Genomic DNA, 57,671 nt, shown 5'->3' on the forward strand with positions numbered 1-57,671 from the left:
AACCAAGAGGTGCAAGCACCTCAAGATTCGCTCGACTTGCATGTATTAGGCACGCCGCCAGCGTTCGTCCTGAGCCAGGATCAAACTCTCCAAGAAAGTTGATATAGCTCATAAAGTTACGTTGGCTTAGTTTCTATAGTAGAAACTAAAAATATTATTGTTTGTTGACGTTTTTGTTTGTTTAGTTTTCAAAGATCAATTTCTACATATCGCTCACAAGCGACTTTATTAATATATCATCTCACAAGATGAATGTCAACGTTTTTTATTTTGTTACTATTTATAACTGATAAATCAACACCGACTCAAATGATTATAACAGCTTTACCCCAGAGAGGCAAGAGAAAAATAAAAAAGGAGGAGCATCATTTAGATGCCCCCATCATAGCTTTTATTCTTCACTCGGTGTTTCCTCTACAGAAGCTGGTGAGCTTTCTTCTCCTTCAGCATCTCCTATTTCTTCAACATCTTCCTTTTCTACCTTCGCGACAGTCGCCACATGTTCATTTTCATTTTCTTTCATACTGATTAGTTTTACACCTTGCGTGTTCCGGCCTAATGTAGAGATACCAGATACTTCCATACGAATCAATACACCGCCAGTTGTAATCAGCATTAAATCCTCTTCACCCGTTACGGTTCTAACCGAGACTAAATCACCGTTTTTCTCAGTAATTTGACATGTCTTAATTCCTTTACCACCTCGGCCAGTGATTCGGTATTCTGATGCGTGCGTACGTTTTCCATAGCCATTTTTAGTTACGATTAGAATGTCGTTTTCTTCTTCGAGAACTTCCATGCCGACTACTTCATCATCATCGCCTAAGTTTATTCCTTTAACTCCTGTGGCAGTTCTCCCCATGGATCTAACATCCACTTCTGGGAAGCGGATGAGCATACCTTTTTTCGTCCCAATAATAATATGCTTTGTTCCATCTGTTAATCGGACGGAAATCAATTCGTCACCCTCACGCAGACTTAGGGCAATTAAACCATTATTCCTAATGTGAGCAAACGAAGTTAGTGGTGAACGCTTAGAGACACCTTCTTTAGTTGTAAAGAATAAGTACCAGTCATCGACAAATTCCTCAATTGGTATGATGGCGTTGACCCATTCTCCTTTTTCAATTCCTAGAAGATTAATAATTGGCAAACCTTTAGCTGTACGGCTGTATTCAGGAATTTCATACCCTTTCGAACGATAAACTTTCCCTTTATTTGTAAAGAAAAGAATCGTATCGTGAGTTGAGGTTGTAATTAGATGCTCGACAAAATCATCCTCATTCGTTCCCATTCCTTGAATTCCACGGCCGCCTCGTTTTTGAGCGCGATAGGTGGATACTGGGAGACGCTTAATATAGCCATTATGCGTTAACGTGATAACGATGTTTTCACGTGGAATAAGATCCTCGTCCTCAATATTTTCAATACCGCCTGAAACAATTTCCGTACGGCGCTTATCATTGAAACGATCTTTAATTTCTAGTAACTCTTCACGGATAATTTCAAGAATTTTTTCTTCATCCGCTAAAATTGCCTTTAATTCTGCAATCAGCTTCATTAATTCTTGATATTCATTTTCAATCTTCTCACGCTCTAAACCTGTTAAACGCTGTAAGCGCATATCCAGAATCGCTTGAGCTTGCTTTTCTGAAAGATTAAACTGAGTCATTAATCCTTCACGGGCAATATCAGTAGTCCGTGAACCACGGATTAATGCAATGACTTCATCAAGATGATCTAAAGCAATTCTTAAGCCCTCTAAAATATGTGCACGTGCCTCTGCTTTACGTAATTCAAACTCTGTTCGTCTACGGATAACAACCCGCTGATGATCCAGGTAATGAACTAAGCATTCTTTAAGCCCTAGAACCTTCGGCTGCCCGTTAACAAGCGCTAATGTATTAATACCAAATGTTGTTTGTAGTGCTGTTTGTTTATATAAGTTATTTAAAAGAACATTGGCATTGGCATCTTTACGTACCTCAATGACAATTCTCATCCCATTACGGTCTGATTCATCACGTAAGTCGGTAATACCCTCTATTTTTTTATCACGTGCAAGCTCAGCTATTTTCTCAATTAATCTAGCTTTGTTTACTTGGTAAGGGATCTCATTGACAATGATAACTTCTTTCCCATTTGACTTTTGTTCGATTTCGACCTTTGCACGGACTGTGATTGAACCACGACCGGTTTCGTATGCTTTACGAATACCACTTCGGCCAATAATCATACCACCAGTTGGAAAATCAGGGCCCGGAATAATTTCCATTAGATCCTGCGTCGTAATTTCAGGCTCACGACTAACCGCTAAGACTCCGTCAATGACTTCACCGAGCTGATGCGGCGGGATATTAGTTGCCATTCCTACAGCGATCCCAGTAGTCCCGTTAACTAATAGGTTAGGGAATCTTGCTGGTAAAACAACCGGCTCTCTTTCCTCACCATCATAGTTATCTTGATAGTCGATCGTATCCTTGTTGATATCTCTTAAAAGCTCCATGGAAATTTTAGACATACGGGATTCAGTATAACGCATTGCTGCGGCACCATCACCATCTACGGATCCAAAGTTTCCATGACCATCTACAAGCATATAGCGATAGTTGAAGTCTTGGGCCATACGAACCATTGTTTCATATACGGCAGAGTCACCATGCGGGTGATATTTACCAATAACATCACCAACGATACGCGCAGATTTTTTATAAGGTTTGTCCGCATGTATTCCAAGATCATGCATAGCATAAAGAATACGGCGGTGAACTGGCTTTAATCCATCGCGTACATCTGGAAGGGCACGTGAAACAATAACACTCATAGCATAGTCAAGGAAGGAGGTCTTCATTTCCTGACTAATATTTATCTCTTTTACTTGAGGATTTGGTGTATTTTCCATCATTAGTACCTCCTATACGGTGACGAGTTACTTCATTTGTCACCAATTTATAAAGAAAACATGTTAGCGCCAAGCCGTTAGGCGTAGGCGATTGCCTAGTTGAACTTATACTTAATTCCTAAAAATTTTTATTAGGACGAAATATCTTCAGTGCTAAAATTTTTATACTTTCTGAACGTATAAACGAAAAAAGGAGGATAGGGGAGTGCCCGCTATCCTTTATATATCAAGGTTTTTAACATATTGTGCGTTTTCTTCAATGAAGTTACGTCGCGGTTCTACCTTGTCACCCATTAACATTTCAAACGTTTCGTCTGCGCCAATCGCATCTTCAAGACTTACCTGAAGCATCGTTCTAGTTTCAGGATTCATCGTAGTGTCCCATAATTGTCCTGGATTCATCTCTCCAAGACCTTTATATCGCTGAATATTTGGCTTAGGCTGACTTGGTAGCATCGCAAAGATCTGATCAAGCTGTTTATCATTATAAGCGTACTCTACACGCTTACCTTGTTGAACTTTATAAAGTGGTGGCTGGGCAATATAAATGTATCCAGCTTCTAGTATCTGCCGCAAATAACGGTAAAAGAACGTTAATAGAAGTGTACGAATATGTGCTCCATCGACATCCGCATCTGTCATGATGACGATTTTATGATAACGAGCTTTAGAAATATCGAAATCTTCCCCAATTCCTGTTCCAATTGCCGTAATCATCGCTCGAACTTCGTTGTTAGAAAGAATTCGATCCAGACGCGCTTTTTCAACATTAAGAATTTTACCCCTTAATGGGAGAATTGCTTGAAAATGGCGGTCACGGCCCTGTTTTGCTGATCCGCCCGCAGAGTCACCCTCAACGATATATAATTCACTTTCAGAGGGATCCTTGGAAGAACAATCGGCTAATTTCCCAGGTAAACTTGAGACTTCCAAAGCACTTTTACGGCGTGTTAGCTCTCTTGCCTTTTTAGCTGCAAGTCTAGCTCGTGCAGCCATTAAGCCCTTTTCAACAATCTTTTTTGCTACAGTTGGATTCTCCAATAAAAACTTATCAAAATGGCTAGCAAATAATGAATCTGTTATTGCTCTGACTTCGGAATTCCCCAGCTTTGTTTTCGTTTGCCCTTCAAATTGTGGGTCAGGGTGCTTAATTGAAACAATCGCCGTTAATCCTTCACGGACATCTTCACCCGATAAGTTTGTATCATTTTCCTTGATCAATCCATTTTTTCGAGCATAATCATTAATAACTCGTGTTAAAGCGGTTTTAAAGCCAGACTCATGTGTTCCGCCTTCATAGGTATGAATATTATTGGCAAAGGAATAAATACTTTCGGTATAACGTTCGTTATATTGAATCGCTACTTCAATCGAAATCCCATCACGTTCGCCCTCAATAAAGATTGGCTCTTCATGGATAACTTCCTTTGTCCGGTTTAAGTGCTCTACATATGACTTAATTCCGCCCTCGTACAAATATTCATTTCGTTTGTTTTCGACACGTTTATCTTCGATGGTAATTTTAATGCCGCGATTTAAAAAGGCAAGTTCACGAAGACGCGTTGCAAGGATATCATACTCATATTCCAATGTTTCTGTAAAAATTTCGCTATCTGGTTTGAAATGAGTGATTGTCCCCGTCACATCTGTGTCGCCAATGATCTTTAAATCAGCTGCTGGTACTCCACGTTCATACTTTTGATAGTGAATATTGCCATCCCGGTGGACGAAAACTTCTAAAAAAGTGGAAAGAGCATTAACTACGGAAGCACCTACACCGTGCAGCCCTCCCGAAACCTTATAGCCTCCTCCGCCAAATTTACCGCCAGCATGGAGAACCGTCATAATAACTTCAACAGCTGGTCGGCCCATTTTTTCATGCATGCCAACAGGGATGCCCCGGCCATTATCTTTTACACTAATGCTGTTATCTTCTTCAATGATCACATTAATTTCGTCGCAATATCCAGCCAATGCCTCATCAATACTGTTATCTACAATTTCCCAAACAAGGTGGTGAAGGCCTTTTCCACTTGTTGAACCAATATACATCCCCGGTCTTTTTCGAACGGCCTCAAGACCTTCTAAAACTTGTATTTGATCGGCATCATAAGATTGTTCTTGAATTGTCTTTTGTTCCATTGTCAATTTCGTTCACCCGCACTTTCATTCAGAAAAACTATTAGTAGAAAAATTATTATTGCCTAAACTCTTATATTTCCTGAATATTTTTTAGATTTGAACGCTTCTTTAGGGTTCCGGAAGCAATCGGGGATAAATAAATTTTATCATAGGTGATAACCACAGATTTAAAAGGGTTTTTTGAAAGATTGATTAGTTTTTTTGTATGGCACGATAGAAACTCTTCAACTAATTGCGATGAATTGACACTCTCTTTATCAAGAATCGCAATAATATCTTTGGCCCTGATATTTAAATCTTCCCCGATATGAATATACACACTTTCACCTCAATTTACTTTATTGATCATACCAGACGACACCTCAAACGTTGATGCCTCTTTTAAAGTTTGATGGTCGATACCATCAACACTAGTGGTAGTGACAAAAGTTTGTACTTTCCCTTGTATGGTATTTAGCAAATGAGATTGACGATAATCATCCAATTCTGAAAGGACATCGTCAAGCAGCAAGATAGGATACTCACGAATCTCAGAATGAATTAATTCAATTTCGGCAAGCTTAACAGAGAGGGCAGTTGTTCGCTGCTGTCCTTGAGAACCAAAGGTAGAAACGTCTCTGCCATTAACAAAAAACAACAAATCATCACGATGCGGACCAAACAATGTCGTACCTCGATCTATTTCCCTGTTTCTAACTTTACTAAATTTTTCCTCAAAGCTTGCTTTCATTTTCGACAAATCTTGATCTTCTAATACCTCTACTGAAGGTTTATATGCAATTTCTAATGATTCAAGCCCTCTAGAAATGCCGTGATGAATCGGCTTTGCCCGGTTTTCAAGCAAATTTAGGAACTCGAATCTTTTTACGACAATTTTCACAGCCATCTCAATAAATTGCTCGGTGAGAATTTCGAGCATCGTTTGATCTGTCTGTTTTTTTATTTGCATCATTTTCAAAAAATGATTGCGCTGATGTAGTATTTTTTGATATTGGCTCATATCATGTAAATAAATAGGGGAAACCTGTCCGATTTCCATATCAATAAAACGGCGTCTTACCTGTGGGCTGCCTTTAACGAGGTTTAGATCTTCCGGGGCAAACATCACCACATTCATATTTCCAACATATTGACTCAGTCTTTGTTGTTCCATGTGATTGCATTTGGCCTTTTTGCCCTTTTTCGAAATCACTAATTGCAAAGGTAAGGAGCTGTGCTGTTTTTGAATCCTACCCTCTATTTTAGCATACTCTTGATCCCAGCGAATCAGATCTTTGTCATTAGAAGTCCGATGAGATTTAGCCATGGCTAAAACATAGATCGATTCCATAACATTGGTTTTCCCTTGGGCATTTTCGCCAAGAATCACATTTACTTTATTCTCAAACTCAACCGACAGACTCTCATAATTTCGATAATTTTTTAACGCCAATTGTTCAATATACATAGTTAATCTGTTATCAAAAACTCTCCGTGGCCGGCAATTTTTACCCTGTCACCCGCACGAAGCTTTCTTCCTCTTCTTTGATCTTGTTCATCATTAATGAAAATATCGTACTCACTTAAAAACCATTTTGCCATGCCACCCGTTTGAATGACGTCAGCCAATTTAAGGAATTGGCCTAACGTAATAAACTCCGTGTTCAGCTTTATTTTTTCAGCCACCGTTTATCACTCTTTTCTAAAATGGTCTCAATACTTTATTTTACTAAAAAAATCACTCAGATTCAAAGAAAAGTAAAAAAAATAGAAAAGCCACCGTCTTTTGGTGGCTTAATTATGAACTTAGTAAGTTCTTACCGGCAAAATTAACTGCAAGGTAGTTTCATCGTGCAACGGGCGAATTAAGAAGGGACGCATTGCCCCAGTAAAGCTTACTTTAATGTCCGTTCCCTCCAGCGCCTTTAACGCATCCATCATATATTTCGCACTGAATGAGATTTTCAAATCCTCTCCGTCAATAGATTGACTTTGAATTTCCTCGACAACTTTTCCAACTTCAGGAGTATTAGAAGAAATTTCAATGACTCCTCCCTCAATGGTTGAAAACTTCACAACATTATTTCTACCTTCGCGAGCAAGTAGGGAAGCACGATCAATGGCATGTAAAAATTCTTTTGTATGAACGGTAACATCTGTTTTACTTTCATCTGGAATTAATCTAGACGTATCAGGATAATTTCCTTCTAACAATCTTGAGAAAAACAATAAGTGCTTTGCTTTAAATAAAATTTGATTTTCCGTAATAACAATATCAATTAATTCATTGGAATCATCAATTATTTTACTTAATTCATTTAAGCTTTTACCTGGAATGACGACATTATAGGATCCGTTATTCTCAGATTCAATTTTCACTTGGCGTAATGCCAGTCTATGGCTATCTGTTGCAATACAGATTAATTCGTTGTTTTCGACCTTCCAGTTGACACCTGTCAAGATTGGTCGTGTTTCAGAGTTCGATACAGCGAACGACGTCTGGCGGATCATTGTTTTTAATAAGTCTGTAGCAATATGAAACTTATTATTTTCTTCAATTTGCGGTAAGTGTGGGTATTCCTCTGCATCTAAGCCATTTAAATTAAATTCTGATTTCCCAGAGCGAATAACCGTTTGTAATGAACCTAGCACTTCTATTTCAACTGAATCTGTTGGTAGTTTTTTTACGATTTCACCAAAAACCTTTGCTTGAAGGACAATGGATCCTGGCTGCTTAATTTCTACGATTTCATCGCCAGCTTCCTCTTTTGGAATAAATGACTCAATCGAAATATCAGAATCACTTCCTGTAAAAGTGACCCCTTCATTGTTTGCTGTTATTTTTATCCCCGTTAAGATTGGAATGGTTGTTCTTGATGTAACAGCCTTCATTACATCTTGGACACTTTGAACAAGACGGTCACGTTGAATGATAAATCTCATTTTTGAATCCTCCCAGCATTTTTTTATTTCTTTTGTGCATAATGACTTTTTGCTAAACATATAATAATAATTTATTTAAAAATATAGTAGAAGTACTAGTAGGGCCTGTTAGTATGTGGATAACTTAATTTTATCAAAGGAAACACAGCCTATCCACATGTGGACAGACTGTGTGTAAATGGATAGAAGTTATTCACAATTTAATTAAACTTTCAACAGCTCATTTAATTCTTTCATTTGCTTTTGCAGCTGTGTGTCAGTTTGCAGCAGCTTAGAAATTTTTTCATGAGCATGAATTACGGTTGTATGGTCACGGCCGCCAAATTCTTCCCCGATTTTTGGTAGTGAATAGTCGGTTAGTTCGCGTGATAAATACATCGCAATCTGTCTTGGGAAGGCTACAGATTTAGTCCGTTTCTTCGCTTTAAAATCTTCAAGTTTCACGCTAAAATGCTCGCCAACGGTCCGCTGAATCTCATGAATGGTAATAACCTTCGGCTTTGAGCTAGGAATAATATCCTTTAATGCCTCTGATGCTAAATCGGCATTGATATCTTTATTAATTAAAGAGGAATAGGCAACGACACGAATAAGTGCACCCTCGAGCTCTCGGATATTGGTATCTATTTGGTTGGCAATATAAAGCATCACTTCATTAGGAATATCTAAGCCTTCCGCTTTTGCTTTCTTCCTAAGGATCGCAATTCTTGTCTCCAAATCTGGCGGTGTAATATCAGTAATTAATCCCCATTCAAAACGTGAACGAAGGCGGTCCTCAAGTGTCGGAATTTCCCGCGGCGGCCGGTCACTTGAAATAACAATTTGCTTGCTTTCTTCATGTAAAGTATTAAAAGTATGGAAAAATTCCTCTTGGGTGGATTCTTTTCCCGCTAAAAATTGAATATCATCTATGAGAAGCACATCGACATTACGATATTTATTCCGGAATTCGACGGCTTTATTGTCGCGAATGGAATTAATGAATTCATTTGTGAATTTTTCTGATGATAAATAAACCACTTTCGCGTTTGGTTTATGTTCCAAAACATAATGGCCAATGGCATGCATTAAGTGGGTCTTTCCAAGTCCTACACCCCCATAAATAAATAAGGGATTGTAAGCTTTTGCAGGTGCTTCCGCAACGGCTAATGATGCTGCGTGGGCAAACCGGTTGCCTGATCCAATAACAAAAGTATCAAATAGGTACTTCGGATTTAAAATGTTTGCAGGAAAATCATGTTGTTCTTCGTCTTTTTTCGCCTTCTTAGGAGGCATCGGCAAGTCATTGTCTTCTTCTGTTTGATTTTGCGGAATGATAAACTTAACCGTTAATTCTTCCCCGGTAATTTCGTATAGAATTCCAGCGATTAACTGGGAATAGCGTTCCTCCAGCCAATCACGCGCAAATTCATTGGGAGCGGTTATTACTAGCAGATTTCCTTGAAGGGAATGAGCCTTTGTGGACTTCAGCCAGGTATCAAAACTAGGCTTGCTTATCTTCTTTTCGATATTGGCCAGTGCAGCATTCCAAAGATCCGCAATATTCTCCAACGGTTGTCCCTCCTTACTTCTTTTTAAGCTGCTCCAAATTTATTGAGATAAATTGAGCGCCTACATCTCTGTCTTCATTAATTGGCGAATTTTCTTTCTTTATCTATCTTTAGTAATTGAAATGGCATTTTGCAGGATTGCTTCTGTCTAACTCCATATATAGATATATTTTTCACAAAATAATGCGAAGTATCCTTGACTTATCTTGGCTTCAACAGGACATAAGTCCTACATAAAGCTCATGTTATGCAAGCTGTACAACCTACTAATTTATAAATATACGAAACGATGGTTGTGGAAAACATATAATAAGGAAATAATGTGGAGTTTCGACAATATCCACCTCTTGTGGACAAGTTTCTGCAGTATGCTAGAATAACTTGTCCACAGGATATCCACACTTTGTGGATAAGATTTTATACAGACGAAGTTATTCAGAGTGAAAACACAAATATAATATCAAATAAATGCAATAGACGCAATGGTTTTTCGTAGTTTATCCACAACTGCAACAATCTGTGAGCGATACTTGTCCACAAGTAGTGTTTCCTGTGCAAAACTTGTCAATATCTTGTGAGTCCACAAAAAATATGTCGACTTTTTTATCCACAGGAAATAGTTTGCGAAGGGATCGCTTGAATATCATAAAAATTATTTTGGGAACCGGTGAATCGGAATCGAAACCACGAAGTTTTAGAAATAATAAATTGGAAATAAGGAACAATAATGAGAGAGTGGTTGACAATTTTAGGTGCACGTCTTTATAATAAGTAAGACTGTCGTTTTAATTAGAACAGCTATTCCTCAGGGAGGTGTCATATAATGAAAAGAACATATCAACCAAATAAGCGTAAACACAGCAAAGTTCACGGTTTCCGTAGTCGTATGAGCACAGCTAACGGACGTAAAGTTCTAGCTCGCCGTCGTCAAAAAGGAAGAAAAGTATTATCAGCTTAGGCCACTGACACATCAGTGGTCTTTTTTCCTATAGGAGAGAAAAGCGATGAAAAAAGAATTCAGGGTTAAAAAAAATAAAGAATTCCAAGCAGCATTTCAAAAAGGTCAATCATTTGCTAATCGGCAATTAGTCGTTTATTCATTAGCGAAAGAGGATCAAGATAATTTTCGAATCGGACTATCAGTCAGCAAGAAAATTGGAAATGCAGTGATGAGAAACCAAATCAAAAGATACATAAGGCAAGCTGTTTTTGAGCTTTCAGATCAGATTCTAAAAGGAAACGATTACATAATAATCGCAAGAAAGCCGTTAGCGGAAATGGACTTTTTTGAAGTGAAAAAGAGCTTAACGCATGTTCTTAAGGTTGGTAAGGTTTTAAAGAAACAATAAATTGGAGACAACAGAATAAGAAAGATGTTAAAATACCTTTGTAAATAGCGAAGTTATATAAAAGTTAATGATATCTAATATTTCAAGGAGGAAAATTCGGTTGAAAAAACGAATATTACTTTTGCTCGGCCTTTTTTCAGTATTCTTGTTTCTGACTGGCTGTACTGAAATTAAAGAACCGATTAACGCTGAAAGTACAGGATTTTGGAATGAATACATTGTTTATCCGCTATCCTGGTTTATTGTAAAGATGGCAGAAATACTTGGTGGCAGCTTTGGCTTATCGATTATTATTGTTACGATTCTGATCCGTTTAGCAATTTTACCGCTAATGATTAAACAGACGAGAAGTTCTAAGGCAATGCAGGCACTTCAGCCGGAAATGAAAGCACTTCGCGAAAAATATAGTTCAAAAGACCAAAAAACACAGCAAAAATTACAGCAGGAAACAATGGCGTTATTTCAAAAGCACGGCGTCAATCCAATGGCAGGCTGTTTTCCACTAATCGTACAGATGCCAATCTTAATTGGTTTTTACCATGCGATTTCAAGAACAAGGGAAATTGCTGAACATAGCTTTCTATGGTTTGATCTTGGTGATAAAGATCCTTTCTATCTATTGCCGATTATTGCTGGTATCACCACATTTATTCAGCAAAAAATGATGATGGCCGGCCAAGAGCATAATCCACAGATGGCGATGATGCTTTGGATGATGCCAATCATGATTGTTGTTTTTGCGTTTAACTTCCCTGCAGCCCTTTCTTTATATTGGGTAGTAGGTAATATTTTCATGATTGTTCAAACCTATTTTATTAAAGGACCGGAGCTGAAAACGGCAGCTGCTGGTAAAGCGGGAGGAGCAAAAAAGTGAAACAGGTAACTGCTACAGGACAAACTGTCGAAGAAGCAGTAGAATCAGCTTTAGCTCAATTAAAGACAACAAAAGACCGCGCAGATGTAGCCATTATCGATGCAGGAAAAAAGGGGATTTTCGGAATTTTTGGTTCTCGCCCAGCCGTTGTTAAAGTAACGGTGATCATTGATCCGATTGAGGAAGCTAAAAAGTTCCTTATTCAGGTCAGTGAACAAATGGGGGCCGAAGTTAATATTGAAGTCAAGCGTGAAGGGAAACAAGTTCTGTTCGTTTTAAAAGGAGAGAAAATTGCTCTTTTGATCGGAAAACGAGGTCAAACATTGAATTCACTTCAGTATTTAACCCAGCTTGTGATTAATCGCTTTTCTAATCAATACTTAACGGTTATTCTTGATGCTGAGGACTACCGAAATCGCAGAAATGAAACGCTAATTCAGCTAGCACATCGTCTTGCTCAAAAGGCAGTAAAAACTGGCAAGGATGTTGCTTTAGAACCGATGCCTTCATACGAGCGAAAAGTAATTCACACGGCTTTATCCGATAATAAGCGAGTAAAGACCACTTCTGACGGATCAGATCCGCATCGCTTTATTGTCATTTCGCCAGCAAAATAAAAAGAAGTCAAAAGACATTCTGCATAAGCAGAATGTCTTTTTTTGACTACTAATGTCGAATAATAAGAAAACCTACTTGTTAATAAGAATATTTTGTAATCGTCTGTTTTATTGTTATTCACATGTGGATAAGTTAAAATAATACGTGAACTTTATTTTGAGGTGTGGATAATTCATTTTCGAGAAAATAACCGTTTTTCAGGCGGAGATGAATGTGATAATCTAATATTTTGGAGAATAACTTTTCAGTTCATATAAATCATTTATAGATAAAGCGTGGTGAAAGGAATGGAATTTGATACGATAGCTGCGATATCGACACCAATGGGTGAGGGAGCAATTGCAATTGTTCGATTAAGTGGGGATGATTCCATTAAAATTGCCGATCGGATTTTTCGCAGTATCAGTGGAAAGCGATTGACAGAGGTACCGACCCATACGATTCATTATGGTCATTTAATCGATCCCAAAAAGGGTCAGGTTATTGAAGAAGTAATGGTTTCAGTGATGAAGGGGCCGAAGACTTTTACAAAAGAAGATGTCGTTGAAATCAATTGTCATGGTGGACTCGTTTCGGTCAATCGTGTATTACAGCATGTCCTAGCTAGTGGAGCTAGATTAGCGGAGCCAGGTGAATTTACAAAACGGGCCTTTTTGAATGGACGGATTGATTTATCCCAAGCAGAAGCAGTCATGGATTTAATTCGTGCTAAGACAGATCGGGCAATGAATCTTGCCCTTGGCCAGATGGAAGGTCGTTTATCGCGATTAATTCGCGGTCTGCGCCAGGAAATTTTAGAAATTCTTGCCCATGTCGAAGTGAATATCGATTATCCGGAATATGATGACGTTGAGGAAATGACCCATAAAATGCTAATGGAGAAAGCTCAGTATGTTCGTGAAGAACTTAAGAAGCTGATGCAAACCTCACAACAAGGGAAAATTTTACGTGAAGGTCTTTCAACCGTCATTGTCGGTCGTCCCAATGTTGGTAAATCTTCGTTATTAAATAGTTTGGTTCAAGAAAATAAAGCGATTGTCACAGATATCCCTGGGACAACCCGAGATGTCATTGAAGAATATGTGAATGTTCGCGGAGTCCCGCTCCGGTTGTTAGATACAGCGGGAATTAGAGAAACGGAAGATATTGTGGAACGGATTGGCGTAGAACGTTCACGTCAGGTTTTAAAAGAAGCGGATCTAATTTTACTCGTATTAAATTATGCGGATTTGTTAACGAAAGAGGATGAAAATCTATTCGAAGCTGTCAAAGGAATGGATGTCATCGTTATTATCAATAAAACAGATCTTCCGCAGCAAATTGATATGGAGCGAGTGAAGGAACTGGCAGAAGATCATCAAATTGTCACTACCTCACTATTGGAGGACCGTGGTGTCGATGAGCTGGAAGAAGCGATTGCCTCCTTATTCTTTGCAGGCTCCCTTGAAGCGGGGGATATGACTTATGTATCGAACAGCCGTCATATTGCTTTACTGGGGCAAAGCCTGCATTCGATTGAAGAAGCGATTGAAGGAGTAGAAATGGGCACTCCAATTGATATTGTTCAAATTGATTTAACAAGAACATGGGAATTACTTGGTGAGATAATCGGTGACAGTGTTCACGAAAGTCTAATTGACCAGCTGTTTTCTCAGTTCTGTTTAGGGAAATAGAAAAGCGGAAGCGCCTTGATTAGGGACGACAGGCATAAGACGAGCCGGCGAGAAGGTTGCTCTTTAACCTTCTTGACGGATTGGCTTATGACCCGAGTCCCTAGGCGCTGCAGCTAGACAGTTATAAAAAGGAGAAATGTGATGACTTACGAAGCAGGTAATTTTGACGTCATCGTTATCGGTGCTGGCCATGCAGGCTGTGAGGCGGGCCTTGCGGCTGCCCGCATTGGCGCCAAAACATTAATGATTACGATCAACCTCGATATGGTTGCTTTTATGCCATGTAATCCGTCGGTGGGCGGTCCAGCAAAAGGGATTGTTGTTCGGGAAATCGATGCGCTTGGCGGGGAAATGGGCAAAAATATCGATAAAACACATATTCAAATGAGAATGCTGAACACAGGGAAAGGTCCGGCAGTCCGTGCTCTTAGAGCACAAGCCGATAAATTTGCTTACCAGCATGAAATGAAAAAAACAATCGAAAATGAACCAAATATGACTCTCATGCAAGGGATGGTTGAAAGATTAATTGTGGAAGATGGCGTTTGTGTTGGCGTTATTACAAAAACAGGAGCCATTTACCGTGCTAAAACAGTAGTTATTACGACTGGTACCTTCCTTCGTGGAGAAATCATCTTAGGGGAATTAAAATATTCAAGCGGTCCTAATAATCAACAGCCATCGATAAAATTATCGGAGCACTTAGAAGAGCTTGGTTTTGAATTAGTCCGTTTTAAAACAGGAACACCACCAAGGGTAAATAGCCATACGATTGATTACAGTAAGACTGAAATACAACCAGGGGATGAAGTTCCAAGAGCTTTTTCCTATGAAACAACAAAATTTATCACGGATCAGCTGCCATGCTGGCTAACTTACACAAATGATAAAACTCATCTGTTAATCGACCAAAATCTACATCGTTCGCCGATGTACTCAGGTATGATTAAAGGGACAGGTCCCAGATATTGTCCATCAATTGAAGATAAGGTAGTCCGCTTTAATGACAAGCCGCGCCACCAAATTTTCCTTGAACCTGAAGGCAGACATACACAGGAAGTATATGTTCAAGGGCTTTCTACCAGTCTTCCAGAAGATGTTCAGCAGCAAATCCTCAAAACGATCCCTGGTCTAGAAAATGTCCAGATGATGCGGTCTGGATATGCGATTGAATACGATGCGATTGTTCCTACCCAATTATGGCCGACGCTTGAAACAAAGGTTGTAAAAAACTTGTATACAGCAGGTCAAATTAATGGGACATCTGGTTATGAAGAGGCAGCAGGCCAAGGATTAATGGCCGGAATTAACGCTGGATTAAATGCACTTGGAAAAGAACAATTAATTTTTAGTCGTTCAGATGCTTATATTGGTGTGCTAATTGATGATTTAATTACAAAAGGAACAAATGAGCCTTACCGCTTATTAACATCAAGAGCTGAGTATCGCCTGCTGTTACGTCATGATAATGCCGATTTGCGATTAACCGACATTGGGCATGAGATTGGTCTGATTAAAGAAGAACGCTATCAAAGATTTTTAGCAAAAAGAGATGCCGTGGATGCGGAAAAAGATCGCTTAAAATCAATTATCCTTAAGCCTTCTAACGAGGTGCAGGAGTTAATTCGCAGCATTGGCGGAAGTGAATTAAAGGATGGAATCCGTGCCTCTGATTTGTTAAAGCGTCCTGAAATGACATATGAACTCCTTGAAAAACTTGCACCTAGTGAGAATGAATTGGATGCGGATATTAAGGAACAGGTCGAAATTCAAATCAAATATGAAGGTTATATTGAGAAATCGTTGCAACAGGTTGATCGCCTGAAGAAAATGGAGAATAAAAAGATCCCTGAAAATATTGATTATGATGCGATAACGGGCTTAGCAACAGAAGCAAGGCAGAAGCTAAAGCAAATTAAGCCGTTATCACTGGCCCAGGCAACACGAATTTCAGGTGTTAACCCTGCAGATATTTCGATCCTCCTTGTTTATTTAGAACAAGGCAAAATTGCCAGGGTATCGATAGATTAATGAATAGCTGTGACAAAGGTGATTGTTGATTTTGCAAACTCTGCTGATTGGAGCGGAAGGCACGAAGACTCCTGCGGGAGTACGGGACAGGGGAGACCCCGCAGGAGCGAAGCGACGAGGAGGCTCCCCGAACAGCCCGCGGAAAGCGAAGTGCCTCGAGTGGAAATCAACAGACTAATTTAACAAAGCCTACTAAGAAAACGTGTGAGGAAGTTTTGACGACTATGACTATTGAACAGTTCAAGGCGATGCTGCTTGAAAAAGGAATCGCCTTAAGTGATGAGCAGCTTGACCAATTTGAAAAGTATTTTGAGACCTTGGTTGAGTGGAATGAGAAAATGAACCTTACAGCGATTACTGATAAGGCAGATGTTTATTTAAAGCATTTTTATGATTCCATTTCAGCAGCTTTTTATTTTGATTTTACTCAGCCAATCAGTCTATGTGATGTCGGAGCAGGGGCTGGGTTTCCAAGTATTCCGTTAAAAATTGCCTTTCCACATTTAGAGGTAACGATTGTCGACTCTTTAAATAAGCGGATTTCGTTCCTTAACCATTTGGCGAATGTCTTAAATTTAAAGAATGTCCATTTTGTTCATGACCGTGCTGAAACATTCGGTGTTAATCCAAACTACCGTGAATCATTTGATCTTGTTACAGCAAGAGCAGTTGCACGAATGTCAGTCTTGAGTGAACTTTGTTTACCACTCGTAAAAAAAGACGGGTATTTTGTTGCGATGAAGGCGGCTCATGCAAACGATGAGATAGCTGTAGGCAATAAGGCAATTTCAACACTCGGCGGGAAAATAGAGCAAAAGTTCACATTTACTTTACCGATGGAAGAAAGTGAACGAAATATCATTGTCATTAAAAAAGAAAAACAAACGCCAAAAAAATATCCACGAAAACCGGGGACACCAGGTAAAATGCCAATTGAATGATTGTTTTTTTACTGTGGACATTTTTTGATGTTTGTCAATTGTTTGGCAGGAAGATAGCATTTAAGCAGCGAATAAGTAATAGGGAGTTTCGTAAAGGTGGTGTTGGGGATGAAGAATTCGTTTTCACGCTTTTTTGGCCTCGGCGAAAAGGGAGATCAAAACGTAAAGGTTGAAGTTGAGGTTGAAAATGAGATCGAGCAGGAGCTGGCAGTTGAACGAAATGAAGAAATAAAGAAAATTGCAATTGATAGCATTATTCCAAATCGTTTTCAGCCAAGGACCGTATTTGATGATGAGAAAATAGAGGAATTATCACGGACCATTCATACTCATGGTATCATTCAGCCGATCGTTGTAAGGCAGATGGACAGTCACTATGAAATTATTGCCGGTGAGCGACGCTGGCGCGCAATGAAAAAACTAGGCTGGGATGAAGTACCGGCAATTATTAAAAATTATACCGATACGGAAACCGCATCTGTTGCTTTAATTGAGAATTTGCAACGGGAAGAGCTTTCTCCAATTGAAGAGGCAATTGCCTACGGAAAACTGCTTGAGCTTCATAATTTGACACAAGAGGCCCTCGCTCAGCGGCTCGGAAAAGGACAGTCGACAGTTGCCAATAAGCTTCGTCTCTTAAAGCTGCCACAGCCCATCCAAGAGGCATTGTTATCAAAGGCTATTACGGAGCGGCATGCACGCTCAATGATTCCGCTAAAGGATCCTGAAAAACAGGTTGTCCTTTTACAAGAAATTATTGAGAAGAATCTTAATGTGAAGCAGACAGAGGAACGAGTAGTCCGTCTCTTAGAACAAAAGAACCAAAAGCCCAAGCCGAAAAGAAAGGCATTCAGTAAGGATATGCGAATCGCTGTCAATACAATCAGACAATCACTCACAATGGTCTCTGACAGCGGCATCAACCTCAATGCCGAAGAAGAAGAATTCGAAGAATACTATCAATTCACAATCAAGATACCGAAGAAAAAGTAAATAGACTAAGCCAAGAACCTTTCATATGATTGGTTCTTTTTTTTGTAAGACTTTGTTTATGCTATTAAATATTTTGTTTACTCCTGTTGGTTGGAGCGGAAGGCACGAAGACTCCTGCGGGAGTACGGGGCTGGGGAGAACCCCGCAGGAGTGCAGCGACGAGGAGGCTCCCCGGCACGCCCGCGGAAAGCGAAGTGCCTGGAGCTCTAATCAACAGACAAAGTTACAAAGCCTGAATAAGGAAATTGCCAAAATTTATAATTTCATATTCACGAAAAAAAATAACAATTATTCTGTTTCATGATAAAATAGATAGCATGGAAATTTTCTTTCCCTTTTCAAATTATGCAAATAGGTGTTTCATAGCTTAAAAGTTGATAGAATTTAAAATAGAGAAGCAAATAAAAAGGTAGGTGACATTGTGGGCAAAGTAATTGCAATTGCAAATCAAAAAGGTGGAGTTGGGAAAACAACAACCTCCGTCAACCTTGGCGCCTGCTTAGCTTACATAGGGAAAAAGGTTTTATTAGTTGATACTGACCCACAAGGAAATGCAACAAGCGGAATTGGCATTGAAAAGGCTGATGTTGAACAGTGTATTTATGATGTATTGGTAGATGACGTCGAAGCAAAGGATGTCATAAAACCGACATCCGTTGAAAATCTATTCGCCATTCCTGCAACCATTCAGTTAGCAGGGGCGGAAATTGAACTTGTTCCAACGATTTCAAGAGAGGTCCGCTTAAAAAGAGCGCTCGAAGAAGTTAAGGATGTATATGATTACATCATTATCGACTGCCCTCCTTCACTTGGCTTATTAACACTTAATGCCTTAACGGCCTCAGATTCCGTATTAATCCCTGTTCAATGTGAGTATTATGCGCTCGAGGGCTTGAGTCAATTATTAAATACTGTTCGTCTTGTACAAAAACACTTAAACCAAGATTTGAAAATCGAAGGCGTCCTATTAACCATGCTGGATGCACGAACCAATCTTGGACTTCAAGTCATTGAAGAGGTAAAAAAATATTTCCAAGATAAAGTATACAAAACCATTATTCCAAGAAATGTACGTCTAAGTGAGGCTCCGAGCCATGGAGAACCAATCATCAATTATGATTCCAAATCCCGCGGCGCAGAAGTATATTTAGATTTAGCAAAGGAAGTGGTATCAAATGGCTAAAGGTTTAGGAAAAAAAGGTATAGATGTTTTTTTTGCCAATGTTGAGGCATCAAAGGAAGAAGCAGTCCAAGAATTAAAGCTGAAAGAATTACGTCCAAACCCTTATCAGCCACGGAAAAACTTCCAACAAGAGGCAATTGATGAATTAAAGGCTTCGATTCTAGAGCATGGAATTCTCCAGCCGATCGTCGTTAGAAAAAGTATAAAAGGCTATGAGATTGTCGTTGGTGAAAGACGTTTTCGAGCAGCGAAAGAGGCCAAGCTCGAAACGATTCCAGCCGTAGTTCGAGAATTATCAGAGCAGCAAATGATGGAATTAGCTGTTCTTGAGAATCTTCAACGCGAGGATCTTGACCCAATTGAAGAAGGGCTTGCTTATCAATCATTGATGGAAAAGTTAAAGCTGACACAAGAAGAGGTTGCGAAGCGCTTAGGTAAAAGCAGACCGCATGTTGCTAACCATATTCGCTTACTCACACTGCCGGTAAAGATTCAAGAGTTCATTTCAACTGGAAAAATATCAATGGGACATGGACGAGCTTTACTAGGACTTCGGGAAAAGGCAAAAATGCCGGCACTTGTTGATAAAATTATCAACGAATCCTTAAACGTCCGCCAACTAGAAAAACTCATCCAACAATTAAATGAAAATGTTCCACGTGAAACAAAAAAGCCAGAGGCGAAAAAGGATATCTTTATTCAGGAACGGGAGCACTCCCTTCGCGAACGATTTGGAACGTCTGTTCATATTAAACAATCTAAAAATAAGGGAAAAATTGAAATTGAGTTTTTCTCAAATGAAGATTTGGAACGGATTTTAGAATTACTTGATCAGGAAGAATCTCTTTAAACCATCATTTGGATGGTTTATTTTTTTTTTTAGGAAGAAAAGGGCTTTTCTTTCAAAATTAAAAATGATAGTTTAGTAATATTATATATTTCGAGAGTCGAAGAATAGGTGGATGTTATGTTTTTATTAGGGACATTGGTAAATGGCTTGTTAATTATTGTGGGTACATTAATAGGAAAGCTTCTGAATCGAATTCCGGAAAGCATGAAAACAACAGTCATGTATGCGATTGGACTATCCGTCATGGTACTCGGTTTACAAATGGGTTTCAAAAGTGAGAATTTCCTTATCGTGATTATTAGTTTGGTGATGGGGGCAGTCATTGGGGAATGGCTGCAATTAGAGGAGAAACTTAATTCCCTTGGATTATGGCTTGAGACGAAAATTGGTCCAAGCGGGAAAGGAAGTATTTCCGAGGGTTTTGTGACTGCAACTTTAATTTTTGTCATTGGGGCAATGGCGATCATCGGTGCATTGGACAGCGGCATCCGTGGTGATCACGATGTCCTCTATACAAAGGCCATGATTGATGGCTTTACCGCGCTCATTTTAACGACAACCCTTGGAATAGGTGTCATTTTTTCTGCTATTCCTGTCGTTCTCTACCAAGGATTGATTGCACTATTTGCCACGCAAATTGACCGTTTCGTCCCTCAAGCGTTAATGGATCAATCTATTATGGAAATGACGGCGACTGGGGGAATTATGATATTTGCCATCGGTCTTAATTTAACAGGTATGGTCAAAATTAAGGTGGCCAACCTCCTTCCTGGCATTGTAGTGACAGGAATTATTGTCACCATCCTTTACTGTTTCTTATAAAGCGAAACTTCAATCAGTGGGGGTTTTCCTCATCCCCCACTGATTGTTAGTTGAACCTATCGGGCTTTTACGGGCAGTAAGTCCCCCACCTAAACTTCTTCGCATTTACTAAAGTTTTAAGGTGGGGGACTTACTGCCCGTTAAAGTGGGATAAACTCAAAAGAGCAACCGCCTCGATTCGGTTGCTCTTTTATTAATTAGTTTGCTCTTTTTCTTGGTTAGACTCTAGTTCCTGCCAGCGACCCTTTGAATGCAGCAGGCTTGCCTGATAGATTCCCTTCGCAATCGTTTTGGCCATTTTCATTACAAGATTAAGGCGAGTATTTTGCAGGACAAAAAACTCCATAAATCCACTTACATTGACAATTCCGGTAATATGGATATCCCCTACCGCAGGAAGTTCTTTATTTACCCCTGCTCCTGGTTTGACAGGTCCATCTGCTACTTGAATCACACCAACATTCTTCAATCTCCCTAAACAGGCATCAATTCCAATAATATAAGGATCTACATGTCTATTCGTAATTTCTGTTAGTCTTTCTTGGAGGTTTACAGCATGTATGGGCTCGTCTAACGTACCATATACGAAAAAGGATTGGACGTTCATATCTTCTAATAAAGTACCGACAAGTGGCCCTAATGAATCTCCTGTAGAACGATCAGTCCCAATACAAACAAAGATAATTGGCCGATCTGCCACCCTAGGAATATGGGCTAGTAATTGGGACGCCAGATTTTCAACAGCTTGAAAATCGTCATGGACAATGCGTGTATTGGCACTCCTATCAAAGAAGCTAGGTTTAAAATTCATTAAGTCCACTCCCTAGGTATTATTAATCAATAGTTTTTAACATTATACGGAAAATTAAGAAAATCTATACATACAGTTAGTAGAAAGTTGAAAAAAGGGCGGATTCCCATTACTATAAGGAAAAAGAAAATGGTAAGTTGGGAAGGTGTTTTTCGTCGATGGATAAGATCATGCAAAGATTTTTTGATAAATTCCAGAATGAAGAGACATGGATGGCCATTGGTGAAGGCTTTATAAAAATCATTGCCATTTTAATCATTGCAAAAATACTGATTAAAATTGGTAAAGCCGCCATCCATAATGTTTTTAAACTAAGAACTCGTTCCCCGCTCAAAACGAATGAACGAAGAGATGAGACGCTTGCAAAGCTGCTTGATAATATCATTTCTTATGTTGTCTACTTTTTTGCATTTATGATGATTCTTTCTGTCTTAACAATTGATGTAAAAGCATTGTTAGCCGGTGCTGGTGTCGTTGGATTAGCGGTTGGTTTTGGCGCTCAAAGTCTTGTCAAAGACGTCATTACGGGCTTTTTTATTATTTTTGAAGATCAGTTTTCGGTGGGGGACCATGTGCGAATCGATCAGTTCGAAGGAACGGTGGAATCGATTGGCTTAAGGACCACAAAAATTAAAACTTGGACAGGTGAAGTCCATATTTTACCTAATGGCAGTATTATTCAGGTAACGAATTTCTCAATAAATAATAGTTTAGCGATTGTCGATATTGGGATTGCCTATGAGCAAGATATCGAAAAAGCTGAAAAGGTTATCAGAGACCTACTTGAAAAAATGCCAGCACAATATGAGGATTTAGTGAAAGCACCTGAGCTTTTAGGTGTACAATCCTTTGGACCATCTGAGGTTGTATTAAGGATAGTTGCTGAAACATTACCAATGAAGCATGTGGCCGTCGGCAGGAAAATCAGGAAAGATTTAAAAACTTACTTGGACGAGCACGGAATTGAAATTCCATACCCAAGAATGGTGATGTACTCAAAGGATTCAGCAAATAAAAAAGAAATGGGAGTTTAAAGGAGGTTTTTTTATGGAGGAGAAGGAGTTTGCCATAAATGATGTCGTCGAAATGAAAAAGCAGCATCCATGCGGGACCAATCGCTGGAAGATTATCCGTATGGGAATGGATATTCGCATTAAGTGTGAAGGCTGCGGCCATAGCGTCCTCATTCCGCGGCGGGAGTTCTCTCGGAAAATGAAAAAGATTTTAGTGAAGCATGAAGGATAATATTTCATGCTTCTTTTTTTTGTTCGATTATATTAATCTTAGAAAAAGAGAAATTTGTTGGGGGTGGTGAATTGGCTCAGATTTTTAAATCAGCTTGTCCTTTGAATTGCTGGGATAGCTGTGGATTTCATGTTACGGTTGAAAATGACACCGTTGTAAAAGTAGAGGGTGATCCATCCCACCCTATCACAAAGGGGAAAATCTGTGGTCGGGGGCGTATGCTTGAGACTAGGACCAATTCGGCAGAGCGGCTCCACTATCCTTTGAAAAAGGTAAATGGAGAGTTTATTCGAATATCCTGGGAGCAAGCACTTGGCGAGATTGCCCAGAAAATGATGGAGATAAAAGCGCAGTATGGCTCAACCGCTGTCCTGCATAGCCACGATTACGCAAACAATGGTATCTTGAAAAATCTCGACCAACGATTTTTTAACAGCTTTGGCGGGGTAACAGAATTGTACGGTTCCCTTTGCTGGGGAGCAGGGATTGAAGCACAAAAATGGGATTTTGGCGACGCCTACAGTCACGAACCAGAGGATATTTTCCAAAGTAAGAATATCGTCATTTGGGGGAGAAATGTGGCACGAACGAATATGCATTTTTATGAAAAGCTGCTTGAAGCAAAGAAACAAGGAGCTAATCTTTATGTGATTGATCCTCTGTTTAATGCCACGGCAAAAATCGCTCATAAATATATATCCATTAAACCGGGGATGGATGGGATTCTCGCTGCAGGAATCATTAAGGAGATTCTCCGTTTAGGTCTGGAGGCTCGTGAGTTTATTACCTATCATTCACACGGATTTGAGGATTTAGAAGAGTTACTAGCGACAATGAGTATCGAGGAAATAAGTGTTATGACGGAGGTACCACTGGAGACAATCACTGAATTGGCAATGGTCTTTGCTGATAAACCTACATCTACCTATATGGGGCTTGGCCTCCAGCGTTATCAAAATGGCGGGAATACGATTCGCCTGATCGACGCACTTGCAGCCGTAAGCGGCAATATCGGTATACCTGGGGGTGGTGCAAATTATGCGAATCTCCAGGTCGGCCAAAGTTTTGATGTTGGTAATTTGACAAATCTCGATCGAAAACCAAATGGGCGGCAATTTTCCATTATGAGGCAGGCAGAAGATGTGCTGTCTACAGTCGATCCTGAAATAAAAATGATTGTCGTTACCTGTGGAAATCCATTAACACAGGTACCTGATTCGAATCGAGTGGAACAAGCTTTCTCTTCCGTTGACACCCTTGTGGTTATTGAGCATTTTATGACGGATACAGCGAAGCTGGCGGATTATGTGCTGCCAACAACAACCTCTTTTGAAGAAGAAGATCTATATTATTCTTCCATGTATCATCATTATGTTAATTACGGACCTCAATTAGTCTCAGCACCTGGCGAAGCAAAATCAGACTTATGGATTTGGACACAACTAGCAGAAAAGCTTGGCTTCGGGGAAGAGTTTGAGTTAACAAGAGAAGAGTGGCTTGAAAGGTCATTAGAATCTTTAGCTAAGAAAGGTTTGACTTTGGAACAGCTTAAAGATAAACATACTTTAGAGCTTCCGGTAGAGCGGATACCTTGGGAGGACCGAAAGTTTAAAACGCCATCAGGCAAATTTGAATTTACATCTCCGCAAGGGAAATTAACGCTGGCGCTGCCAACTGAATCAAAATGGAGCAATCCAAACCTGGCTGAAAAGTACCCATACAGTCTTTTAACGATTCATCCAATGCGATCCAATCATTCACAAAACTATCACCTCTTACCTGCCAAACCCCAATTAAAAGTTGAGGTTTCTGAAAATATTGCACAAGAAAAGAAATTGCAAAATGGTGATTATGTAAGGGTTTGGAATGGACGCGGTGAAGTAAAGGGTTATGTCACCGTGTTAGCAAAGGCTCATCGTAATACGATTAATATTGATGAGGGAATATGGAAACAGTTTGGCGGCTCCGTCAATAATCTAACTGCTAGCCGAGAATCTGATAATGGTATGGGAAGTACGTTGTATGATTGCCTTGTGAATATTGAAAAAATCTAACTGCCGCAAGTAGCGGCAGTTTTTATATGCCTTGTCTTTTCAGCAACATATCTCTATAATTGTGAGAGGATTTTTAATTAAATTGGAAATTATTTTTTTATGAAAATAGATTTTTTGAGGAGTGTTATGTATGGCTTTAACTGCTGGTATTGTGGGATTGCCGAACGTTGGTAAGTCTACTCTATTTAATGCAATTACACAGGCTGGAGCTGAATCAGCCAATTATCCATTCTGTACCATTGATCCAAACGTAGGGATTGTTGAAGTGCCTGACCACCGCTTAAATAAATTAACAGAACTTGTTCAGCCGAAAAAGACCGTTCCGACGGCATTTGAATTTACCGATATCGCGGGAATCGTTAAAGGGGCAAGCAAAGGAGAGGGCTTAGGAAACAAGTTCCTTTCGCACATTCGTGAAGTAGATGCGATTTGCCAAGTAGTCCGCTGTTTTGCTGACGAAAATATCACGCATGTATCTGGAAAAGTCGATCCTATTTCCGATATTGAAACAATCAATTTAGAGCTTATCCTTGCTGATATGGAAACGGTTGAAAAACGAATTGGCCGTGTTGAGAAATTAGCTAAGCAAAAGGATAAAGATGCAGCGTATGAATTCGAAGTACTTTCCATGCTACGTGAAGCGTTTGAAGCCGGCAAATCTGCTCGTACCGTAGAATTTACCGAAGAACAAATGAAGGTAGCTAAAATGCTTCATCTTTTAACGATTAAACCTGTTCTTTATGTAGCAAATGTAAGTGAAGACGAAGTGGCTAATTCAGCTGATAATGAATATGTCCAAAAGGTTCGCGAGTTTGCGGCAACAGAAAATGCGGAAGTAATCGTGGTTTGCGCAAAAATTGAAGAAGAAATCGCTGAACTTGAAGGCGAAGAAAAGCAAATGTTCCTTGAAGAGCTTGGAATTGAGGAATCAGGTCTTGATCAATTAATTCGTGCTGCTTACAACTTGCTTGGATTAGCAACGTATTTCACTGCTGGTGTGCAGGAAGTTCGTGCATGGACATTCAAACATGGCATGAAAGCACCACAATGTGCTGGAATTATTCACTCTGACTTTGAACGCGGATTTATTCGTGCTGAAACAGTTTCATATGATGACTTATTAGCAGCAGGAAGCCATAATGCCGCTAAAGAAGCTGGTAAGGTCCGTTTAGAAGGTAAAGAATACGTAGTAAAAGACGGAGACGTTATTCATTTCCGCTTTAATGTCTAATTAGGGAAAGCCTTGCGGTTCAGCAAGGCTTTTATCTTTAATGGGAAACGACATTGCTTTTGTAAAATATCTATGATATAATTTCAACTTGTGAGTAATGAATAATTGCTCCTTGCCCTCACAAGGGCCGTTTAGACCAAAAGGAGGTGACTGTGATGAAAAAGTACGAAATCATGTACATCATCCGCCCAAATATTGAAGACGAAGCGAAAAAAGCTGTTGTTGAGCGTTTTAACGGAATTCTTCTTGAAAATGGTGCGGAAACTGCTGAAACAAAAGATTGGGGTAAGCGTCGTTTAGCTTACGAAATCAATGATTTCCGTGATGGTTATTACGAAATCGTTAAAACAAACTCTTCAGCTGCTGCAGTACAAGAATTTTCTCGTCTTGCAAAGATCAGCGAAGATATCATTCGCCATATCGTAATTAAAGAAGAAGATAAATAAGATCATATAAATTTCTGGTTGTAAGTGTTTCACATGAAACATTTTCCTGGGAGAAAAGGAGTTGATTCTGATGATGAATCGTGTCGTACTTGTGGGCCGTTTAACAAAAGATCCTGATTTGCGTTATACACCAAATGGGGTTCCTGTTGCTACCTTTACTTTAGCTGTTAATCGTCCATTTTCTAGTCAATCAGGTGAGCGAGAAGCAGACTTCATTAACTGTGTTGTTTGGCGTAAACCGGCTGAGAATGTGGCGAACTTCTTGAAAAAAGGCAGTTTAGCAGGTGTTGATGGCCGAATTCAAACCCGCAACTATGAAGGACAAGACGGTAAGCGTGTCTATGTAACAGAGGTGCAAGCTGAAAGTGTCCAATTCTTAGAGCCTAGAAACGCTTCTGGCGGCGGTGGTAATCAAGGCGGTAATGATTTCTACGGTGCCCCTCCAAGAGAACCTCAAGGGAACTCTTATGGCGGTGGCGGCGGTTATCAGAATCAGCGCCCTAACTCTAACCAAAATAATAACAATAATAATAAAGGTTTTACACGTGTGGATGATGATCCATTCGCAGGAAATGGTCAAATCGACATCTCTGATGATGATTTACCATTCTAAGAAACCTTTTTTGAACGTAATTGATTAAAAAATAAAGGAGGGAATTTTCATGGCAGGAGGACGTAAAGGCGGACGCGCAAAACGCCGTAAAGTGTGTTATTTCACAGCAAATGGTATTTCTCGCATCGATTATAAAGATGTAGATTTACTTAAGAAATTCATCTCTGAGCGTGGAAAGATTTTACCACGTCGTGTAACTGGTACAAGCGCTAAATATCAGCGTAAATTAACAGTTGCAATCAAACGTGCACGTCAAATGGCATTATTACCATTCGTTGCAGGTGAATAAATAAAACGATGGCAGCAGGGGTTTATCCCTTGCTGCCTTTTTCATTATTATTGAATACCTGTCAGTATGTAGCTAAAATTAAAGATAGGATTGTAAAAATAGAGGTGAAGTAGTGAAGAATGTTCGAAAATTAACCGAAGGTGCTGTTCTGTTAGCGGCCTTTGCTGTACTCTTATTAATATCGATTTATGTCCCATTAATCGGTGCGATTGTTGTATTGTTTTTGGCTGTCCCTTTTATCATATTTGCAGCAAAAAATGATTGGAAAAGTATCGGTGTCTTTGTGATTGCGGCAATTCTCCTGTCGCTGATCATTGGTTCCTTGCTGTCACTTCCATTGACGTTAGTTTATGGGACAACTGGCTCGGTCATTGGTTTCCTAATTCAAAAACAGAAGTCAAGAATCGCAGTTTTAATAACAGGAACCCTTGTCTTTCTAGTGGACACGATTATTATTTATGCGGTAAGTATTGCTTTTTTCCAAATTGATATCATTAACCAAATGATTGACGGAATGCAGGATTCATTAACGATGTCCGCTGATTTGCTGAAGAATTTCAGCAATGAACAAGATACAGAGAAAGTTATGAAGCAATTTACAAATGGTTTAGCACTAATTAAAACGCTGATTCCTACATTATTCGTGCTATCCTCCTTCCTGTCTGTCTTCATTATTCAATTGGTGTCATATCCAATTGTAAAGAGATTTGGTATTTCTATTGAAAAGAGGAAATCCTTTAAAGACATAACTCTACCGAAAAGCGTGTTGTGGTATTTCCTGTTTACATTGCTTGCTAGTATGTTTTTAAATCCAGAGGAAGGTACATATTTATACACGGCGATCATCAATCTAACTTATATCTTGCAATTTTTAATGATATTTCAAGGATATACGTTCCTTTTTTCCTTTTTCCATCAAAATGGGTTGTCTAAATCGATATCAGTTATCATCGCAATTGTTACTTTCATCATCCCGATATTTCTTTATATAATTGGGATATTAGGTATAATTGATTTAGGATTCGATTTAAGGAAAAAATTAAAAAAAGAGTGAACTACTGTTTAGGAGCTGAAAACTTTGCCTGCATTTATCGAAAAGCGCTCGATTCGTTACCCCTTTTTCGGGTTAATTGTCATTACAGTGGTGCTGCTCATTGTCTTGGCCTATTATAATTGGTTCCTAAGTTTAGCAGGACTTCTCTTCGTGATTCCTCCGCTGTATTATATGATTGTCATTGAATCACGCCAACGAAAAGAGATGGAGGAATATATCTCAACTCTTTCCTACCGGGTAAAACGGGTTGGCGAAGAAGCACTATTGGAGATGCCAATTGGAATTATGCTTATTAATGATGAGTATTTTATTGAATGGACAAATCCATTTCTTTCTTCTTACTTTGATGAAGATACCTTGATAGGTAAATCACTGTATGAGGTCGCTGATACTTTAATTCCGCTGATTAAACAAGAAGTGGAAACAGAGGTTATCACCCTTCATGAAAGAAAATTTAAGGTGATCCTGAAAAGTGAAGAAAGACTGCTTTACTTTTTTGATGTAACAGAACAAAAAGAAATGGAAAAAATGTATCATGAAGAACAAACAGTCATTGCAATTATTTTCTTGGATAATTATGATGATCTAACACAAGGTATGGATGACCAAATGCGCGGCAGCATTAACAATATGGTTACCTCCACCCTTAATAAATGGGCTCAGGACAATGGTATTTTCTTGAAAAGAGTCTCTTCAGATCGATTTATTGCGGTATTTAGTGAGGGGATTCTCCATTCACTTGAAAAAGGAAAATTCACTGTCCTTGATGAAGTAAGAGAGATGACTTCTAAGCAAAATGTCTCCTTTACTTTAAGTATTGGTGTTGGTGCAGGTACAACCTCCTTACCGGAGCTAGGCGTGTTAGCTCAATCGAGCCTTGATCTTGCCCTTGGAAGGGGTGGCGATCAGGTTGCGATTAAACAGCCAAATGGCAAAGTGAAATTCTTTGGCGGAAAAACGAATCCAATCGAGAAACGGACAAGAGTAAGAGCCCGTGTTATCTCACATGCCTTAAAGGATTTAATTACAGCCAGTGATAAAGTCATTATTATGGGTCATAAAAATCCTGATATGGATTCGATTGGTGCTTCCATCGGGATTTATAAGGTTGCACAAATGAACCAAAAGGATGCCTATATCGTTTTGAATGCTCAAGAAGTGGATGGAGCAGTCCAAAGACTGATGGATGAAATCCGCCATCAAGAGCAATTATTCTCACGTTTTATTGGGCCGGAAGAAGCACTGGAAATCTCAACAGATAAAACGTTATTAGTTGTCGTAGATACCCATAAACCATCCCTCGTCATTGAGGAACGATTGTTAAATAAGATTGATCATGTTGTGGTTATTGACCATCATCGACGCGGAGAAGAATTTATTGATAATCCGGTTCTCGTTTATATGGAACCTTATGCTTCCTCTACTGCGGAGCTTGTAACCGAATTTCTTGAATACCAGCCAAAACGCGGTAAAATAGAGATGATAGAGGCAACGGCACTACTAGCAGGAATTATTGTCGATACTAAGAGCTTCACGCTTAGAACAGGAGCTCGAACCTTTGATGCTGCTGCTTATTTAAGAGGACAAGGGGCAGATACGATTCTTGTTCAAAAGTTCCTCAAGGAAAGTGTCGATACGTATATCAGAAGAGCAAAGTTAATTGAATCCGTTTCCTTTTTCCGCGATGGAATTGCAATTGCGAAGGGGAATGAAATTGAGTTTAATGACCAGGTACTTATTGCGCAAGCAGCAGACACGCTGCTAACGATGGATGGTGTCGCGGCCTCATTTGTCATTGCTAGGAGAAGTGAAGGTGTCATTGGCATCAGTGCTAGGTCTCTAGGTGCTGTAAATGTCCAAGTCATCATGGAAAGCCTTCAAGGTGGTGGACATTTGACCAATGCAGCTACACAGCTTAAAGGGATTTCAATCCTCGAAGCTGAAAGACAATTGAAGCTGGTCATTGGAGAATATTTGGAAGGTGTGAACAAAGAATGAAAGTTATTTTTCTAAAGGATGTTAAAGGAAAAGGCAAAAAAGGTGAAATTAAAAACGTAGCAGATGGCTATGCACATAATTTTTTAATTAAGCAGGGCTTGGCGATTGAAGCCAATAATGCGAATGTTAGTACACTAGAAGGTCAAAAAAAGAAAGAAGACAAGCGCGCAGCTGAAGAGTTAGCTGAAGCTAAAAAGTTAAAAGAAACGATTGAAAAAATAACGGTTGAATTATCTGCAAAAGCTGGCGAAGGCGGACGTTTATTTGGTTCAATCACGACAAAGCAAATTGCTGAAGAATTGCAAAAGAAACATGGAATCAAAATTGACAAGCGCAAAATGGAATTAGAAGATGCGATTCGAACGCTTGGCCATACAAAGGTTCCAGTTAAACTTCATCATGAAGTTTTGGCGACCTTAACGGTTTCTGTAAAAGAAGTAAAGTAATTACCAGTTCAAATTTGAGATAAACATGATAGAATATAAAAAGTTGAGCAATGGATATGAATGTGGTCGGTTAAAAAGCTGATCACTTTTTCTTATTGTTTTTATCCTCTTAAGAATGGGAGGTTTTTAATAGAATGAGTGATTTATTTGCAGATCGTCTGCCACCGCAGAATATTGAGGCCGAACAAGCTGTGTTAGGGGCCATTTTTCTAGAACCATCCTCTTTAACAACGGCTTCAGAATTACTAATTCCAGAAGATTTTTATCGTGCAGCCCACCAAAAAATCTTTCATGTGATGATGAAATTGAACGATGAAGGAAAAGCAGTCGACCTTGTAACGGTTACGGAGGAGCTGGCTGCAACTAAGCTCATCGAAGATATCGGCGGTGTCAGTTATTTAAGTAGTTTAGCAGGTTCAGTTCCAACTGCTGCAAATATAGAGTACTATGCAAAAATCGTAAATGAAAAGTCATTACTTAGAAAATTGATACGCACAGCGACCAATATTGCTACCGATGGATATGCTCGCGAAGATGAAGTCGATGCCCTCTTAAGTGAAGCAGAAAAAAATATTATGGAGGTTGCCCAGCGTAAAAACGTCGGGGCGTTCCACAATATTAAAGATGTGCTTGTGCGGACTTATGACAATATCGAAGTGATGCACCAGCGTGTTGGTGATATCACCGGACTTGAGACAGGCTTTATTGATTTGGACCGGATGACAGCTGGATTCCAGCGAAATGACTTAATCATTGTCGGTGCCCGTCCTTCCGTAGGTAAAACAGCCTTTGCCTTAAATATTGCCCAAAACGTTGCCCAAAAAACGGGTGAAAATATTGCCATCTTTAGTCTCGAGATGGGTGCAGAGCAGCTAGTCATGCGTCTTTTGTGTGCTGAGGGAAATATTGATGCACAAAGGCTTCGTACTGGTTCCCTTACAGATGATGACTGGGGCAAGCTAACGATGGCAATGGGGAGCTTGTCGAATACGGGGATTTTTATTGATGATACTCCTGGTGTGCGGATAAGTGATATCCAGTCTAAATGCCGCCGTCTTAAACAGGAGCATGGATTGGGAATGATTTTGATTGATTACTTGCAGCTGATTTTAGGTAGCGGCCGTTCCGGCGAAAACCGTCAGCAGGAAGTATCAGAGATCTCACGTTCCCTTAAGCAATTAGCCCGTGAGCTTCAGGTGCCAGTTATCGCTCTGTCTCAGCTTTCCCGTGGTGTCGAGCAGCGTCAGGACAAGCGTCCAATGATGTCCGATATCCGTGAATCAGGTTCGATTGAGCAGGATGCTGATATTGTTGCCTTCTTATATCGTGATGACTACTATGACAAAGAATCCGAGAATAAGAACATCATTGAAATTATCATTGCCAAACAGCGTAACGGTCCAGTTGGAACGGTACAGCTGGCGTTCGTTAAGGAATACAATAAGTTTGTTAATTTAGAAACCCGGTACGACGCTCCGGGGGCGTAGAAGCTGGCCAATTTTTTTGGCTGGCTTTTTTCGATAGATTTGTAGAGATATTATAACTTACTTTTGGAGAATCATTCCGGTGGATGAAGGAAAATTGAGTTTATCGGAAAGAAACTGGGAGAATCATTCCGATGGATGAGGAGAAATAGAGTTCATCGGAAAGAAATTAGGAGAATCATTCCGATGGATGAAGGAATATAGAGTTCATCGGAAAGAAACTGGGAGAATCATTCCGGTGGATGAGGAGAAATAGGGTCCATCGGAAAGAAACGAACCGAATCATTCCGATGAATTAGGAAAAATAGAGTTCAGCAGAAAGAACCATTATAAAAGGTATTATTTTTATCATTCTTTATTATATAATTTGATTTTCTCCCTTTTTCTACATGAATGAAATGCTTCGATAATACCCTCCAAATTGTTTTTTTAGATTTCATCCCCCCACACCATTCATATATATCCTTTACAGTGACTTTCCTGTCAGGAAATAACAGCATATATTCCTTCACATTCCTCAAGACAACTTCATCGACTCCCTCTATACATCCACAACTATTACAAATACATAAGTCCTTCCCAATATCAAAATAAAGCAAGTAACATTTAGGGCAGAAAAGTCCTCTTTTTAATGTTTCAAACTTATAGGATGGTACTCGCGAATAAGGAGAATCGACGATGTGGAGGGCAGCGAGTTGCTGAGCTAAATTATGATATCGTTGAATTAATTTGACTGGACGCATGTTTAACTTTTTTAAAAAGCGATCTAATTGAGATGGAAAAATAAGAGTAGTATTGATTGTGGTTATATATAAATGAAATTCGGGGTTATTAAAAATGAGATAGGATTCAGTTGGATAGTTGTAGCCGAGGCTGAGAAGTAGTTTTCGGAACAAGGTTTCACATCTGCTCAGTTGATGCAGTGGATTTTTCAAGTTAGGATTTGTTTTTGTAAACCATTTATCATCTTCAAGATAATAGTCACCTTCGTAATATTTTACATCCAATAAGTAGATCTTTTCATTTGCAATGATCAACGTATCAATTTGAAATCTTGAACCGTCATATTCAAGCAATAAACCATGTAGTACAAGCAATTGATCATTTAGTCCTTTTAGCCATTCGTCGCTTTTTAATTCGCCTTCATATCCTTTTTGACGGACTTTAAAGTTAGTCATTTCACTTTCTGATAGTTGCATTCGCGCTAGTAATACTCTAAAAATAAGTAAATCCAATGGTATTGGCCGCTCTTGAATAACCATATTCCACATCCTTAAATATTATTTTGACTAAATTACACCTCTATTTTATGAAAAATAACTCAAATATACAAGATTGATATTTTACGAACATATTTTAATATGTTAATATAAATCGTTCGTGTTTTATTGACTTTTACCCCTAATAGTTGTTAAACTTGTGAGTGGGAAAAAGATTTTCGTATTTAATTTGGAGGTGCCTTTATGTCATCAGTAGTGGTTGTGGGGACACAATGGGGAGACGAAGGGAAAGGCAAGATTACCGATTTCCTTTCAGAAAATGCAGAAGCAATTGCACGTTATCAAGGCGGGAATAATGCAGGTCACACGATAAAGTTTAACGGTGAAACGTATAAATTGCATTTAATTCCTTCAGGGATTTTTTATAAAGAAAAAATTTGCGTAATTGGCAACGGAATGGTTGTTGACCCGAAGGCGCTTGTTACTGAACTTGCCTATTTACATGAAAAGGGAATTTCAACTGACAATCTTCGAATCAGTAACCGAGCTCATGTTATACTTCCATACCACTTAAAGTTGGATGCATTAGAGGAAGAAAGTAAAGGTGCCAATAAAATCGGTACAACGAAAAAAGGGATCGGTCCTGCATACATGGATAAAGCAGCACGCGTAGGAATCAGAATTGCTGATTTGCTTGAGCGTGATGTATTTGAAGAAAAGCTGGAAAGAAATCTCGAAGAGAAAAATCGTGTATTCGAACGTATTTATGAAACAACAGGATTTACAAATGAAGAAATTTTAGATGAATATTATGAATATGGGCAGCAATTTAAGCAATATGTGTGTGATACATCTGTAGTATTAAATGATGCTCTGGACGATGGCAAACGGGTTCTTTTTGAAGGTGCACAAGGTGTTATGCTTGATATCGACCAAGGTACTTACCCATTTGTTACTTCTTCTAACCCAGTAGCAGGCGGAGTTACGATCGGTTCCGGTGTAGGTCCTTCGAAGATCACTCATGTGGTGGGTGTTTGTAAGGCATATACTTCCCGCGTTGGTGATGGTCCGTTCCCTACTGAACTGTTTGATGAGGTCGGCAATCAGATTCGTGAAGTTGGACGCGAGTATGGTACAACAACGGGTCGTCCGCGCCGTATCGGCTGGTTTGACAGCGTGGTCGTGCGCCATGCCCGTCGTGTAAGTGGGATCACTGACCTTTCCCTTAATTCCATCGATGTTTTAACGGGAATTGAAACATTAAAGATTTGTACAGCTTATAGCTATAATGGCGAATTAATTACAGAATATCCGGCTAGCTTAAAGATTTTAGCCCAGTGTGAGCCAGTTTATGAAGAACTACCAGGATGGACAGAGGATATCACCGGTGTGAAATCATTAGATGAGCTTCCGGCAAATGCACGCCATTATGTTGAACGTGTAACGCAACTTACGGGTATTCCGTTAACGACTTTCTCTGTTGGACCAGATCGTAATCAAACGAACGTAGTTCGCAGTCCGTGGAGACAAATTTAAGCAAACTCAAGCCCTCTAATTTGGAGGGCTTGAAAATTTTATGAATATTTTTTTGAAAAAGTATTGCATATCGCATAGTAACCATGCTATTATAAAAAGCGTCGTCACGAACGACTAATAAATAATAGTTTTGAGCCATTAGCTCAGTTGGTAGAGCATCTGACTTTTAATCAGAGGGTCGAAGGTTCGAGTCCTTCATGGCTCACCATTAGTTTCATAAGTATGGCCCCTTGGTCAAGCGGTTAAGACACCGCCCTTTCACGGCGGTAACACGGGTTCGAATCCCGTAGGGGTCATCGGCAATTGATTGTTGGTGAGAGACTGGCAAGCCCGGTTTACTCGCTAACGATCAATATTATTAATTCGGTTTGGTAGTTCAGTTGGTTAGAATGCCTGCCTGTCACGCAGGAGGTCGCGGGTTCGAGTCCCGTCCAGACCGCCATGATGAATGGCTCAGTAGCTCAGTCGGTAGAGCAAAGGACTGAAAATCCTTGTGTCGGCGGTTCGATTCCGTCCTGAGCCATCAAAAAGAGGCTTACACATCGTGTAAGCTTCTTTTTTTGTTTAATTCCCAAATAAATTTCGACAAAGCTAAACAATTTCATAGAATCGTCATAAAATTCGACATAAATCTTAGTGTAAAAATTCACTTTGTAACACTTTTGTAATATAAATTCAATTTTCTGTTACAAAAAAAATGCGGAACTAGTCCCGTTTTGTAAAATTACACCTATTCTATTGAACTAGGAAAAACGTTGATATATTAGTTATTTACTACTATTGTATTATTTAAGTAATGATAAATTTTTAGAAAAATCATTAAATTTAAATAAGTGCATTTGTAGTAAAATGTCAGCAATTATACAATTTTGTTACATTATCGATACTTAGCGTTATTTGTCAAAAATTTATGTTAGAGTAATAAAGGATATAAATGTGGGAAATTTCTTTCATAGATATAAAGTACTAGATTGAGAGAGTTGTTACCGTAGTTTAGGGAGGATTCCAATGTTATTTTTTAATAAAGGAAAGCAATCAAATAAATTAACGACAAAACGATCTCTGAAAATGGCAGTCATTTCTGCTTTAGCTGCATCCGTTTTTACATTTAGCAGCCCAGCGAGTGCCGCAGACACCGCGGAGTTTACAACTGTTTATCATGTATATTTGAATGGAACCTTCATCGGAACTGTTTCAAATAAAGATGTCGTTGAAAAAATGATGAATGAAAAAGTAGAGACGTTAAAGGAATCCTTTAAAGATAAGGATTTAAACATAGGCGTGCAGGTTGATTACATACGTGAACAAGTTTTCCGTTCAACTGCAAATAATCAAGAAACAGTCAGAAATCTTGAAAACGCTATCCAACTTCAAGTTGAGGCATCCGCGATTTCTATCGATGGAACTCCAATTGTTTACCTAGACAGTAAAGAAACAGCTGATGAAGTTATTAAAAAGCTTAAGCTACAATTTGTGTCAGAGGAACAATTAATTCAGCTTGAGGCTAGAAAAACGGCTGAAACTACTGAATTAACACCGCTTAAGGAAAACGAAACTCGTTTATTAGACGTTCGATTATCAAAAGAGGTTTCAGTTTTAACAGAAAAAGTTTCTCCTGAAAAAATCATGTCCGCAGATGACGCACTAAATCTTCTATTGAAAGGTACATTAGAAGAAAAGAAATATGTAGTCCAAGAAGGAGACGTGCTTGGAACCATTGCCAATGGTCATGGGTTAACTTTGGCAGACTTTTTAGCTTTGAATCCAGGACTTACGGAAGAAACCGTGGTTAATATCGGAGATGAAGTAAATGTTACGGCTCTAAAACCTTATATTGAGGTTATCGTTGATAAAGAAGTCAACCAAAAGGAAAGCGTTGCTTTTGTTAATGAAGTGGTTGAGGATGCTTCGATGCCAAAAGGCGAAACAAGCGTGAAGCAAGAAGGTCAAAATGGAGAACGCTTAGTTAACTATCTAATTTCAGAACAAAATGGGATAACGTTGAAAAAAGATGTGACGAGTGAGCAAGTGATCAAGCAGCCCGTTAATCATATTGTTGTAAAAGGAACGAAGGTTATTCCTTCCCGTGGAACAGGAAACTTGGCATGGCCAACGGTAGGCGGCTATATTTCTAGTCAACAGGGACAAAGATGGGGCAAACAGCATAAGGGAATTGATATCGCTAGACCAAGTAACCGAACCATTAAAGCAGCAGACAATGGTAAAGTAGTATCTGCTGGCTACGATGGTGGTTATGGTAATAAAATTGTCATCGATCATCAAAATGGATTGCGTACGGTATATGCGCATCTTGCATCAATTGATGTAAGTGTCGGTCAAACTGTTTCACAAGGATCTGCGATCGGTGTAATGGGATCAACAGGGAATTCAACCGGTGTGCATCTGCATTTTGAAGTATATAAAAATGGAGCACTGCAAAACCCACTGAATTATGTAAGTAGATAAATGGAATCATTAAAAAAAGGAGTCTCTAGTAATAGAGGCTCTTTTCTAATCTAGCTGCAGCGGCTAGGGGCTAGGGTCATAAGCCCCTGGACACTAAGGAATGCTACTTAGAGTAATCCTCGCAGGAACGAGCTGTGCTTGTTCCGAAGCCGCTTTCGCTTTTTGGCCCTGTTAAATACTACTAATAGATGAATTAACAGAAATAACATGGTAAAGTAAACTAGAGTATATATGTCTTTTATTAATTGACCAAACAAAGGAGCAATGGGTATGGAAAAGAAAATTCTCGTAGTAGATGATGAAAAACCGATTGCAGATATTTTACAATTTAATTTGAAAAAAGAAGGTTATGAAGTTTATTGCGCTTATGATGGGAACGAAGCCCTTACGATGGTTGAAGAAATTCAGCCGGATCTAATTCTTTTAGATATTATGCTGCCATTAAAAGATGGAATGGAAGTATGTCGTGAGGTTCGAAAAAAATACGAAATGCCCATTATCATGCTGACAGCCAAGGATTCGGAAATTGATAAAGTATTAGGCTTGGAGCTTGGAGCAGATGACTATGTAACAAAGCCTTTTAGTACAAGGGAATTAATTGCCCGCGTTAAAGCGAATTTACGGCGTCATCAAGTGGTTGTTTCTCAGCCAGATGCAGAGACTGAATCGGATGAAATTGAGATTGGTTCATTGGTGATTCATCCGAATGCTTATGTAGTTTCTAAACGTGGTGAAACGATTGAATTAACCCACCGCGAATTTGAATTACTTTACTATTTAGCTAAGCATATCGGACAAGTCATGACGAGAGAACATCTGCTGCAAACGGTATGGGGCTATGATTATTTTGGAGACGTCCGCACGGTGGATGTAACGGTCCGACGCCTGCGTGAAAAAATTGAGGATAATCCGAGTCATCCAACATGGATTGTAACGCGTAGAGGAGTAGGCTACTACTTGCGTAATCCTGATCAGGAGTAAAAGCCTTGATGAAAAAGGTTAGTATTTTTCGTTCAATTCATGTGAAATTTGTCATTATTTATGTCCTGCTAATTTTAGTTGCGATGCAAATTATCGGAGTTTATTTTGTAAGGCAGCTTGAAGAAACATTGCGGACAAATTTTCAAACTTCCTTAAAGGAACGCGTCAACTTGCTTGCATATAACGTTGTGGAAGAGATGGAAAAGAAACGGACCGAGGAGGATCCGACTCTCGAAGAGGATATTAAGAAAATCTTGAAGGACTTCGAATCGGGAGATATATCAGAAGTACAGGTAATTGAAGGCCGGTCACGGAAAATTATTGGTACATCTAATCCAAATCAAGTAGTTGTTGGTCAAAGGACAACACAACTGTTGATTACGCAATCGCTTAATTTAGAGGAAGATCAAAGTAAAATTTATATCGATAAACATAACGGTCATCGAATATGGGTGCTTTCAACGCCAATTAAGTCAGGGGAAAAAGTCATAGGGGCAATCTATATTGTGGCAAAAATTGAAAATGTCTTTGCCCAAATGAAAACCATTAATAAGATTTTCGTAACGGGAAATGTGATTGCTTTGTCGATTACGGCAATTTTAGGAATTCTACTGGCTCAGACGATCACCCGGCCGATTGCCGATATGAAAAAGCAAGCTCAAGCGATGGCCAAGGGGAATTTTTCTAGGAAAGTAAAAGTATATGGTCAGGATGAAATTGGCACTTTGGCCGTTACCTTTAATCATTTGACGAAAAAGCTACAGGAAGCACAGGCCATGACAGAAGGTGAACGGAGGAAGCTATCTTCTGTCCTTTCCTATATGACGGATGGGGTAATTGCCACGGACCGTAAAGGACGAGTGATTTTAATTAATGAGCCTGCTGCAGAAATGTTGAATGTTTCACGTGAAACAGTTCTATCGCAGCCAATCATTTCTTTATTAGGGTTAGAGGATACGAATACCTTTGAAGATTTGATAGAGGAAAATGATTCGTTAATTCTCGATTATAGTACAAAAAAGAAACCCTATATACTTCGTGCGAACATTTCAGTGATTCAAAAAGAAACGGGCTTTGTTAACGGATTAATTGCTGTCCTGCATGATATTACAGATCAGGAAAAAATCGATGCCGAGAGAAGAGAGTTCGTTGCAAATGTATCCCATGAATTAAGAACTCCTCTGACGACGATGAGGAGTTATTTAGAGGCGCTTGCAGATGGAGCATGGCAGGATGAAGCAATTGCCCCGAACTTCTTAGAGGTAACGCGGAATGAAACGGAACGAATGATTCGTCTAGTAAATGATTTGCTCCAACTATCGAAATTGGATAGTACGGATTATCGCTTGAATAAAGAGTGGGTTAACTTTGTTGAGTTTTTCCATCGAATCATTGATCGATTTGAGATGACAAAAGAGCAGAATGTCAGCTTTAATCGCAAGCTGCCAAACAAAACGATTTTTATTGAAATTGATGAAGATAAACTGACACAAGTTCTTTATAATATCATTTCAAATGCCCTCAAATATTCTCCAGAGGGTGGACAAGTCACATTCTCGGTTAAGGAAGAGGAAGATAATATTATTGTTAGTATTGCGGATCAAGGAATGGGGATTCCAAAGGAGAATATTGGAAAAGTCTTTGACCGCTTTTATCGAGTGGATAAGGCAAGGACCCGGCAATTGGGAGGTACTGGTTTAGGATTGGCAATTGCGAAAGAAATGGTCAATGTACATGGAGGAGCGATTTGGGCTGCGAGTGAAGAAGGAAAAGGAACGGTCATTTCCTTTACACTCCCGTATGAACAATCAGAAGAGGATGAATGGTCATGAAATATGAAAGTATTAAGTCCATGATATTAGTTGTTCTCATCTTGGTCAGTATTATTTTCACGTGGAATCTATGGACCTACCAGCCTAAATTTGATTTGATGGAAAGCAGCAATTATGTAAAAGAAGTCACCTTAAGAGAAAAGAAGGAACTGCAAAGGATCATTCAACCAGACCAAATCCTCTTTCATGTTAATGATCAGCATTTTGGAACCACTAGTTCGGATGAACTCAATAAGATGATGAAAGAAATTGGTAAGTGGTCGTTTTATGATGTGGAAAACCATACGGACAAAGTAGAGAACATGAAGGAATTAATCCATGGCAATGGTAAGGCAGAGATTATTTTTCCGGGAGAGGTCCCGATGGATATTTACCGAAATGTTCTTAAATTCGAGGAGAAAAAAATCCCTTCCTTCAATTTTGACCGAATGATTATTAATGTGGAGAATGCATCGAAAGAGGATGGGACCGTGTATTTTGTTTCTTCCGAACACCAGCAGGTCTATATCAGTCATGTCTCCCCATCATTACTAACTGAATTTAACAGGAACTTTTTCAAAAATGCAGATCGTTTACCGCGTTATTTTACCTTCGAGGCAAAGGATACACGTACTATTTTTATTCCTGAAGGAAAAGCGGAAATGATGGAGTCTAAATACTTGCCAGTCATCCTTAATTCAGAGGAGTTTAAAGAGGCACTCTTTAATGATCCAAGGTTTGTTCAAAGAAGCTTGCTTCAGCAAGGAGAGGAATATACCGACGATTCAAGCAAAATGACCGTCAGGTATGATACAAACAGGTTGGTTTACGTTAATCCGACGGTTGAAACGAATTATGTAGAAAACTCCTATGATTTATTAATGCGAAGCATTGACTTTATTAACGAACACGGAGGCTGGACAGACACCTATCGCTATGTGGAGAAGGATGAATTTAGCCGCTCGGTTACTTTCCGTCTTTATAGTATGGATGGTTTTCCCGTTTTTAATGAAAGAGGAATGACCGAGATCCAAGAAGTTTGGGGCCGCGATGAAATCAATAAATATGCTAGACCGATTATCTCACTGGAGCTTCCGTTAACAACGGAAATGGAAAAGGTAACTCTTCCATCCGGACAAGAGGCTTTAGCATATATTCAAAAGAAAAAGAACTTTAAGCCAGAATTATTAGAGGCATTGACGCTAGGATATCGGATGGAAAGGGATACAGATGAGAACAAGCTGGTCCTCTTAGAGCCTGCCTGGTTTTATCGATATAACCATGTTTGGCAACAAATCACGAATGATGATCTAGGGGGACTGCCAGGTGGATTGGAGTAAAATTAAAACCATTTTTATATTGACGTTTTTAATTTTAGATGTGTACCTATTGTTTCAATTCATGAAAATTCGTGACGCGAATAAATATGAAATCATAACAGAAGCATCCATTGAAGATAAGCTGAAGGCGGATGAAATTAAGTATGATGATCTGCCAAAGGCTCCAATTAAAGATCAATATCTTAGTGCAAAGCCGAAAATGTTTACCAAAGATGATCTAGCGAAGCTAAAAGGACAGACCTCACCATTGAAAGAACCCGCAGCAACACTTCAAGTAACTCTTGAGGAGCCGATCCAATTAAGTTCAAAGTTTGAGCAGGCTGAGCTCACCTCTTTTGTAAGAAATGATGTCTTGTATGGCGAGCAGTATCAGTTTTGGGAGAAAAATGACAAGAAGAATACCATTACGTACTTTCAACAATATGGGAATATGCTTTTATATAAAAATATTAGCGGGATGATTACTTTTTATATTAATAGTGATAACCAAATTTATTATTATGAGCAAACCTATCTAGAGGATATTGAAACACTTACGGCGAAAGAGGCCATCCTCCCTCCATTAAAAGCATTAGAGGCCTTGCATCAAAAGAATTTGCTAAAGCCAAAGAGTAAAATTACGAAAATTGAGCTTGGCTATTCAACCTTAATTCAATTAACCGCCTCACAAGCATTAGCCCCTACTTGGCGCTTTGTTGTTGATGATAAAGAAAGTCATTTTGTGAATGCATTTGAAGGGCAAATCATGCAGTTTGATGAAAATAGAAGTGTGGAGTGAAATAATATGTCGTTACAATATAGCATCTTAGCCAGCGGGAGTACGGGAAATGCGCTGTATGTAGAGTCAGATGAGCACTCCTTCCTGGTGGATGCCGGATTTAGCGGGAAGCAAATGGAGGCTCTTTTCCAGCAAATTGACCGTGATATTAGTAAATTAACAGGGATATTTGTGACCCATGAACACAGCGACCATATTAAAGGGATTGGGGTATTGGCCCGTAAATATCGCTTACCAATTTATGCAAATGAGAACACTTGGCGGGCAATGAACCATTTGGTTGGGGAAATTCCGACAGAACAAAAAATGGTGTTTAATACGGAAACGGTAAAAAGCTTTGGTTCTGTTGACATTGAATCATTTGGTGTATCGCATGATGCAGCAGAACCAATGTTTTATGTTTTTCATCAATCAGGGAAAAAATTAGTCCTCATAACGGATACCGGTTATGTTAGTGATCGGATGAAAGGAATTATCTCTAACGCGGATGCCTTTATCTTTGAATCTAATCATGATGTGCAGATGCTGAGAATGGGGAGATACCCTTGGAGTATTAAACGAAGAATTCTCAGTGATGTTGGACATGTCTCCAATGAAGATGCGGCACTGGCCATGAGTGAAGTCATAGGTGACAATACAAAGAGGGTGTATCTTGCCCATTTAAGTCTGGATAACAATATGAAGGATTTAGCAAGAATGTCGGTAGCACAAACCTTGCAAAGCCAAGGAATCATCGTCGGTGAACAAGTAGAGTTATACGATACTGATCCAAAAACACCTACAATTCTAACAGCTGTGTAGATGAAAGAGTGAAGATACATACGTATCTTTGCTCTTTTTTAATAAAAATCTTTTACAAAGAGTATAATTGTTACGATAAGGTAGAATAGAAAATAGAAGTTTTTTATTGGGAGGCACGTGAAAATGGGCTACTATGATGATCATTCACCGGCGCGGTATCAAAAGCAAAAGGGAAACAGAGGGGGTTTTTTGATTGCTAGCATTGTCGGTGCAATTCTTGGTGCAATGCTAGTGGTAATATCAATTCCAGCTCTTTCAAATCAAGGATTTCTCCCCTATAATATTCAGCCGAACCAAAATCAGCCAGCTGAGACGAATGGTAATAATCAAAGTAATTTCGTTCAGCAGCAAGTTTCTTATGATGTTAACACGGATATTACCAAGGCGATTGATAAAGCAGCAGATGCTGTAGTTGGAATCAATAATATTCAAACGGCTAACTTTTGGTATGATGAGGCTGGGGCAAGTGAAGATCCAGCAGGTACGGGATCAGGTGTTATTTATAAAATGGCGGGAAATAAGGCTTATGTTGTAACGAATCAGCACGTAGTTGAAGGTGCGACACAGCTAGAGGTCACCTTAAATGACGGGACGAAGATTCCAGCAAAACTCCTAGGCGGCGATATTTGGACGGATTTAGCGGTCCTTGAAATTGATGCTGAGCAGGTGAAAAAGGTGGCGGAATTTGGTGATTCCGATGCGATTAAAATGGGCGAGCCTGTGATGGCAATTGGGAATCCTCTCGGAGCAACCTTCTCTGGTTCCGTAACCCAAGGGATTATTTCAGGTATTAACCGAACGATTCCTGTTGATATCAATCAGGATGGCCTTATGGATTGGCAGGCGGAGGTGCTACAGACAGATGCAGCGATCAATCCGGGGAATAGCGGTGGCGCTTTAATTAATATTGCTGGTCAAGTCATTGGAATTAATTCAATGAAAATTGCTGAAAGTGCTGTCGAAGGAATTGGTCTTTCCATCCCCATCAATTATGCAAAACCGATTATTGATGATCTCGAGCAATTTGGTGTGGTGAAGCGTCCGTATATGGGAGTTGATCTTAAATCGGTAGCAGAAATTCCTGGATACTACCAGGAGGAGGCTCTTAAGTTACCTAGAGACATTACCCATGGAGTCGCGCTACGGCAAGTTATCCCAAATTCACCAGCGGATCAGGCAGGTTTGAGAGAACTGGATGTTATTGTTGAGTTAGACGGTGAAAAAATCAATGACGTCATTGATTTAAGAAAACATTTGTACCAAAAGAAGAAAATTGGCGAGCAAATGAATATTACCTATTACCGTGAAGGAAAACGGGAAACAACGAAAATGACATTGGCGGAAGATCGATCTGAATAGGTGAATGAGTAAACAGGAAGGTTATACTCCTTCCTGTTTTTATTTGTGGTATTATGTTTTTTTGAAAGCTAATAATAAAGACAAAGAAGAATATTTGTAAAAAAGGGTGAAAAGAAATGATTTATTGTTGCGAGGAACACGTGGAGCTAGCGTTAGAAGCGGTTGTGGATGAATTTGAAACATTTCCACTTTTATCAAAAATAGATGTGGATAATTTATCAACAGGCTGTGAATATTGCCAAAATCCAGCCGCATATATTGTGGCGAACAAATAATCCCATACAAGATGTGGATAAAAAATGTGGACATGTGGATAACTTTTGTGGATATCTTGTTTGTAAGCTGTTTGTAATATAAAAAAAGAGGGTTGTGGATTGTGAATATCTCAATTGTCACGGTTGGCAAATTAAAAGAAAAATACCTAAAACAAGGAATTGAAGAATATTTAAAACGATTATCGGCCTATGCAAAGGTAGAGGTTATTGAGGTTGCGGATGAAAAAGCACCAGAGGTTTTAAGTGAACTGGAAATGGTTCAAGTAAAGCAAAAAGAGGGAGAACGAATTCTGGGGAAAATCAGTCAGGATACATATGTAATTGCGCTGGCGATTCAGGGGAAGATGCAATCTTCCGAGGAGCTTGCTGATACTCTCGATAAATTAGCAACGTACGGAAAAAGTAAAATTGCCTTTATTATCGGGGGATCATTAGGACTGAGTGAGGAAGTGTTGAAGCGTGCAAATGAACATCTTTCTTTTTCGCGAATGACCTTCCCACACCAACTGATGAAACTCATTTTAGTGGAACAAATCTACAGGGCGTTTCGGATTAATCGGGGTGAACCGTACCATAAATAGAAGCAAAGGTTATATAAAGAAAAACACATTGGATCCCCCGATCCAATGTGTTTTTCAATAGACTCTCAAATTGAAATGATATTTTTTATTCAGTCTTAACAGCTTTAAATTCGCTAATAGTTTCAGGAGTGTGTATACCTTCTTTTCCTTGGAAAAGGTCGATATTAACGGTCACATCCATACAACCAAGGTATTTTCCGTTTTCATCACGTACTGCCATGAATTTTTGATAAATTTGACCAGTTTCTTCACCTGAGCGTTTTGGAAACCAAAATTCCCATTCGTCGCGTGCTCCTGATCTGAAATCATTCAACAATTTTTCAACGTGATGAGCCACTTTTGGGTGAAGCTCAAGCACAGGGCGACCAATGGCTTCTTTACGGCGACCATGGACACGGTCCGGATTATTTGAATACCAGCGGAAAATATCGTTAGCATCACAAAAGCCCATTTCAAATGGTAAAAGGTTGATAATTGAATCCAAAGTGCTCGCTTTAATTGCACCAGTTTCAAAATTAATGATAGCTTCAGGACTAATTAGTTCTGATAATTTATTTTCAGACATTTATTACACTCCTTTATGCAATCTCTCTTTTTTGAAAAAAATGTATCGTACAAATATAAATACTCTATTTATAGGTGATTATTATCTAAGCTCATTATTTATGATAGCATTAATAATGATTGCGAATTGTGATTTATCTCACATGTATTCGAGGCGCGGAGAACTTTACCACGGTTCGCCCCCTGATTTAAACGTCGTTTGTTATTGGAATAGAAATAAAAAATACATTTCAAAGGTGATGTGAATAACTCTGAAGTTGAAGGGAAAAATGGAGGAAGGAAACTGCTGGATTCACACACTCTCTCTTCCAAAGTATGGTGCTCTTTTTCTAGAGCTAGTGGAAGACCCATCAACGTATCATAAGTAAAAGAGGTTATTTATTGAAAGTTATGATAGCATTTACAGAGAGATCGTAGAAGGAAGTGAATGTAAGTGATAAACATAACCATTCCAGAACCAAGTGTTACTATTACCAAACAGAAAAATCCTGAGCTTAGTAATATTTACGGGTTTACTGATTTCCATCTTATCCCAAGGGATAAGGGTGGTATTTTTATGTTTTATAATCATAACGAAGAGTTATTATTTGTTGGTAAAGCAAGGAAGTTGAGACCTAGAATAAAAAAGCATTTTGAGGATACGGTATCCCCAATCAAAATGCATAGAGATGAAGTCACTAAGATTAAGGTTTGTGTCATTGAAGACCCTGTTCATAGAGAAATTTACGAAACGTATATAATTAATGAACTCAAGTCAAAATACAATATAGACAAGGTGTTTTTTAGATAAAACTTCATTAAAAAAGGCAATAGGTACAGTCAAATAAGACCAAACCTATTGCCTTTATTAAATTTTTAAAACTAGCACTTTGTGAAAGGATATACACAGAGATTCATTACTCTTCATTACATCACTACATCACTATATACGATATTGGAAGTTAAATTTGTTAACATATCGATATCATGTATTTCTGATTCCTTTAAAGCTTCTCCATCTTTTTCGATAATACGAATGATTGGGCGTTCTGGAAAATTATCATTATTTTTAACTACAAAGCCCGTTTCACCAGTACTTAGTGTTACTGTTATACCAACAGGATACATAATGACTGATTTTTTAAAAATTTGGACCAATTCCGTTTCAAAATGTGTGCCCGCACCACTATAGAGAATTTCAAAACCTTTGTGTGGCAACATTGCTGGTCTATATGACCGACTCGATGTGACTGCATCATATACATCTGCTACAGCCATTATTTTTGCATAAGGATGAATATCTTCCCCTTTTAATCCTTGTGGATACCCAGTGCCATCTATTTTTTCATGGTGTTCAAATGCACAACGGGCCGCCAATGTAGGTATTTCATGCTGCTTATTTAAATATTCATAACCCTCTGATGTGTGTGTTTGAATAAGTTGAAACTCCTCTGCTGTTAATTTCGCTGGTTTGTTTAAAATTTCAATTGGAATTACCATTTTACCAACATCATGCAGTAATCCACTTATCCCTAATTGAACTAAATCTTTCGGCCTAATCCCTGCGTTTATGGCTAATTGCAAAGTATAGACCATTACATTAAATGAATGATTGTATAGATAATTGTCATATACTTGTACCGATGTCATTAAATTCAATGTTTTTTTGTTTGATAGAAGTTCGGATAACACATCATCACATATATTTTGAAATGATTTTAAATTTTGTTGGTTAAATCTACGAGTCAATTTTAAATTAGATTTCAAACTGGTGAAGGAAGTTTGTATTTCTACTAACGACCTTTGTTTTAATTCGTGTGAAATACTAAAATCCTCTATTAAACCATCGCTATATTTGTCTTTTACATAGACCGCAAAAATACCAAGATGTCTTAATCTAGAAATGGTTGCATCCGTTAATTTATAACCCACTGCTAGTAAAACTAAGCCATTGCTATCATAAATTGATTTGGCTAACTCAGTCCCTTCTTTACACCTGCTTAATGATACTAACCTCACACTATACCGTCTCCTATTAATCACTTTATGAAAGTGTACATACCTTATTCTCAATATTACATTATAAATTAATCAAATAAAAAAAAATATGCTAAAACTTACATCAATTAAAACTTGAAACCTCATTTAGATTCATAAAGGAAAGGGAAGTTCCAAAAGCTAACTTTCTGGATCTAATTTTTATTTAAGGGGAGAAACACGTACCCGTCAATTCACTGAAAGTCGTCTATAACCAGGCACTACACCGAGCGCCATTCAGAGATTCTTGGGGATTTTCAGTCTATAAAGGGAAATACTATAGCAGTAAACCTTGGTGAGGTGGTTATTGATGGATATTGCTATAATGGGTGCCGGGCTATCGGGCTTAGCCTGTGCTATGACACTTGAAAAAAACGGTGTTTTCCCAATTATATTCGAGAAAAGAAGTCAAATTGGTGACAGGTTTGTTAATGGTGAGGTTTTGCTAGCTATTTTTTCCTTCCCAATCCATGATTGCATTGCATCATTATCCGATGAATATGGAATTTACTTAAAACCAACATCAAATATTCAACGAATAGAGCTGTATTCTAAGAATGAGGAAGCATTTATTGAGGGGCATATCGGTTTTACTAATATTCGTGGAAGAGAAGTGGATTCCTTTGAATCTCAATTGGGAAGACAAGTTAAATCGGCTATTCATTTTAATTCTGAGAAAACGTATGAACAATTAGTACAAGAATTTACACATGTTATCTTGGCAACCGGAGACGGAGCATATGCCAAAAAAACGAAGAACTTCAGAGAAGATTTATCGGTTTCCATAAAAGGGGCAACAATTGAAGGAAACTTTGATCGTTATACTGTAATGGCATGGATTGATTATGACCTTGCTCCATACGGATACTGCTTTCTCATTCCATATTCTAAAAACGAAGCAAATATATCACTGGCCATTCCAAATCTTCCGGAAAATAAAAATATCGACATTAGTCAGCAATGGTATTCGTTTTACAAAATGGTCCGTTCACAGCTTTCACAGGACCTGCCTATAACCGATCAGTTTCACATTTCTAATTACCCTATCGGGATTTGTGAGTCACCTCGAATAGGCAACACATTTTATGTTGGAAATTGTTTTGGAACGATGATGCCCTTTATGGGCTTTGGGCAATATGCAGCAATTTTAAGCGGAGTCTACGCCGCATATGACCTTTGCGGGTTAGGAAACTATGAAGAACTTATGAAACCACTCCGTCAAAGTTATGAAGATTCAATTGTACTAAGAAGAGCTATGGAACAGCTATCAAATGAGGGACTGGATCAGATTATTCATTCACTTCAAGGCTACTGGGGCGAAAAATTATTCCATACTAACAAAGTAAACCCATTAAAAGTAGCAAGTTACCTGCTTCGTCCCTTTTTACACATGAAAGGAGCGCTTCCAAAATGAGCGAGAATAATCCTATCCCTCTAACCGCATCAGAACTAGGCTAGCTTTGGACCGGTCTGGCTATTAATAATATGTCAAAGTGGTACTTAACCGTATTTTGTGAACATAGTCAAGATAAGGAAATAAAGGACTTGTTTTCATATGCACTGCAGTTTACAAATGACCTTATGGTGGAGAGAGATAAAATTCTTAGTAATGATGGATATCCGGGTCCTGCAGGCTTTTCGGAAGATGACATTTATACTTCTGCCCCTCCTCTATTTAGCAACCGTTTTTTATTAAAGTACCTACACCTAGGGCGCGTTTAGGACTTGAATTTCATTCGAAATCATTGGTATTATCGACGAGAGCTGATGTGCGCAATTATAGTATAAATTGTCTAAATAGTTCTATCCAACTATATGATAGAACAGTTGCCATTCTCTTAAATAAAGGAATTTACTGGAGGCCGCCAACTTTGCCTTCCTCAGAGGTTGCTGAAAGTATCCAAAAACCAAGCTATCTAAATGGCTGGTTTGGGGATACAAGACCATTCAACAGCATAGAACTTGCCAACATGTATGAGATTATTGATTTCCTTATTGTAATGGAGGCACTTTGTATCGGTTTTGCTCAAACCTCTGATATGGATGAAGCAGTCGAATTATTCCAAGAAGGAACAACCATTATTAGAAAGCAATATAGTAGATTATTCGACATATTAAAGGGAAATGAATTACCAGTACCATCTACTAATTCAACGGAGGTTCTGGACTCTAAAGAACGTGTATTTTCGGATCGAATAATGGTATGTCATTGAGCCGGATTGTTTGGGTCTTTAATATCTCAATACGGATTTTCTCTCGGATCGGTTATGAGACATGACTTAGTCAAAGAATATACCATGCATATTAGCAAAGCAGGTACATTTACAGAGAAAATAACTCGATTTCTAATTGAAAAAGTATGGTTAGAAAAAGTACCTGGAGCAATTATTCGGAGAATTGAATAGATTTATAACTCTCCTAGATCATTCGAAAAAAACTCATCAAACTACGCTGCGGAACGGGAAAGGAAGAAACTTGTTTGTCAAATTATAAAGAGAGAATTCAATACTATAAAGTACCTGCTCCTAATAATATAGCCGCTACAGAACCAGTAGATTTAACTAATGAAACTCTTCAACTACATAAAGAAAAAGTTCTTATTCGAATGAAAGAAGCTAACATGAATGTTCTTCTTGTCTATGGAGATCGGGAACATGGAACAAACTTTGGTTATCTTACTGGCTTTGAACCAAGGTTTGAAGAGGCCTTATTAGCTTTACACAGTGACGGCAAGGCTTATATGTTATTAGGTAATGAGTCACTCCGGATGCAACAGTATAGCCGTATCGAGGTAGAAGCCATTCATATACCACACTTCTCTTTACCAAACCAGCCAATGGAAACGACGAAGACATTTACAGAATTAATTCAAGCTGCAGGAATTGAAAAAGGTATGAAGGTTGGGATTGCAGGATGGAAAATGTTTACTAGCTCTTTAGAGGATAACGAGCAGCTTTTTGAAACACCACAATTTATTGTAGAAGCTGTCAAAAAGATAGTAGGTGAAACTGGACGAGTTTGGAATGCAACCTCCCTCTTTATTCATCCAGGTGATGGAGCTCGCATTCTGATGAATGCAAATGAAATTGCCCATTACGAATTTGGGTCATCCCTTGCTTCATCTCGTATTCTAAAGATGCTAGATCAGTTAGAACCAGGGAAAACAGAGATCGAACTTGCCAATGGATTGGCTGCATATGGTCAACCCAATAATGTACAGACCATATGTGCCACAGGTGATCGCTTTACAAATGCAATTGTCGGCCCTAGAGCGAAAAAAGTAGAGATTGGGGATAAATTTTCAACGACATTAGGCTACCGGGGAGGACTCACCAGTCGAGCAGCATATGTGGTTTCTTCAGCGGAAGAATTAGCACCGGATGTAGCAGATTATATAGATGCGGTTGCAAAGCCATATTTTGCAGCATCAGTTGCATGGTACGAGAACGTAAGAATTGGTATGACAGGCGGAGAGATGTATGATTTGATTGAATCTGTGATGCCTAAATCCATTTATGGTTGGAAGCTAAATCCTGGCCACTTAACGGCTGGAGAGGAATGGATGTCCTCACCGATCTATCCAAAGTCAGATATTGTGATTTCTAGTGGTATGATATTCCAAGTAGACATTATACCTAGTGTGGCCGGATATGGAGGGGCAAGTGCAGAAGATGGTGTGGCGATTGCGGATGAAGCACTGAGAGAGCAAATTAGTAAAAATTATCCGGAAGTATGGGAAAGAATCCAAGCGCGACGTGACTATATGATCCATACATTGGGCATTCACCTCCATCCAGAGGTTCTCCCCATGTCTACGATAAATGGTTATTTCCGTCCTTATTTATTGAACAAGGAATATGCTTTTAAGGTGAATTGAGGAACAATGTGAGTAAAAGTGCAACAAGGCAATCGCCTGATCCTAACGGCTTGGCGAGTGCCTTGTTTTCTTTATAATCGAATGGAACGATTAGTCCACAATTTTCAAAGTAATTTTCATCGCTTCATGGTCATCGGCAGCGCCACAAACTGTATTACAAATTAATTCGTATTCCCCTGTTTTTTCTGCAGTAAATTCAGAGGGTTTATCAGCACTTAAGTCGATACCTAACTCTTTATTACTAATGGTATGGACTCCTTCTTCGTTCACCAAATGCAGGGCAACTTTTGTTCCTTTTTTTATCACCAACTCTTTATCAGAAGCAAAATCCCAGTTAGTGGCCGTAATGGTATATTTATCTGCATCTGAAGCAGTTGTTGTATCAGCGGTTTGAGACGTTGTTTCTTTAACGTCTGACTTTGCGTCTTCCTCTGCTCCCCCGCAAGCTACTAAGCCAAATGTTAAAGCGCCAGTTAATAAGATTAACCCAAATTTTTTCATTTTAAGAAGTCTCCTTTTTTTGGAATGGTTTGTTTCGTTATCTTTATTGTAAGGGAGCAACTATTCCAATTCCTTGACCTAAGTCAAGGAAATTTCACGAATCCATCAGTATGCAAAAAAGCCATAGCATATGCGGGGAAATTAAGGAAATAATAGTGAATAAATAGTTTTTAAGGGGAGTTCAGAAATGAATTTCGTTAAACAGAATGTTGAGGAACAACTCTCTAAAGATATTGAAACTAATATTAAAAAGATGCAAGAGCATTTTTACTATACAGAAGATTTAATGAAAAAAGAATTACTATTTCATAACCAGAGGTGTGTCATTCTTTATCTAGACTCGATGGTGAAGAAGGAGCTTCTTCAATCTTCAATCATTGAGCCTATTGTAGAAAGCCATGCTGGTGAAATTGAAAAAACCGTCCATGCCGCCGAAATCAAAATGACTTCATTGATTACTGAAGCCGAGAAACATTTGTTGGATGGATTCTGTGTGATTTTTATAGAAAATAATCCCGAAGCTTATTTGGCTTCAGTAGGCGGGATAGAAGGAAGAGCTCTTCAAGAACCAAATAGCGAGCGAAGTATCAAAAGTGCTCATGACGGATTTGTTGAAAACTTAAGTTCAAATCTTCATCTTTTAAGAAAAAGAATTAAAACTCCATATTTAAGGGTTAAATATTTTTCCATCGGCCACTTGACCAATACGAAAGTTGGTATGGTTTATTTGGATAACCTTGCTAATAAAGAGCTTGTTAACGAAGTGGAGCGGAGATTAACTTCTATTGAAATCGATCAGCTCTTTTCCACGGGTGAATTAGAGGATCTTATCGAAGATCAGCCTTTTTCTCCTTTTCCCCATATTTTAGAGACCGAAAGACCAGACAGAGCAGTTTCCTATTTAACAGAAGGAAAAATTGTACTTATTGTGGATGGAAATGCGCGTGTGATCGTTGTTCCAATTACTTTTTTTGCTTTTTATCAAGCACCTGATGACTATAATAGCCGTTGGCTAGTTGGTTCTTTCTTTCGATTAATCCGCGTTTTCAGTTTTATTGTTACGATAAGTTTGCCGGCCATATACATCGCCATCGTATCGTTTCATTCTGAGGTGCTACCGATCGGTATTCTTTACTCGATCAGAGTTTCATTAGAGTACGTTCCTTTTCCACCTTTGGTCGAAGCTTTAACGATGCAAGTCATTTTGGAACTTTTAAAAGAAGCTTCGATTCGATTGCCTTCACCTATCGCCCAGACCATAGGAATAGTAGGGGGACTAGTCATAGGGACAGCGGTAGTAGATGCACATATCGTGTCGAATATGATGATCGTGGTGATTGGGTTTACGGCGATTGCTTCATTTGTGGCACCAATTAATGAAATAGGAACTAGTGCAAGGTTATTAGGTTTTCCAACGATGATCGCCGCCTCATTGTTTGGATTTTTTGGTATTGTATTCGTATTAATGTTGATCTTCATGCATTTATGTAAATTAGAGTCTTTTGGATCCCCATATTTTGCACCATTAGCTCCATTTAAGAAAGAAGATTTAAAGGATTCATTAATCAAACTTCCATTATGGAAATTAAATACCCGGCCGACGGATGCAAATCCAGCATATGCAAATCAACAAGGGCGAACAAGGGCGTGGAAGAAGAAATGACGAAAAACAAACAGTCCATTACAAAGTTTCAGTTGTTTTTTATTTTTCTGCAAAGTCAAATTGGTGTAGGTCTTCTATCATTGCCACATGTCGTAGATAAGACGGCTAATGGAGACGGATGGATTTCTACACTTTTTGCAGGAGCGGCTGTTCAAATCATGCTCGTCATCTACTGGCAATTATTAAAAAGATTTCCGAATCGCATTTATACGGAAATCACATTAAAAATATTTGGACGTTTTATCGGAAAATTGATCAACCTTATCATCTATCTAAATTTTATCCTTGTCGGAGGCTTAGCCACCATCTTGTTTATTAAAGTCATTAATCTATGGTTATTACCAGCAACACCTAATTGGATTATATCAATACTCATCTTGATAGCATGTATTTATTTAACAATTAGTGATTTAAGAGTCATCGCAAGATTCTTTGTCCTTGCATCGACATTAATCCTATTATTATTTTTTACTTCTTTTTTAAATTGGTTTACTCCGAAAGAGTTTCAATATATTCTTCCAATCGGTAGTTCTGGAATTAAAAATATTTTATTGGGAAGTAGCAATTCGCTTCTTGCGATGTTGGGATTTGAAGGATTGTTATTTGTATTCCCCTTTATCATTCATAATAAAAAAGGGGTATTCAAAACAGTTTCGCTGGCCAACCTTTTTATCACCCTTTTTTACACTTATTTTATCTTCCTTACTCTAATTAGTTTTAGTACAGATCAGTTGACAGGCATTAGAGAACCAATTTTAAACTTACTTAGAGGAATAACTTACACAATGATTGATCGAGTCGATCTTATTTTTCTTTCAATATGGATGGTTCCAATGGCCACTTCCATTATTGCTTATTTATACTTTGCTACTAAAAGTTTGAATGTAGAAAAAGAGAATTATCCAAAGGTAGTGATGATAAATGGATTGATTCTTTTTTTGATTACATTGATTCCACACGAAGACCAAATCATTACCCTTTTTAATCAATATGTTTCGTATTTCAGTTATGTAGTTGTTTTTTTGATACCGACTTTGCTTTTAATCCTTTCATTCCTATTGAAAAAGCATGAAATGAGTGAATTCACTTGAGAAAAACCCTCATGATCATCCTATTAATCATGTTAACTGGCTGTTGGGATCAGAAACTCCTTGTGAATCGAACGCTAGTGAATGGAATCAGTCTTGATGTAACAGAGGAGGGAAAAATGGATGCAACCGTTAGAGCATTAAACATTCAAAGTAAAGGTGGCGGGCAATTTGAAATACATGATGAAATAGTAGAAGCAAAAAGACCAACTGTATCTGGTTTGGCATTGGATCTGGACAGTAAAATTCCTGGTGAAATTGATGCTAGTAAAGCGCACATCATTATGATTGGGGAAGAACTAGCGAAAAAGGGAATTTACCCCGGCCTTGAGCTTTTTTATCGAAATATGGGTTCCTTTATGTCTTCAAAAATTGTCATTACGAAAGGAAAAGCGAAAGAGCTTCTATCAGTGGAAAAAGATATCAGCCCAATTGCCTTTGTGATTTTACAATTATTACATGGAGCGGAAGCAGATACGGTCATACCGAAAGATACGACATTTACCGTTTGGAGAAAAATATCTGATCCTGGTAAAGACATGATTTTACCCTATTTGGAAAAAGTAGAGTCTAATAAAATTGAAGTAGCTGGAGTGGCCTTATTTAACAATGATAAATATACAGGTGTCACATTATCAAAAGAAGAAAGCAGTTTACTTTTATCATTAATGAATCAATTACAGAAGGTGAACCGAATGGTTGTGGTACTGGAACCAGAAAACACTAGCCGATCTGTTTCTTTTACAGCGAGAGATGTGAAACGAAGCTTGGAGGTCCAAGTGGGTAAGGATGATAAAATAACTTGTAAAATTGTTGTCAAATTGGATGTTGAAGTAGGAAGCTACCCTCAAAATTTTAATAATCCACTAAATATAAAAATATTAAATCAAGAACTTTCTAGTGAATTAACCAAACATGCAAAAGAAATCACCAACATATTATTAAAAGCCAATTGTGATGCACTGGGGATTGGCCGGCAAATTTCAAGCTTCCACCCTGAATTATGGAAGAAAGTAAATTGGGATCAAGAATATAAAAATGTTGAAATTGAGCCGAAGGTAAAGGTAAATATTATTAAAACAGGCAATGTTTTTTAGCCTCTTTGTAAACAAAAATACTTCCTGATGATTGTTTCAATCAGGAAGTATTTCTTAATCCCCTTTACGACTGTTGTTGCATACCTCTTTTATTACCTCTTTGTACTTCGACTTCGCTTTTTAACCCTTTCCGTAAAGAGAAGCACATGACAATCATGATGATGGCAAATGGGAGAGCGGCAGCGATGGACGCGGTTTGTAAGACGTTCAAACCTCCAGCTAAAAGCAATACCGCTGCTAATGCGGATTGAATGATCCCCCAGGTCATTTTAATTTTATTGGAGGGATTTAATGTGCCCCCTTCACTTAACATCCCTAGTACAAAGGTAGCTGTATCGGCAACAGTGATATAATAAATGGCGACGACCGCAAACCCCAAAATACTTAATACCGTGCTTAAGGGAAGATAATCAAAGAATGTGAAGATTGACAGTGATACATTTTCGGTAATAAATTTTGCCAAACCCTTGTTACCTGTGTTTTGAACAATTTCAAGTGCTGAGCCTCCAAAGATGGACATCCACAGGCAGGTCCCTAGGGTAGGAACAATTAACACACCGATAACAAACTCTCTAACGGTTCTTCCTTTTGAAACACGGGCAATGAACATCCCGACGAACGGTGCCCAGGCAATCCACCATGCCCAATAAAAAAGGGTCCAGGAGGCAATCCACTCCCCTTCCCCGAAGGGTTTTAACCGTAGGCTCATATGGATGAAGTCACTAAGATAAAGCCCTGTTGTATTGAAGAAAACTTTAATCACGGTCAAAGTGGGTCCGACAATCAATATCAGCAACATGATTGCAAAAGATAGAATCATTGCCGCATTTGATAAGTATTGGATTCCCTTCTCTAAGCCTGAGTTAATGGAGATGATAAAAAGGACTGTCGCAACAACAATGACAATCAGCTGGACGAATAATTCATTGGGAACACCAAAAATGTCATGCATTCCGGCCGTAACCTGCATCGCCCCAAGGCCCAAAGATGTGGCAATCCCAAAGACCGTTGCAAAAATCGAAAGAATATCAATCGTTTTACCAATCGGTCCGTAAATACGATCACCCAGTATCGGTTGGAACGCCGAACTAATGGCTGCAGGAAGACGCTTGTTATATTGAAAAAAGGCAAGGGCTAGACCGATAACTGTGTAAATGGCCCATGGGTCCAGACCCCAATGAAAAAATGTATATTGC

52 protein-coding genes, 4 tRNA genes, 1 rRNA gene and 1 pseudogene (1 of these 58 running past the window's edge) are annotated in these 57,671 nt (G+C 38.8%); 44 read left to right on the forward strand and 14 right to left on the reverse strand.

The genetic code is table 11. The features are described from left to right. From ACWM35_RS22125 to dnaA, 8 genes are all read right to left on the reverse strand, one after another. A 16S ribosomal RNA gene (locus ACWM35_RS22125) occupies positions 1-96 on the reverse strand; the annotation flags it as partial. A 295-nt stretch (positions 97-391) separates the two neighbouring features. Continuing rightward, positions 392-2,902 (reverse strand): DNA gyrase subunit A, encoded by a 2,511-nt coding sequence (gene gyrA / locus ACWM35_RS22130; protein ID WP_454821068.1) that lies wholly within the window; start codon positions 2,900-2,902, stop codon positions 392-394. A gap of 219 nt (positions 2,903-3,121) precedes the next feature. Continuing rightward, positions 3,122-5,044 carry a DNA topoisomerase (ATP-hydrolyzing) subunit B gene (gyrB, locus tag ACWM35_RS22135; RefSeq protein ID WP_454821069.1) on the reverse strand — a complete coding sequence of 641 codons (1,923 nt, stop codon included), beginning with the start codon at positions 5,042-5,044 and terminating at the stop codon, positions 3,122-3,124. Positions 5,045-5,114: 70 nt separating this feature from the next. Then, complete coding sequence (gene remB, locus ACWM35_RS22140; protein WP_454821070.1) at positions 5,115-5,363, reverse strand: extracellular matrix regulator RemB; 249 nt, start codon at positions 5,361-5,363, stop codon at positions 5,115-5,117. A 9-nt stretch (positions 5,364-5,372) separates the two neighbouring features. After that, positions 5,373-6,491 carry a DNA replication/repair protein RecF gene (gene recF / locus ACWM35_RS22145; protein WP_454821072.1) on the reverse strand — a complete coding sequence of 373 codons (1,119 nt, stop codon included), beginning with the start codon at positions 6,489-6,491 and terminating at the stop codon, positions 5,373-5,375. Between the two features lie 2 nt (positions 6,492-6,493). Further along, positions 6,494-6,709, reverse strand: coding sequence for a S4 domain-containing protein YaaA (yaaA, locus tag ACWM35_RS22150; protein WP_454821073.1), 216 nt, complete (start codon positions 6,707-6,709; stop codon positions 6,494-6,496). Positions 6,710-6,829: 120 nt separating this feature from the next. Further along, on the reverse strand, positions 6,830-7,966 hold the full coding sequence (gene dnaN / locus ACWM35_RS22155) for a DNA polymerase III subunit beta (RefSeq protein ID WP_454821074.1): 1,137 nt from the start codon (positions 7,964-7,966) through the stop codon (positions 6,830-6,832). A gap of 204 nt (positions 7,967-8,170) precedes the next feature. Beyond that, complete coding sequence (dnaA, locus tag ACWM35_RS22160; protein ID WP_454821075.1) at positions 8,171-9,517, reverse strand: chromosomal replication initiator protein DnaA; 1,347 nt, start codon at positions 9,515-9,517, stop codon at positions 8,171-8,173. A gap of 822 nt (positions 9,518-10,339) precedes the next feature. Here dnaA and rpmH point away from each other — a divergent pair. From rpmH to ACWM35_RS22215, 11 genes are all read left to right on the forward strand, one after another. Next, complete coding sequence (rpmH, locus tag ACWM35_RS22165; RefSeq protein WP_192654778.1) at positions 10,340-10,474, forward strand: 50S ribosomal protein L34; 135 nt, start codon at positions 10,340-10,342, stop codon at positions 10,472-10,474. Between the two features lie 46 nt (positions 10,475-10,520). Then, positions 10,521-10,865, forward strand: a complete 345-nt coding sequence (rnpA, locus tag ACWM35_RS22170) for a ribonuclease P protein component (protein ID WP_454821076.1) — start codon at positions 10,521-10,523, stop codon at positions 10,863-10,865. A 100-nt stretch (positions 10,866-10,965) separates the two neighbouring features. After that, positions 10,966-11,739 carry a YidC family membrane integrase SpoIIIJ gene (gene spoIIIJ, locus ACWM35_RS22175; RefSeq protein WP_454821077.1) on the forward strand — a complete coding sequence of 258 codons (774 nt, stop codon included), beginning with the start codon at positions 10,966-10,968 and terminating at the stop codon, positions 11,737-11,739. After that, positions 11,736-12,356, forward strand: coding sequence for an RNA-binding cell elongation regulator Jag/EloR (jag, locus tag ACWM35_RS22180; protein ID WP_454821078.1), 621 nt, complete (start codon positions 11,736-11,738; stop codon positions 12,354-12,356). Before spoIIIJ ends, jag begins: the two co-directional genes overlap by 4 nt. A 288-nt stretch (positions 12,357-12,644) precedes the next feature. After that, on the forward strand, positions 12,645-14,030 hold the full coding sequence (gene mnmE / locus ACWM35_RS22185; protein ID WP_454821079.1) for a tRNA uridine-5-carboxymethylaminomethyl(34) synthesis GTPase MnmE: 1,386 nt from the start codon (positions 12,645-12,647) through the stop codon (positions 14,028-14,030). 141 nt (positions 14,031-14,171) lie between these two features. Further along, a complete protein-coding gene (gene mnmG / locus ACWM35_RS22190; RefSeq protein WP_454821080.1) occupies positions 14,172-16,061 on the forward strand; it encodes a tRNA uridine-5-carboxymethylaminomethyl(34) synthesis enzyme MnmG in 1,890 nt (629 codons plus the stop codon). Between the two features lie 224 nt (positions 16,062-16,285). Then, positions 16,286-17,002, forward strand: coding sequence for a 16S rRNA (guanine(527)-N(7))-methyltransferase RsmG (gene rsmG, locus ACWM35_RS22195; protein WP_454821081.1), 717 nt, complete (start codon positions 16,286-16,288; stop codon positions 17,000-17,002). Positions 17,003-17,110: 108 nt separating this feature from the next. Then, entirely contained in the window at positions 17,111-17,995 is an 885-nt protein-coding gene (gene noc / locus ACWM35_RS22200; protein WP_454821082.1) for a nucleoid occlusion protein, read from the forward strand. Between the two features lie 421 nt (positions 17,996-18,416). After that, a complete protein-coding gene (locus ACWM35_RS22205) occupies positions 18,417-19,178 on the forward strand; it encodes a ParA family protein (RefSeq protein WP_454821083.1) in 762 nt (253 codons plus the stop codon). Further along, positions 19,171-20,028, forward strand: coding sequence for a ParB/RepB/Spo0J family partition protein (locus ACWM35_RS22210; RefSeq protein WP_454821084.1), 858 nt, complete (start codon positions 19,171-19,173; stop codon positions 20,026-20,028). Before ACWM35_RS22205 ends, ACWM35_RS22210 begins: the two co-directional genes overlap by 8 nt. 117 nt (positions 20,029-20,145) lie before the next feature. Then, entirely contained in the window at positions 20,146-20,850 is a 705-nt protein-coding gene (locus ACWM35_RS22215; RefSeq protein ID WP_454821085.1) for a DUF554 domain-containing protein, read from the forward strand. A gap of 193 nt (positions 20,851-21,043) precedes the next feature. Here the strand turns inward: ACWM35_RS22215 and yyaC are convergent, their stop codons facing one another. After that, complete coding sequence (yyaC, locus tag ACWM35_RS22220; protein ID WP_454821086.1) at positions 21,044-21,661, reverse strand: spore protease YyaC; 618 nt, start codon at positions 21,659-21,661, stop codon at positions 21,044-21,046. A gap of 158 nt (positions 21,662-21,819) precedes the next feature. On the opposite strand from yyaC, the gene ACWM35_RS22225 reads away from it, so the two are divergent. The 11 genes from ACWM35_RS22225 to dnaB all read left to right on the forward strand — a co-directional run bounded on the left by ACWM35_RS22225 (position 21,820) and on the right by dnaB (position 32,524). Then, positions 21,820-22,695 (forward strand): mechanosensitive ion channel family protein, encoded by an 876-nt coding sequence (locus ACWM35_RS22225; protein ID WP_454821087.1) that lies wholly within the window; start codon positions 21,820-21,822, stop codon positions 22,693-22,695. Between the two features lie 13 nt (positions 22,696-22,708). Further along, positions 22,709-22,906, forward strand: coding sequence for a DUF951 domain-containing protein (locus ACWM35_RS22230; protein ID WP_454821088.1), 198 nt, complete (start codon positions 22,709-22,711; stop codon positions 22,904-22,906). Positions 22,907-22,977: 71 nt separating this feature from the next. Next, on the forward strand, positions 22,978-24,960 hold the full coding sequence (locus ACWM35_RS22235; protein ID WP_454821089.1) for a molybdopterin-dependent oxidoreductase: 1,983 nt from the start codon (positions 22,978-22,980) through the stop codon (positions 24,958-24,960). 130 nt (positions 24,961-25,090) lie between these two features. Beyond that, on the forward strand, positions 25,091-26,191 hold the full coding sequence (gene ychF, locus ACWM35_RS22240) for a redox-regulated ATPase YchF (protein WP_454821090.1): 1,101 nt from the start codon (positions 25,091-25,093) through the stop codon (positions 26,189-26,191). A gap of 155 nt (positions 26,192-26,346) precedes the next feature. Beyond that, the gene (gene rpsF / locus ACWM35_RS22245) at positions 26,347-26,637 is read left to right on the forward strand and encodes a 30S ribosomal protein S6 (protein WP_454821091.1); all 291 of its coding nucleotides are present in this window, start codon (positions 26,347-26,349) and stop codon (positions 26,635-26,637) included. Positions 26,638-26,707: 70 nt separating this feature from the next. Next, the gene (ssb, locus tag ACWM35_RS22250) at positions 26,708-27,250 is read left to right on the forward strand and encodes a single-stranded DNA-binding protein (protein ID WP_454821092.1); all 543 of its coding nucleotides are present in this window, start codon (positions 26,708-26,710) and stop codon (positions 27,248-27,250) included. A gap of 49 nt (positions 27,251-27,299) precedes the next feature. Continuing rightward, on the forward strand, positions 27,300-27,539 hold the full coding sequence (rpsR, locus tag ACWM35_RS22255) for a 30S ribosomal protein S18 (RefSeq protein ID WP_024030263.1): 240 nt from the start codon (positions 27,300-27,302) through the stop codon (positions 27,537-27,539). Positions 27,540-27,651: 112 nt separating this feature from the next. Beyond that, a complete protein-coding gene (locus ACWM35_RS22260) occupies positions 27,652-28,593 on the forward strand; it encodes a YybS family protein (protein WP_454821093.1) in 942 nt (313 codons plus the stop codon). A 24-nt stretch (positions 28,594-28,617) separates the two neighbouring features. Then, positions 28,618-30,591 (forward strand): DHH family phosphoesterase, encoded by a 1,974-nt coding sequence (locus ACWM35_RS22265; RefSeq protein ID WP_454821094.1) that lies wholly within the window; start codon positions 28,618-28,620, stop codon positions 30,589-30,591. Continuing rightward, positions 30,588-31,037: a 50S ribosomal protein L9 gene (gene rplI / locus ACWM35_RS22270; RefSeq protein WP_454821095.1), complete on the forward strand. Its 450-nt coding sequence runs from the start codon at positions 30,588-30,590 to the stop codon at positions 31,035-31,037. The genes ACWM35_RS22265 and rplI overlap by 4 nt, the downstream gene beginning before the upstream one ends. Positions 31,038-31,171: 134 nt before the next feature. Then, a complete protein-coding gene (gene dnaB / locus ACWM35_RS22275) occupies positions 31,172-32,524 on the forward strand; it encodes a replicative DNA helicase (RefSeq protein ID WP_454821096.1) in 1,353 nt (450 codons plus the stop codon). Positions 32,525-32,832: 308 nt separating this feature from the next. Here the strand turns inward: dnaB and ACWM35_RS22280 are convergent, their stop codons facing one another. Continuing rightward, the gene (locus ACWM35_RS22280; protein WP_454821097.1) at positions 32,833-33,783 is read right to left on the reverse strand and encodes a nuclease-related domain-containing protein; all 951 of its coding nucleotides are present in this window, start codon (positions 33,781-33,783) and stop codon (positions 32,833-32,835) included. Positions 33,784-33,984: 201 nt separating this feature from the next. Between ACWM35_RS22280 and ACWM35_RS22285 the strand changes: the two genes are divergently transcribed. The 14 genes from ACWM35_RS22285 to rlmH all read left to right on the forward strand — a co-directional run bounded on the left by ACWM35_RS22285 (position 33,985) and on the right by rlmH (position 45,669). Next, a complete protein-coding gene (locus ACWM35_RS22285; protein ID WP_454821098.1) occupies positions 33,985-35,277 on the forward strand; it encodes an adenylosuccinate synthase in 1,293 nt (430 codons plus the stop codon). 132 nt (positions 35,278-35,409) lie between these two features. Beyond that, positions 35,410-35,485 (forward strand) — tRNA-Lys (locus ACWM35_RS22290). 16 nt (positions 35,486-35,501) lie between these two features. Beyond that, positions 35,502-35,573 (forward strand) — tRNA-Glu (locus ACWM35_RS22295). Positions 35,574-35,642: 69 nt separating this feature from the next. After that, positions 35,643-35,719: transfer RNA gene (locus tag ACWM35_RS22300), tRNA-Asp, on the forward strand. Positions 35,720-35,727: 8 nt separating this feature from the next. Then, positions 35,728-35,800 (forward strand) — tRNA-Phe (locus ACWM35_RS22305). 485 nt (positions 35,801-36,285) lie between these two features. Beyond that, positions 36,286-37,743, forward strand: coding sequence for a peptidoglycan DD-metalloendopeptidase family protein (locus ACWM35_RS22310; RefSeq protein WP_454821099.1), 1,458 nt, complete (start codon positions 36,286-36,288; stop codon positions 37,741-37,743). 270 nt (positions 37,744-38,013) lie between these two features. Then, a complete protein-coding gene (gene yycF, locus ACWM35_RS22315; RefSeq protein WP_454821100.1) occupies positions 38,014-38,724 on the forward strand; it encodes a response regulator YycF in 711 nt (236 codons plus the stop codon). 8 nt (positions 38,725-38,732) lie between these two features. Then, entirely contained in the window at positions 38,733-40,556 is a 1,824-nt protein-coding gene (walK, locus tag ACWM35_RS22320) for a cell wall metabolism sensor histidine kinase WalK (RefSeq protein WP_454821101.1), read from the forward strand. Further along, on the forward strand, positions 40,553-41,875 hold the full coding sequence (locus tag ACWM35_RS22325) for a YycH family regulatory protein (protein WP_454821102.1): 1,323 nt from the start codon (positions 40,553-40,555) through the stop codon (positions 41,873-41,875). Before walK ends, ACWM35_RS22325 begins: the two co-directional genes overlap by 4 nt. Further along, positions 41,862-42,653 (forward strand): two-component system regulatory protein YycI, encoded by a 792-nt coding sequence (locus ACWM35_RS22330; protein WP_454821103.1) that lies wholly within the window; start codon positions 41,862-41,864, stop codon positions 42,651-42,653. Before ACWM35_RS22325 ends, ACWM35_RS22330 begins: the two co-directional genes overlap by 14 nt. Positions 42,654-42,659: 6 nt before the next feature. Next, positions 42,660-43,454, forward strand: coding sequence for an MBL fold metallo-hydrolase (locus ACWM35_RS22335; RefSeq protein WP_454821104.1), 795 nt, complete (start codon positions 42,660-42,662; stop codon positions 43,452-43,454). Between the two features lie 123 nt (positions 43,455-43,577). Further along, positions 43,578-44,813: a S1C family serine protease gene (locus ACWM35_RS22340; RefSeq protein WP_454821105.1), complete on the forward strand. Its 1,236-nt coding sequence runs from the start codon at positions 43,578-43,580 to the stop codon at positions 44,811-44,813. 116 nt (positions 44,814-44,929) lie between these two features. Continuing rightward, positions 44,930-45,088: a CxxH/CxxC protein gene (locus ACWM35_RS22345; RefSeq protein WP_454821106.1), complete on the forward strand. Its 159-nt coding sequence runs from the start codon at positions 44,930-44,932 to the stop codon at positions 45,086-45,088. Positions 45,089-45,189: 101 nt separating this feature from the next. Then, the gene (gene rlmH, locus ACWM35_RS22350) at positions 45,190-45,669 is read left to right on the forward strand and encodes a 23S rRNA (pseudouridine(1915)-N(3))-methyltransferase RlmH (protein ID WP_454821107.1); all 480 of its coding nucleotides are present in this window, start codon (positions 45,190-45,192) and stop codon (positions 45,667-45,669) included. Positions 45,670-45,754: 85 nt separating this feature from the next. Here the strand turns inward: rlmH and ACWM35_RS22355 are convergent, their stop codons facing one another. Continuing rightward, on the reverse strand, positions 45,755-46,234 hold the full coding sequence (locus ACWM35_RS22355; protein WP_454821108.1) for a PAS domain-containing protein: 480 nt from the start codon (positions 46,232-46,234) through the stop codon (positions 45,755-45,757). 432 nt (positions 46,235-46,666) lie between these two features. Between ACWM35_RS22355 and ACWM35_RS22360 the strand changes: the two genes are divergently transcribed. Beyond that, complete coding sequence (locus ACWM35_RS22360) at positions 46,667-47,023, forward strand: nucleotide excision repair endonuclease (protein WP_454821109.1); 357 nt, start codon at positions 46,667-46,669, stop codon at positions 47,021-47,023. Between the two features lie 116 nt (positions 47,024-47,139). Here ACWM35_RS22360 and ACWM35_RS22365 read toward each other — a convergent pair whose 3' ends face one another. Then, entirely contained in the window at positions 47,140-48,231 is a 1,092-nt protein-coding gene (locus ACWM35_RS22365) for an HD-GYP domain-containing protein (RefSeq protein ID WP_454821110.1), read from the reverse strand. Between the two features lie 328 nt (positions 48,232-48,559). Here ACWM35_RS22365 and ACWM35_RS22370 point away from each other — a divergent pair, with 328 nt between their 5' ends. The 4 genes and pseudogenes from ACWM35_RS22370 (at position 48,560) to ACWM35_RS22385 (ending at position 52,126) form a co-directional block, all read left to right on the forward strand. Continuing rightward, entirely contained in the window at positions 48,560-49,663 is a 1,104-nt protein-coding gene (locus ACWM35_RS22370; RefSeq protein WP_454821111.1) for an NAD(P)/FAD-dependent oxidoreductase, read from the forward strand. A 56-nt stretch (positions 49,664-49,719) separates the two neighbouring features. After that, a complete protein-coding gene (locus tag ACWM35_RS22375) occupies positions 49,720-49,971 on the forward strand; it encodes a DUF3231 family protein (protein ID WP_454821159.1) in 252 nt (83 codons plus the stop codon). Continuing rightward, positions 49,941-50,654, forward strand: a pseudogene (locus tag ACWM35_RS22380) (DUF3231 family protein). The gene ACWM35_RS22375 and the pseudogene ACWM35_RS22380 overlap by 31 nt, the downstream one beginning before the upstream one ends. Before the next feature lie 74 nt (positions 50,655-50,728). Beyond that, positions 50,729-52,126 carry a M24 family metallopeptidase gene (locus tag ACWM35_RS22385; RefSeq protein WP_454821112.1) on the forward strand — a complete coding sequence of 466 codons (1,398 nt, stop codon included), beginning with the start codon at positions 50,729-50,731 and terminating at the stop codon, positions 52,124-52,126. 90 nt (positions 52,127-52,216) lie between these two features. On the opposite strand, the gene ACWM35_RS22390 is transcribed toward ACWM35_RS22385, so the two are convergent. After that, entirely contained in the window at positions 52,217-52,627 is a 411-nt protein-coding gene (locus ACWM35_RS22390; protein ID WP_454821114.1) for a hypothetical protein, read from the reverse strand. Positions 52,628-52,814: 187 nt separating this feature from the next. Here ACWM35_RS22390 and ACWM35_RS22395 point away from each other — a divergent pair, with 187 nt between their 5' ends. The 3 genes from ACWM35_RS22395 to ACWM35_RS22405 are packed head-to-tail and all read left to right on the forward strand — an operon-like array spanning position 52,815 to position 56,475. Then, complete coding sequence (locus ACWM35_RS22395) at positions 52,815-54,290, forward strand: spore germination protein (protein ID WP_454821115.1); 1,476 nt, start codon at positions 52,815-52,817, stop codon at positions 54,288-54,290. After that, positions 54,287-55,381: a GerAB/ArcD/ProY family transporter gene (locus ACWM35_RS22400; protein WP_454821116.1), complete on the forward strand. Its 1,095-nt coding sequence runs from the start codon at positions 54,287-54,289 to the stop codon at positions 55,379-55,381. The genes ACWM35_RS22395 and ACWM35_RS22400 overlap by 4 nt, the downstream gene beginning before the upstream one ends. Then, entirely contained in the window at positions 55,378-56,475 is a 1,098-nt protein-coding gene (locus tag ACWM35_RS22405; RefSeq protein WP_454821117.1) for a Ger(x)C family spore germination protein, read from the forward strand. The genes ACWM35_RS22400 and ACWM35_RS22405 overlap by 4 nt, the downstream gene beginning before the upstream one ends. A 64-nt stretch (positions 56,476-56,539) precedes the next feature. Here the strand turns inward: ACWM35_RS22405 and ACWM35_RS22410 are convergent, their stop codons facing one another. Further along, on the reverse strand, positions 56,540-57,671 hold the 3' portion of the coding sequence (locus ACWM35_RS22410) for a glycine betaine uptake BCCT transporter (RefSeq protein ID WP_454821118.1). The gene runs 398 nt beyond the window's last position; 1,132 of the gene's 1,530 nt are visible here — the last part of the coding sequence; its start codon lies beyond the right edge, outside the window; the stop codon is at positions 56,540-56,542.

Source organism: Neobacillus sp. K501 (assembly GCF_053749995.1).

Bases quoted from the DNA above. Each gene is read 5' to 3' on its own strand.
- recF (WP_454821072.1), bottom strand. From the start codon at position 6,491: ATGTATATTGAACAATTGGCGTTAAAAAATTATCGAAATTATGAGAGT.
- mnmG (WP_454821080.1), top strand. From the start codon at position 14,172: ATGACTTACGAAGCAGGTAATTTTGACGTCATCGTTATCGGTGCTGGC.
- gyrB (WP_454821069.1), bottom strand. From the start codon at position 5,044: ATGGAACAAAAGACAATTCAAGAACAATCTTATGATGCCGATCAAATA.
- ACWM35_RS22215 (WP_454821085.1), top strand. From the start codon at position 20,146: ATGTTTTTATTAGGGACATTGGTAAATGGCTTGTTAATTATTGTGGGT.
- yyaC (WP_454821086.1), bottom strand. From the start codon at position 21,661: ATGAATTTTAAACCTAGCTTCTTTGATAGGAGTGCCAATACACGCATT.
- rsmG (WP_454821081.1), top strand. From the start codon at position 16,286: ATGACTATTGAACAGTTCAAGGCGATGCTGCTTGAAAAAGGAATCGCC.
- ACWM35_RS22335 (WP_454821104.1), top strand. From the start codon at position 42,660: ATGTCGTTACAATATAGCATCTTAGCCAGCGGGAGTACGGGAAATGCG.
- gyrA (WP_454821068.1), bottom strand. From the start codon at position 2,902: ATGGAAAATACACCAAATCCTCAAGTAAAAGAGATAAATATTAGTCAG.
- rpmH (WP_192654778.1), top strand. From the start codon at position 10,340: ATGAAAAGAACATATCAACCAAATAAGCGTAAACACAGCAAAGTTCAC.
- ACWM35_RS22285 (WP_454821098.1), top strand. From the start codon at position 33,985: ATGTCATCAGTAGTGGTTGTGGGGACACAATGGGGAGACGAAGGGAAA.
- rnpA (WP_454821076.1), top strand. From the start codon at position 10,521: ATGAAAAAAGAATTCAGGGTTAAAAAAAATAAAGAATTCCAAGCAGCA.
- rpsF (WP_454821091.1), top strand. From the start codon at position 26,347: ATGAAAAAGTACGAAATCATGTACATCATCCGCCCAAATATTGAAGAC.
- ACWM35_RS22230 (WP_454821088.1), top strand. From the start codon at position 22,709: ATGGAGGAGAAGGAGTTTGCCATAAATGATGTCGTCGAAATGAAAAAG.
- ychF (WP_454821090.1), top strand. From the start codon at position 25,091: ATGGCTTTAACTGCTGGTATTGTGGGATTGCCGAACGTTGGTAAGTCT.
- ACWM35_RS22325 (WP_454821102.1), top strand. From the start codon at position 40,553: ATGAAATATGAAAGTATTAAGTCCATGATATTAGTTGTTCTCATCTTG.
- ACWM35_RS22340 (WP_454821105.1), top strand. From the start codon at position 43,578: ATGGGCTACTATGATGATCATTCACCGGCGCGGTATCAAAAGCAAAAG.
- noc (WP_454821082.1), top strand. From the start codon at position 17,111: ATGAAGAATTCGTTTTCACGCTTTTTTGGCCTCGGCGAAAAGGGAGAT.
- ACWM35_RS22390 (WP_454821114.1), bottom strand. From the start codon at position 52,627: ATGAAAAAATTTGGGTTAATCTTATTAACTGGCGCTTTAACATTTGGC.
- walK (WP_454821101.1), top strand. From the start codon at position 38,733: ATGAAAAAGGTTAGTATTTTTCGTTCAATTCATGTGAAATTTGTCATT.
- ACWM35_RS22310 (WP_454821099.1), top strand. From the start codon at position 36,286: ATGTTATTTTTTAATAAAGGAAAGCAATCAAATAAATTAACGACAAAA.
- rplI (WP_454821095.1), top strand. From the start codon at position 30,588: ATGAAAGTTATTTTTCTAAAGGATGTTAAAGGAAAAGGCAAAAAAGGT.
- ACWM35_RS22280 (WP_454821097.1), bottom strand. From the start codon at position 33,783: ATGGTTATTCAAGAGCGGCCAATACCATTGGATTTACTTATTTTTAGA.
- ssb (WP_454821092.1), top strand. From the start codon at position 26,708: ATGATGAATCGTGTCGTACTTGTGGGCCGTTTAACAAAAGATCCTGAT.
- ACWM35_RS22345 (WP_454821106.1), top strand. From the start codon at position 44,930: ATGATTTATTGTTGCGAGGAACACGTGGAGCTAGCGTTAGAAGCGGTT.
- ACWM35_RS22210 (WP_454821084.1), top strand. From the start codon at position 19,171: ATGGCTAAAGGTTTAGGAAAAAAAGGTATAGATGTTTTTTTTGCCAAT.
- ACWM35_RS22400 (WP_454821116.1), top strand. From the start codon at position 54,287: ATGACGAAAAACAAACAGTCCATTACAAAGTTTCAGTTGTTTTTTATT.
- ACWM35_RS22225 (WP_454821087.1), top strand. From the start codon at position 21,820: ATGGATAAGATCATGCAAAGATTTTTTGATAAATTCCAGAATGAAGAG.
- mnmE (WP_454821079.1), top strand. From the start codon at position 12,645: ATGGAATTTGATACGATAGCTGCGATATCGACACCAATGGGTGAGGGA.
- ACWM35_RS22355 (WP_454821108.1), bottom strand. From the start codon at position 46,234: ATGTCTGAAAATAAATTATCAGAACTAATTAGTCCTGAAGCTATCATT.
- dnaN (WP_454821074.1), bottom strand. From the start codon at position 7,966: ATGAGATTTATCATTCAACGTGACCGTCTTGTTCAAAGTGTCCAAGAT.
- yycF (WP_454821100.1), top strand. From the start codon at position 38,014: ATGGAAAAGAAAATTCTCGTAGTAGATGATGAAAAACCGATTGCAGAT.
- rpsR (WP_024030263.1), top strand. From the start codon at position 27,300: ATGGCAGGAGGACGTAAAGGCGGACGCGCAAAACGCCGTAAAGTGTGT.
- dnaB (WP_454821096.1), top strand. From the start codon at position 31,172: ATGAGTGATTTATTTGCAGATCGTCTGCCACCGCAGAATATTGAGGCC.
- ACWM35_RS22370 (WP_454821111.1), top strand. From the start codon at position 48,560: ATGGATATTGCTATAATGGGTGCCGGGCTATCGGGCTTAGCCTGTGCT.
- ACWM35_RS22395 (WP_454821115.1), top strand. From the start codon at position 52,815: ATGAATTTCGTTAAACAGAATGTTGAGGAACAACTCTCTAAAGATATT.